The 57,671-nt window shown below is 65.2% G+C and carries 51 protein-coding genes and 2 pseudogenes; 12 read left to right on the top strand and 41 right to left on the bottom strand.

From position 1 onward, the window contains the following. The first annotated feature begins 132 nt into the window (after positions 1–132). Genes QK290_RS10955 through QK290_RS10940 form a run of 4 tightly spaced genes read left to right on the top strand, consistent with a single transcriptional unit; the run spans position 133 to position 4,001 of the window. Positions 133–1,107 carry a sugar-binding domain-containing protein gene (locus QK290_RS10955; RefSeq protein ID WP_282330689.1) on the top strand — a complete coding sequence of 325 codons (975 nt, stop codon included), beginning with the start codon at positions 133–135 and terminating at the stop codon, positions 1,105–1,107. Between the two features lie 10 nt (positions 1,108–1,117). Continuing rightward, positions 1,118–1,987, top strand: coding sequence for an aldo/keto reductase (locus QK290_RS10950; protein ID WP_282330688.1), 870 nt, complete (start codon positions 1,118–1,120; stop codon positions 1,985–1,987). An 11-nt stretch (positions 1,988–1,998) separates the two neighbouring features. Next, positions 1,999–2,928: an alpha/beta hydrolase gene (locus QK290_RS10945; protein WP_282330687.1), complete on the top strand. Its 930-nt coding sequence runs from the start codon at positions 1,999–2,001 to the stop codon at positions 2,926–2,928. After that, the gene (locus QK290_RS10940) at positions 2,925–4,001 is read left to right on the top strand and encodes a glycosyltransferase family 1 protein (RefSeq protein ID WP_282330686.1); all 1,077 of its coding nucleotides are present in this window, start codon (positions 2,925–2,927) and stop codon (positions 3,999–4,001) included. The genes QK290_RS10945 and QK290_RS10940 overlap by 4 nt, the downstream gene beginning before the upstream one ends. 41 nt (positions 4,002–4,042) lie before the next feature. Here the strand turns inward: QK290_RS10940 and QK290_RS10935 are convergent, their stop codons facing one another. The 13 genes from QK290_RS10935 to pyrR form a co-directional block, all read right to left on the bottom strand. Then, positions 4,043–6,193, bottom strand: a complete 2,151-nt coding sequence (locus QK290_RS10935) for a primosomal protein N' (RefSeq protein WP_282330685.1) — start codon at positions 6,191–6,193, stop codon at positions 4,043–4,045. A gap of 11 nt (positions 6,194–6,204) precedes the next feature. Then, positions 6,205–7,440: a methionine adenosyltransferase gene (gene metK / locus QK290_RS10930; RefSeq protein WP_282330684.1), complete on the bottom strand. Its 1,236-nt coding sequence runs from the start codon at positions 7,438–7,440 to the stop codon at positions 6,205–6,207. 78 nt (positions 7,441–7,518) lie between these two features. After that, entirely contained in the window at positions 7,519–8,769 is a 1,251-nt protein-coding gene (gene coaBC / locus QK290_RS10925) for a bifunctional phosphopantothenoylcysteine decarboxylase/phosphopantothenate--cysteine ligase CoaBC (protein ID WP_282330683.1), read from the bottom strand. Between the two features lie 28 nt (positions 8,770–8,797). Next, the gene (gene rpoZ, locus QK290_RS10920) at positions 8,798–9,058 is read right to left on the bottom strand and encodes a DNA-directed RNA polymerase subunit omega (RefSeq protein ID WP_090581074.1); all 261 of its coding nucleotides are present in this window, start codon (positions 9,056–9,058) and stop codon (positions 8,798–8,800) included. A 39-nt stretch (positions 9,059–9,097) separates the two neighbouring features. Further along, entirely contained in the window at positions 9,098–9,670 is a 573-nt protein-coding gene (gene gmk / locus QK290_RS10915) for a guanylate kinase (RefSeq protein WP_282330682.1), read from the bottom strand. Between the two features lie 47 nt (positions 9,671–9,717). Next, a complete protein-coding gene (mihF, locus tag QK290_RS10910) occupies positions 9,718–10,035 on the bottom strand; it encodes an integration host factor, actinobacterial type (protein WP_282330681.1) in 318 nt (105 codons plus the stop codon). A 109-nt stretch (positions 10,036–10,144) separates the two neighbouring features. Continuing rightward, a complete protein-coding gene (pyrF, locus tag QK290_RS10905) occupies positions 10,145–11,017 on the bottom strand; it encodes an orotidine-5'-phosphate decarboxylase (protein WP_282330680.1) in 873 nt (290 codons plus the stop codon). After that, positions 11,010–14,354 (bottom strand): carbamoyl-phosphate synthase large subunit, encoded by a 3,345-nt coding sequence (gene carB, locus QK290_RS10900; RefSeq protein ID WP_282330679.1) that lies wholly within the window; start codon positions 14,352–14,354, stop codon positions 11,010–11,012. The genes pyrF and carB overlap by 8 nt, the downstream gene beginning before the upstream one ends. Beyond that, complete coding sequence (gene carA, locus QK290_RS10895; RefSeq protein WP_282330722.1) at positions 14,354–15,520, bottom strand: glutamine-hydrolyzing carbamoyl-phosphate synthase small subunit; 1,167 nt, start codon at positions 15,518–15,520, stop codon at positions 14,354–14,356. Before carA ends, carB begins: the two co-directional genes overlap by 1 nt. An 88-nt stretch (positions 15,521–15,608) precedes the next feature. Further along, complete coding sequence (locus QK290_RS10890; RefSeq protein WP_282330678.1) at positions 15,609–16,139, bottom strand: hypothetical protein; 531 nt, start codon at positions 16,137–16,139, stop codon at positions 15,609–15,611. Beyond that, on the bottom strand, positions 16,139–17,491 hold the full coding sequence (locus tag QK290_RS10885; protein WP_282330677.1) for a dihydroorotase: 1,353 nt from the start codon (positions 17,489–17,491) through the stop codon (positions 16,139–16,141). Before QK290_RS10885 ends, QK290_RS10890 begins: the two co-directional genes overlap by 1 nt. Continuing rightward, positions 17,491–18,534 carry an aspartate carbamoyltransferase catalytic subunit gene (locus QK290_RS10880; RefSeq protein ID WP_282330676.1) on the bottom strand — a complete coding sequence of 348 codons (1,044 nt, stop codon included), beginning with the start codon at positions 18,532–18,534 and terminating at the stop codon, positions 17,491–17,493. Before QK290_RS10880 ends, QK290_RS10885 begins: the two co-directional genes overlap by 1 nt. Next, the gene (gene pyrR / locus QK290_RS10875) at positions 18,531–19,118 is read right to left on the bottom strand and encodes a bifunctional pyr operon transcriptional regulator/uracil phosphoribosyltransferase PyrR (protein WP_056340241.1); all 588 of its coding nucleotides are present in this window, start codon (positions 19,116–19,118) and stop codon (positions 18,531–18,533) included. Before pyrR ends, QK290_RS10880 begins: the two co-directional genes overlap by 4 nt. A gap of 100 nt (positions 19,119–19,218) precedes the next feature. Here pyrR and QK290_RS10870 point away from each other — a divergent pair, with 100 nt between their 5' ends. Then, positions 19,219–20,493, top strand: a complete 1,275-nt coding sequence (locus QK290_RS10870) for a PrsW family intramembrane metalloprotease (protein WP_282330675.1) — start codon at positions 19,219–19,221, stop codon at positions 20,491–20,493. 76 nt (positions 20,494–20,569) lie between these two features. Here the strand turns inward: QK290_RS10870 and nusB are convergent, their stop codons facing one another. From nusB to QK290_RS10800, 14 genes are all read right to left on the bottom strand, one after another. Next, positions 20,570–20,980 (bottom strand): transcription antitermination factor NusB, encoded by a 411-nt coding sequence (nusB, locus tag QK290_RS10865; protein ID WP_282330674.1) that lies wholly within the window; start codon positions 20,978–20,980, stop codon positions 20,570–20,572. Then, on the bottom strand, positions 20,980–21,543 hold the full coding sequence (gene efp, locus QK290_RS10860; protein WP_056340266.1) for an elongation factor P: 564 nt from the start codon (positions 21,541–21,543) through the stop codon (positions 20,980–20,982). The genes nusB and efp overlap by 1 nt, the downstream gene beginning before the upstream one ends. Before the next feature lie 178 nt (positions 21,544–21,721). Next, positions 21,722–22,240, bottom strand: coding sequence for a tetratricopeptide repeat protein (locus QK290_RS10855; RefSeq protein WP_282330673.1), 519 nt, complete (start codon positions 22,238–22,240; stop codon positions 21,722–21,724). Continuing rightward, the gene (gene aroB, locus QK290_RS10850) at positions 22,240–23,331 is read right to left on the bottom strand and encodes a 3-dehydroquinate synthase (RefSeq protein ID WP_282330672.1); all 1,092 of its coding nucleotides are present in this window, start codon (positions 23,329–23,331) and stop codon (positions 22,240–22,242) included. Before aroB ends, QK290_RS10855 begins: the two co-directional genes overlap by 1 nt. After that, a complete protein-coding gene (locus tag QK290_RS10845; protein WP_282330721.1) occupies positions 23,328–23,837 on the bottom strand; it encodes a shikimate kinase in 510 nt (169 codons plus the stop codon). Before QK290_RS10845 ends, aroB begins: the two co-directional genes overlap by 4 nt. Before the next feature lie 59 nt (positions 23,838–23,896). Continuing rightward, a complete protein-coding gene (gene aroC, locus QK290_RS10840; protein ID WP_282330671.1) occupies positions 23,897–25,096 on the bottom strand; it encodes a chorismate synthase in 1,200 nt (399 codons plus the stop codon). Between the two features lie 26 nt (positions 25,097–25,122). After that, positions 25,123–25,983 (bottom strand): shikimate dehydrogenase, encoded by an 861-nt coding sequence (locus QK290_RS10835; RefSeq protein WP_282330670.1) that lies wholly within the window; start codon positions 25,981–25,983, stop codon positions 25,123–25,125. After that, positions 25,980–27,584 carry an endolytic transglycosylase MltG gene (mltG, locus tag QK290_RS10830; RefSeq protein ID WP_282330669.1) on the bottom strand — a complete coding sequence of 535 codons (1,605 nt, stop codon included), beginning with the start codon at positions 27,582–27,584 and terminating at the stop codon, positions 25,980–25,982. Before mltG ends, QK290_RS10835 begins: the two co-directional genes overlap by 4 nt. After that, positions 27,568–28,179 carry a Holliday junction resolvase RuvX gene (gene ruvX, locus QK290_RS10825; protein ID WP_282330668.1) on the bottom strand — a complete coding sequence of 204 codons (612 nt, stop codon included), beginning with the start codon at positions 28,177–28,179 and terminating at the stop codon, positions 27,568–27,570. The genes mltG and ruvX overlap by 17 nt, the downstream gene beginning before the upstream one ends. A 7-nt stretch (positions 28,180–28,186) precedes the next feature. After that, positions 28,187–30,865, bottom strand: a complete 2,679-nt coding sequence (alaS, locus tag QK290_RS10820) for an alanine--tRNA ligase (RefSeq protein WP_282330667.1) — start codon at positions 30,863–30,865, stop codon at positions 28,187–28,189. A gap of 119 nt (positions 30,866–30,984) precedes the next feature. Beyond that, a complete protein-coding gene (locus QK290_RS10815; RefSeq protein WP_282330666.1) occupies positions 30,985–31,230 on the bottom strand; it encodes a DUF6167 family protein in 246 nt (81 codons plus the stop codon). 17 nt (positions 31,231–31,247) lie between these two features. Next, positions 31,248–31,622, bottom strand: a complete 375-nt coding sequence (locus tag QK290_RS10810) for a DUF948 domain-containing protein (RefSeq protein ID WP_282330665.1) — start codon at positions 31,620–31,622, stop codon at positions 31,248–31,250. Between the two features lie 145 nt (positions 31,623–31,767). Continuing rightward, the gene (gene rpsD / locus QK290_RS10805; protein WP_056340296.1) at positions 31,768–32,394 is read right to left on the bottom strand and encodes a 30S ribosomal protein S4; all 627 of its coding nucleotides are present in this window, start codon (positions 32,392–32,394) and stop codon (positions 31,768–31,770) included. 263 nt (positions 32,395–32,657) lie between these two features. Beyond that, positions 32,658–34,055 carry a replication-associated recombination protein A gene (locus QK290_RS10800; RefSeq protein ID WP_282330664.1) on the bottom strand — a complete coding sequence of 466 codons (1,398 nt, stop codon included), beginning with the start codon at positions 34,053–34,055 and terminating at the stop codon, positions 32,658–32,660. 61 nt (positions 34,056–34,116) lie between these two features. Here QK290_RS10800 and QK290_RS10795 point away from each other — a divergent pair, with 61 nt between their 5' ends. Then, on the top strand, positions 34,117–34,815 hold the full coding sequence (locus QK290_RS10795; RefSeq protein WP_282330663.1) for an acVLRF1 family peptidyl-tRNA hydrolase: 699 nt from the start codon (positions 34,117–34,119) through the stop codon (positions 34,813–34,815). Here QK290_RS10795 and QK290_RS10790 read toward each other — a convergent pair. Beyond that, positions 34,812–35,681: a GNAT family N-acetyltransferase gene (locus tag QK290_RS10790; protein ID WP_282330662.1), complete on the bottom strand. Its 870-nt coding sequence runs from the start codon at positions 35,679–35,681 to the stop codon at positions 34,812–34,814. The genes QK290_RS10795 and QK290_RS10790 overlap by 4 nt on opposite strands. A gap of 70 nt (positions 35,682–35,751) precedes the next feature. Continuing rightward, entirely contained in the window at positions 35,752–37,539 is a 1,788-nt protein-coding gene (gene aspS / locus QK290_RS10785; protein WP_282330661.1) for an aspartate--tRNA ligase, read from the bottom strand. 109 nt (positions 37,540–37,648) lie between these two features. Here aspS and QK290_RS10780 point away from each other — a divergent pair, with 109 nt between their 5' ends. Then, positions 37,649–38,920, top strand: coding sequence for an APC family permease (locus QK290_RS10780; RefSeq protein WP_282330660.1), 1,272 nt, complete (start codon positions 37,649–37,651; stop codon positions 38,918–38,920). 20 nt (positions 38,921–38,940) lie between these two features. Here QK290_RS10780 and hisS read toward each other — a convergent pair whose 3' ends face one another. Then, on the bottom strand, positions 38,941–40,323 hold the full coding sequence (hisS, locus tag QK290_RS10775) for a histidine--tRNA ligase (RefSeq protein ID WP_282330659.1): 1,383 nt from the start codon (positions 40,321–40,323) through the stop codon (positions 38,941–38,943). A gap of 235 nt (positions 40,324–40,558) precedes the next feature. Here hisS and QK290_RS10770 point away from each other — a divergent pair, with 235 nt between their 5' ends. The 3 genes and pseudogenes from QK290_RS10770 to QK290_RS10760 form a co-directional block, all read left to right on the top strand. Continuing rightward, the gene (locus tag QK290_RS10770; protein WP_282330658.1) at positions 40,559–41,359 is read left to right on the top strand and encodes a peptidylprolyl isomerase; all 801 of its coding nucleotides are present in this window, start codon (positions 40,559–40,561) and stop codon (positions 41,357–41,359) included. 66 nt (positions 41,360–41,425) lie between these two features. After that, positions 41,426–43,048, top strand: coding sequence for a DUF349 domain-containing protein (locus QK290_RS10765; RefSeq protein WP_282330657.1), 1,623 nt, complete (start codon positions 41,426–41,428; stop codon positions 43,046–43,048). A 124-nt stretch (positions 43,049–43,172) separates the two neighbouring features. Then, a pseudogene (locus QK290_RS10760) lies at positions 43,173–43,625 on the top strand (type IV toxin-antitoxin system AbiEi family antitoxin); the annotation flags it as partial. A 114-nt stretch (positions 43,626–43,739) separates the two neighbouring features. Here the strand turns inward: QK290_RS10760 and QK290_RS10755 are convergent. The 9 genes from QK290_RS10755 to pdxT all read right to left on the bottom strand — a co-directional run bounded on the left by QK290_RS10755 (position 43,740) and on the right by pdxT (position 53,647). Next, complete coding sequence (locus tag QK290_RS10755; protein ID WP_282330656.1) at positions 43,740–46,133, bottom strand: bifunctional (p)ppGpp synthetase/guanosine-3',5'-bis(diphosphate) 3'-pyrophosphohydrolase; 2,394 nt, start codon at positions 46,131–46,133, stop codon at positions 43,740–43,742. A 138-nt stretch (positions 46,134–46,271) separates the two neighbouring features. Then, the gene (secF, locus tag QK290_RS10750) at positions 46,272–47,294 is read right to left on the bottom strand and encodes a protein translocase subunit SecF (RefSeq protein WP_282330655.1); all 1,023 of its coding nucleotides are present in this window, start codon (positions 47,292–47,294) and stop codon (positions 46,272–46,274) included. Beyond that, complete coding sequence (secD, locus tag QK290_RS10745; protein WP_282330654.1) at positions 47,294–49,051, bottom strand: protein translocase subunit SecD; 1,758 nt, start codon at positions 49,049–49,051, stop codon at positions 47,294–47,296. The genes secF and secD overlap by 1 nt, the downstream gene beginning before the upstream one ends. Before the next feature lie 111 nt (positions 49,052–49,162). Next, complete coding sequence (yajC, locus tag QK290_RS10740; RefSeq protein WP_282330653.1) at positions 49,163–49,567, bottom strand: preprotein translocase subunit YajC; 405 nt, start codon at positions 49,565–49,567, stop codon at positions 49,163–49,165. A gap of 181 nt (positions 49,568–49,748) precedes the next feature. Further along, on the bottom strand, positions 49,749–50,837 hold the full coding sequence (gene ruvB, locus QK290_RS10735; RefSeq protein WP_282330652.1) for a Holliday junction branch migration DNA helicase RuvB: 1,089 nt from the start codon (positions 50,835–50,837) through the stop codon (positions 49,749–49,751). Further along, positions 50,830–51,474 (bottom strand): Holliday junction branch migration protein RuvA, encoded by a 645-nt coding sequence (gene ruvA / locus QK290_RS10730; RefSeq protein ID WP_282330651.1) that lies wholly within the window; start codon positions 51,472–51,474, stop codon positions 50,830–50,832. Before ruvA ends, ruvB begins: the two co-directional genes overlap by 8 nt. Positions 51,475–51,564: 90 nt before the next feature. Then, positions 51,565–52,143: a crossover junction endodeoxyribonuclease RuvC gene (gene ruvC / locus QK290_RS10725; RefSeq protein WP_282330650.1), complete on the bottom strand. Its 579-nt coding sequence runs from the start codon at positions 52,141–52,143 to the stop codon at positions 51,565–51,567. Positions 52,144–52,178: 35 nt separating this feature from the next. After that, positions 52,179–52,934, bottom strand: coding sequence for a YebC/PmpR family DNA-binding transcriptional regulator (locus tag QK290_RS10720; protein WP_282330649.1), 756 nt, complete (start codon positions 52,932–52,934; stop codon positions 52,179–52,181). 2 nt (positions 52,935–52,936) lie between these two features. After that, positions 52,937–53,647 (bottom strand): pyridoxal 5'-phosphate synthase glutaminase subunit PdxT, encoded by a 711-nt coding sequence (gene pdxT, locus QK290_RS10715; RefSeq protein WP_282330648.1) that lies wholly within the window; start codon positions 53,645–53,647, stop codon positions 52,937–52,939. A 91-nt stretch (positions 53,648–53,738) separates the two neighbouring features. On the opposite strand from pdxT, the gene QK290_RS10710 reads away from it, so the two are divergent. Both QK290_RS10710 and QK290_RS10705 read left to right on the top strand, forming a co-directional pair. Next, a complete protein-coding gene (locus tag QK290_RS10710) occupies positions 53,739–55,031 on the top strand; it encodes a Mur ligase family protein (RefSeq protein ID WP_282330647.1) in 1,293 nt (430 codons plus the stop codon). Next, positions 55,028–55,795 carry a glutamine amidotransferase gene (locus tag QK290_RS10705; protein WP_282330646.1) on the top strand — a complete coding sequence of 256 codons (768 nt, stop codon included), beginning with the start codon at positions 55,028–55,030 and terminating at the stop codon, positions 55,793–55,795. The genes QK290_RS10710 and QK290_RS10705 overlap by 4 nt, the downstream gene beginning before the upstream one ends. Positions 55,796–55,834: 39 nt before the next feature. Here the strand turns inward: QK290_RS10705 and QK290_RS10700 are convergent, their stop codons facing one another. Continuing rightward, positions 55,835–57,202, bottom strand: coding sequence for a hypothetical protein (locus tag QK290_RS10700; protein ID WP_282330645.1), 1,368 nt, complete (start codon positions 57,200–57,202; stop codon positions 55,835–55,837). Between the two features lie 215 nt (positions 57,203–57,417). Continuing rightward, positions 57,418–57,671 (bottom strand): annotated as a pseudogene (locus QK290_RS10695) (pyridoxal 5'-phosphate synthase lyase subunit PdxS); the annotation flags it as partial.

Here is a 57,671-nt window from a genome sequence, read left to right as displayed (position 1 = left end):
ATTCCCAAAACTGCTCCCTGGGTTTATTGGCCTGCGGGCATCCGCCGGACGAACCGTCGTTCTTCAACTATTGTTTGGAGTATTGGAAAATGGAGTCAAGCACTATGCACAAACGTGCAGATTGGAGTCCGAATGACGCCTTCACGGCACTCAGATGCGCTCAGAGCTGCACAGATGTATTACCTCCAGGACCTGACCATGGACGCGATCGCGAGGGAACTGCGGACGTCCCGGTCCACTGTTTCCAGGCTCCTCTCAGCCGCCAGGGACACGGGTTTGGTCCAGATCCAGATCCGCAATCCAATGGATACCGGCCCCGAACTCGAAAGCATGATCCGGCGCGAGTACAGCGTTGACGTGCACGTGGTTCCGGTGGTGGAGTCCCTGAACGAGGCGGAAACCCTGGACCGGGTGGCCATCCAGGCAGCACGAACCATCGGTCCCCTGGTGGATTCCAATGCGATCATCGGCGTCGCGTGGGGATCAACGCTAAGCGCCGTCAGCAGACACCTCACCCGCAAGATCACGCACGATACCGTGGTGGTCCAGCTGAACGGCGCCGGCAACATGCACACCACCGGCATCACGTACGCGAGTGACATCATGCGCCGCTTCGGAAGTGCTTACGGCGCCCGTGTGGAGCAGTTCCCTGTTCCCGCATTCTTTGACCATGCAGCCACCAAAACCGCCATGTGGAATGAGCGCAGCGTGCAGCGCATCCTGGACCTGCAGGCCCGGATGAGCATCGCCATCTTCGGCGTTGGATCCGTGCACGCAGACTACCCAAGCCACGTTTACGCGGGTGGCTACCTGGACGAAAGCGATCTCAAGGTACTTGCCCATTCTGACGTTGTGGGTGACGTCGCCACGGTGTTTTTCCGGCGTGACGGATCCTCCCACGGGATCGTCCTCAATGAACGCTCCACGGGTCCGGCCCTCTCCCAGCTGCGCCAGGTCCGGCGTCGGATCTGCGTGGTCTCCGGGGCATCGAAGATCAATGGCCTGCGGGGCGCCCTGTCCGCCGGCCTCGCCACCGACCTGATCGTGGATGAAGCCACCGCGCGCCGCCTGGTGGGCTTTGGCGGTGTCGCCTGGCCCAATGGGTAGAGTCAATGCTATGAAAACCTCACCCCGGCTCAGCCTTAACAACGGTGTGCTGATCGACCAGTTGGGCTTCGGGCTGTACAAAGTTCCGGCAACCGAAGCCGCCGGCCTGGTGGCCACGGCCCTGGGCACCGGATACCGCCACTTTGACACGGCAGCCATGTACGGCAACGAAACAGGAGTGGCGCGCGGAGTGGGCCCCGCCATGGATTCCGACGGCAGAAGCGGCGGCTCCGGGGAGTCCTCACCTGGCCTGCGGCGCGAGGACGTATTTGTCACCACGAAGGTGTGGAACGATGACCAGGGGTATGACGCAGCCCTCCGTGCCTTCGATACGTCCATGGTTAACCTTGGACTGGACTACGTGGACATGTACTTGATCCACTGGCCCTGCGCCAAGCGGGACCTGTTCAGCGACACGTACCGCGCCCTCGAAACGCTGTACCGCGAAGGAAAGGTCCGGGCCATCGGTGTCTGCAACTTCCAGCCGGCGCACCTGGACCGCCTGCTCGAGAGTGCCGAAGTGGTGCCGGCTGTGAACCAGATTGAACTGCACCCGTGGCTTCAGCAGGCGGAGCTCACGGAGAAGCACCTCACCCTCGGCATCCGGACTGAAGCCTGGAGCCCCCTGGGGCGCGGACACGTACTGTCGGATTCCGTGGTCCTGGCCCTGGCGGCCGAGCACGGCCGGACAGCAGCCCAGATTATTCTTCGGTGGCATATCCAGCTGGGGAACATCGCCATCCCGAAGGCAAGCTCGGAGGCACGGATCCGGGAAAACCTGGACGTCTTCGGCTTTGAACTTTCAGACCGCGACATGGCAGCCTTGGCTGAGCTTGACCGCGGGCAGCGCACCGGGTCCCACCCCGACAACGTCAACTAGGACCGAGGGTCATGAAAACCGCCGATCAACAACCATCCCCCGCGCCGTCGTTCTTCAGCGCGGGGCTGGCGGCCCGCACCTGTGCCGCAAACATCGTGATCGATGGCACCGCCGTGGCGTATTGGACCTACGAACCCATCCAGGCCACGCCCGACACCCGCACCATCCTGGTGATCCACGGCTTCCGCGGCGATCACCATGGCCTCCTCCGGGTGGCAGACCAATTGCCGGAGATGCGCATCATTATGCCGGACCTGCCAGGTTTCGGCAGCTCCGCCGCATTCGCCTCCGGTGAACACTCGGTGGAACAGTACGGCACTTTTGTCACCGACTTTATGGCGGCGCTCGGCCTTGGTCCGGACACGGTGTTGCTGGGGCACTCCTTCGGCTCGATCGTCGCCGCCCATTTTGTGGCGACCCATCCGGGCACCGTCGCTCCGCTGATCCTGATCAATCCCATCGCCGCGCCTGCCCAGGAAGGTCCCAAGGGGATCATGACCAGACTGGCCGTTCTCTACTACCGGCTGGCGGCCAGGCTCCCCCGCCCGCTGGGTCTGGCGCTGCTGCGCAGTCCGCTGATTGTCAGAGTCATGAGCGAGGCCATGGCCAAGACGGCCGACAAAGACCTGCGCGGCTTCATCCACGGCCAGCACCATGCCTACTTCAGTGCGTTCGCGAACCGGGAGAGTCTCCTCGAATCGTTCACAGCGTCGGTCAGCGGCCATGTGGCAGAGGTTGCCGGGAAGCTGGACCTGCCGGTGCTCCTGGTCGCCGGCGAAAAGGACGAGATTGCCACCCTGCCCGACCAGCACCGCCTCGCCGGGCTTCTCCCCGACGGGGTCCTCAAAGTCATTCCCGGCGTCGGCCACCTGATCCACTATGAAACGCCCGGCCCCGCCGCCGGCTTCATCCGCAGCTTCCTTAAGGACCACCCCGCGTGAAGATTGTCATCGATGCACGATTCACCCGGACCGACCACCACGACGGCATCAGCCGCTACGGGGCCAGCCTCATCGCCGCCACCGCGAAGGTTGCAGACGTTTCCATGCTCATCAGCGACCCCCGTCAGCTGGCGCTGCTTCCGGATGTTCCGTACACGCTGATCAACAGTCCGCTGTCCCCGCTGGAGCTGTTCGTGGCCCGCAGGGTCAACCCGCTGGGGGCCGACGTTGTGGTGTGCCCCATGCAGACCATGGGCAGCTGGGGGCGCAAGTACGGCCTGGTCCTGACCCTGCACGACCTCATCTACTACGAGCACCCTGCTCCCCCGGGGTTCCTGCCGGCACCCGTCCGCGTGCTGTGGCGCCTATACCACAAGGCGTTCTGGCCCCAGCGCGTCCTCCTCAACCGGGCGGACACCGTGGCCACGATCAGCCGGACCACTGAAGCCCTGATGGCCAAGTACCGGCTCACCCAGAGGCCGGTGCGGATCATCAGCAACGCCCCGCAGCCCGCGCAGGACCCGCGCGATCCCGCCGCCGGTGCAGAACATTCGCTCGTGTACATGGGATCGTTTATGCCCTACAAAAACGTTGAAACGATGGTGGCCGGAATGTCCGGGCTGCCCGATTTCACCTTGCACCTGCTGAGCAGGATCACCGCGGATCGCCGGGCCGAGCTGGAGATCATGGTTCCGCCTGGCGCCAAGGTGGTCTTCCACAACGGGGTCACCGACGACGAATACACCGTCCTGCTCAAACGTGCCACGGCACTGGTGAGCCTCTCCCACGCCGAAGGTTACGGTCTCCCGCTGGTGGAGGCCATGGCTCTCGGCACGCCGGTCATCGCCAGCGACATCCCGATTTTCCGGGAAGTGGGCGGCGACGCGGTAGCCTACGTTGATCCCGCGTCCCCGGCAGAGTTTGCCGCGGCCGTGCAGAGACTGCGCGACGCCGCCCACTGGCAGCAGGTGTCCCGTCGTTCGGTGGCGCGTGCCCGGGAATTCAGCTGGGACGAATCCGCCCAGCAACTGGTGGATGTGGCCCACGACATCATGGCGCGCCGCGGACGCTGACGCCGCGAGTCCTCTAAGGGACGCATGCTAACGGACGTTTACTAAAGGACGTCCACGCCGTCAAGCCTGATCTGGACCGGTTCCGTGCTCCTCTTGGCGGCGGCCGCAGCCTTTGTTGCACGCAGCACCCGGGTGACGGTGGCTGCCTGCCCGTACGCAAAGAACAGCAGGGTCCGGGCGTCCTGCCCAGCCGCCGCGGCGCTCCAGGCTCCGCCGGTTGCGGGACCGGTGAGCACCAGCGGGGCCGGACCTGCGGTCCGCAGCGCCACGCCGGCGCTGGCCAGCTCCTTCTCAACGGTCCCGGAAAAATGTACGACGGCGGCCCGGGGGCCGGTGATCGAGGCAATCCTGACTGCCGGCGGTAGCTGGAGTTCCATCCGGAGTTCGAGCTCGCGCCGGGCGTACCCGGCCGGGTCCCACCGCAGCAACGCGCCAACAGCCACGCTTTCCGTCGCGGTGATAACCACCAGTCCGCCATCGGACGCCGGACGCACCAAAGCTGCGGCGTTGAACCAGCGGCGCACGGTGTCTTCGCCGGCGCGGAGATTCTCCCGGCGCAGCAGGGAGTCGCCGTCGAGCAGCAGGGCCGCAGCGTAACCGCCCTCCGCAACGGGCTCCGCCCCGACGGTGGCCACCACCAGCGCCTTGGCGCCGCCAACTCCGGCTTTGATGTTGCCGCCCGAGGACGTAATAACGGGTTTTCCGGGAAATGCACGGCCCAGCTCTTCAGCAGTCCGCAGGACTCCGGTGGCGCCCTTACGAAGCTTGTGCCCTGCGCAGTGGGCACACTGCCACTCCGGCGCCGGCATGGAACACCAGCGGCACTGCGGGATCGCAGAGCTGCCGCTGGCTCCGGCCAAGGCCAGAGGGCCCTGGCAGGCCTGGCACCGGGCAGGTTCACGGCAGGTCTCACAGACGAGCGACGGGGCGTAGCCGGCGCGGGCCACCTGCACCAGGACAGGCCCACGTTCCAGCCCGTCCTTGGCGGCGCGCCAGGCCGCACCGGGAAGCCGCGCAACCAGGGCGAGGGGGTCGCGCTCCTGTTCGAAGCTGTCCGCCGTGTTCAACACCCGGGGCACAGTCCGTCGTGCGAACGCCCGATCGGCCTCGACTGGCATGGCCCAGCCGGCCTCCACCAGCCGCTGGAGTTCCGTACTCCTGGAATGACCCGCCATCAAGCAGGCGGCGCCTTCCTGGTCCGCTCGCAGCAGGAGGACATCGCGGCTATGGGCGTACGGGGCGCGCTGTTCGATGTGAAGGTCATCGCCGTCATCCCAGCAGGCAATAAGACCCAGATCCAGGACGGGGGCAAATGCTGCAGAACGCGTGCCGATGGCAACGCGTGCAGACCCGGCCAGGAGGCGCAGGAAACTCCTGTAGCGGGGCGTTGGCCCGTCATCGGCCGTCAGCCGCGCAATATCATCGGCGGGCAGCACGGCCAGGAGCGCCTTTTCCAGCTGGTCCAGGTCCCTGTAGTCCGGAACCACCACCACGGCGCCGCGGCCGGAGGCACGGACTGCTGCCACGGCCGTTGCCAGCAGGTGCGGCCATGCGGCCGGGCCGAATCCCTGGAGTGGGTTGAAGACCGCCCGCGGAGATCCGCCGTCCCGCAGGTGGCGGACAAATGCCGGGCCGTTACGGTACCCGGCCCAGTCGGAATCCGTCCCGGAAGTGACGTCAGGACCAGTAGCGGCCGCGACGTCGGCACGCGGATCCGGTGCCGCGGGCTCTGCCGCAGGGGCGGTGAGGAACTCCTTCTCGAGCCTGGCCATGCGCGGAGGCACCGCAACGCGCAGGACGTCGCTGACCGTGCCCGCGTACCTGGCCGCGACGGCGGCCACCAGATCCCGGACGGGCGGCGTCAGGACAACCACCGGGGAGACGACCTTCTGGAGGGGCACCAGGGTGTGGCCGGCGTCGGATTCTGCCGTCCGCTCAATGATGAAACCGGACAGGTCCTGGCCGTTGAAACTGACTTTGACCCTGACGCCGGCCTGCGCGGCCTCATTCAGTTCAGCCGGCACGCTGTAGTCGAAGGGCCGGTCCAGGTGCGGCAGCGGTGTCTCGACGAATACCCTGGCCACCGGAAGGTGCGCGGCCAGCGGAGGTCCGGACGGCCTGGCCTTCGCCGGGAAGCCCTGCAGCAGCGACAACTGGACTGCGCCGGGAGGGACAGACTCGTCAGAGGCCATGGCAGGCTGGCCTACGCGTTGAAGAAGGCCTTCAGGTCCTCCACCCGGTCCAGGCGCTCCCAGGTAAAGTCGGGATCGTCACGGCCGAAGTGTCCGTGCGCGGCAGTCTTGGCGTAGATGGGACGCTTGAGGTCCAAGGCATCGATGATTGCACGCGGGCGGAGGTCGAAGATCTCCGCGATGGCGGCGCTGATCCGGGCCGGATCCACTGTTTCCGTGCCGAAGGTTTCCACGTAGGTGCCCACTGGGCGGGCTTGTCCGATGGCGTAGGCAATCTGGATCTCGGCACGCTTTGCCAGTCCGGCCGCCACAACGTTCTTGGCAACCCAACGCATCGCGTAGGCAGCGGAACGGTCCACCTTGGACGGGTCCTTGCCCGAGAAGGCGCCGCCGCCGTGGCGCGCCATGCCGCCGTAGGTGTCCACAATGATCTTGCGTCCGGTCAGGCCGGCGTCACCGACCGGCCCGCCGATAACAAACTCGCCAGCCGGGTTCAGGATGTTGACGGCCCCGGAAATGTCCAGATTGGCGGCTGCCAACACCGGCTCAATCACAAAGGAGGCGAGGTCCGCGCGCAGGCGGTCCAGGCTGGTTCCGTCGGCGTGCTGGCTGGAGATGACGACGGTTTCCACGGAAACCGGCACGTCCTTGTCGTAACCGATGGTGACCTGGGTCTTGCCGTCGGGCCGGAGGTAGGAGAGCTCGCCGGACTTGCGCACCTCGGTGAGGCGTTCGGACAGGCGGTGCGCAATCCAGATCGGGACCGGCATGTAGGACGGGGTTTCGTCGCTCGCGTACCCGAACATCAGGCCCTGGTCGCCGGCGCCCTGAAGGTCGTAGTCGTCCTCCTGGCGCCCTTCGCGGGCTTCGAGGGAGTTGAAGACACCGCCGGCGATGTCGTTCGACTGCTGGCCAATGGAGACAGAGACACCGCAGCGGGCGCCGTCAAAGCCGTTGGCCGAGGAGTCGTAGCCGATGCCCAGGATGGTCTCCCGGACGATCTGCGGGATTTCAACGTAGGCGTCGGTGGTGACCTCACCGGCAACATGGACCAGGCCGGTGGTGGCCATGGTCTCCACCGCGACGCGGGACTCGGGATCCGCGGCGAGCAGTGCATCGAGGATGGCGTCACTGATCTGGTCGCAGATCTTGTCCGGGTGGCCTTCAGTGACCGACTCGGACGTGAAGAGCCGGAGGGCGGTGGGCGTAGCCCCGTGCGTATTGGGAATGTGCAGCGGTAAAGTCACTCAACTACCTTACTGGTTTGGAATCGGACCTCCGGCGGCATGTGTCCCCGTGCTAAGGAGACGGTGCGTGGCTTTCGGTCAGGCGCGTGGCGAAACGTGGTTCAGCTCATAGCCGACCCGCGTGATGACGGCCACCGAAACCTCTGTTTTGGATCCGGCGGCCAGTTGTGGTTCGGCGCCGGAGCGGGCAAGGATGACTACCGAGTTGCTGTCCTGGCCAAAAACCTTGTCCGCTCCCACATGGTTGACCACCAGGAGATCGCAGCCCTTGCGCCTGAGCTTTGCTTCCGCGTAGGAGAGGACGTCGCTCTGGCCGTCACCGGTCTCGGCCGCGAAGCCGACAATCAGCTGGCTGCGGCGAATGGCCTGGCGTTCGGGAGCATGATCACGGAGTTCGACCAGTTCCTGGAGGATGTCCGGATTCCGGACCAGGGAAATGACGGGGTCAGCGGTGTCATCACGTTTTTTGATTTTGGTGCCGGAGATCTCCGCGGGACGGAAGTCCGCAACGGCCGCCGCCATAATCACGACGTCGGAATCCGCCGCGGCTGCCAGCATCGCCTCCCGCAATTCCAGCGCAGTCTCAACCGTGAGGACGTCGACTCCGGCCGGCGCCGGCACGTCCATGTGGGCGGCGACCAGCCGCACCGTGGCTCCGGCATTGCGGGCAGCGACAGCCAGCGCTACGCCCTGCTTGCCGGAGGATCTGTTGCCCAGGAAACGGACAGGGTCCAGCGGTTCCCGGGTTCCGCCTGCGCTTACGGTGACGGTCCGGCCGGCCAGCGGAAGCTGGTAATCGGACTGACCCTGGGCAAGCGCCATGGCGGCGTCGAAGATGGCTTCGGGCTCAGGCAGGCGGCCGGGACCGGAGTCCGTGCCGGTGAGCCGGCCGCTGGCCGGTTCCAGGACGGCCACTCCCCTGCTTCGCAGCGTTTCAACGTTGGCGCGGGTGGCGGCGTGCTGCCACATTTCTGTGTGCATGGCCGGGGCGAAAAGCACCGGGCCGCTGGCCATCAGCAACGTGTTGGTGAGGAGGTCGTTGGCCTGGCCGGTGGCCGCGCGCGCCAGCAGGTCCGCTGTCGCGGGTGCCACCACAATGAGGTCGGCCTCATGGCCAAGCCTGACGTGGTTGACCTGGTGCACGTCGTCGAAGACGCTGTTGCTGACCGGATTCCCGGACAGGGCCTCCCATGTGGCGACACCCACGAAGCGGGTGGCCGCCTCGGTGGGAATCACAGTGACATTGTGTCCGGCTTCAGTAAAAAGCCGGAGGAGCGATGCGACCTTGTAGGCCGCAATCCCTCCCCCGACTCCGAGGACTATGCGCACGTGACCTCCGTCAACAGGCAGTCTGAACTTACTCTGCGGCTTCGATCGGCGTAGAAACGAGCTTGCCTTCGTTGATTTCGCGCAGGGCGATCGACAGCGACTTCTCGTTCAGCTTGGTGTCGACCAGGGGGCCGACGTACTCGAACAGGCCCTCGTGCAGCTGGGCGTAGTAAGCGTTGATCTGACGTGCACGCTTGGCACCGAAGATCACCAGGCCGTACTTGGAATCAGCTGCCTTCAGCAGCTCGTCGATCGGAGGGTTGATGATGCCTTCAAGGTTCGTGGACACGAATTCTCCAAATTCTAACGGGCCGATCCGACCCTGCGTCTAGTGCGGGTGCGGGGTCAGCCCCATGAGTGAAACAAGCTCGTCCGCTGCGCGTCGAACGTCATCATTGATGACGGTGTGGTCGAACTCCGGCTCAGCGGCAAGTTCCAGTTTAGCGGTTTCCAGACGGCGCTGCTGTTCCTGCGCTGTTTCCGTGCCGCGACCCACCAGCCGGCGGACCATTTCTTCCCAGGTGGGCGGTGCCAGGAATACAAACTGGGCGTCCGGAACGGCCTCTTTGACCTGTCGCGCACCCTGGAGATCGATCTCCAGGAGGACGGACCGGCCGGCGGCGATGGCATGGTCCACGGAACTCCGCAGCGTGCCGTAGGTGTTTTGGCCGTGGACTACTGCCCACTCCAGGAACTCGCCGGCCGCAATGAGCGACTCAAACTCTTCCCTGGACTTGAAGAAGTAGTGGACGCCATCGTGCTCACCGGGCCGCGGAGCGCGGGTGGTGGCCGATACGGAAAGCCAGACTTCGGGGTAGTTATCCCGGATGTAGGTGGACACGGTGCCTTTGCCAACAGCCGTCGGACCGGCGAGGACTGTCAGTCCCGGTTTCTTGCTCACGTATTCCTTTGCGGCGGAGTTTGGGTTCGGGCGCCTCTAGGAACGCCCTATTTCTCGTCTATAAAATCTACCAGCGCCTGGCGCTGGTGAATGCCCAGGCCGCGGAGCCGGCGGGACGCCGCGATGCCCAGCTGCTCCATAATGGCCGCAGCCCTGACTTTCCCAATGCCCGGCAGGGCCTCCAGCAGCTCCACCACCCGCATCCGGGCCAAGGCGTCATCCGCTGCGGAGGCGTCCAGGAGCGCGGCGGCCGACGTCTTGCCGTTCTTGAGGCGCTCTTTCGCGGCCGCCCGGGCGGCCCGCGCGGCGGCCGCCTTGTGCAGGGCGGCCGCGCGTTCCGAAGCGGATAAGGGTCGCAGGCTCATGGAGGACACCCCCGGATTCATCGGCTGAGTCCAAGGCGACCGCCATTGGACTTGTCCTGAAACCTACCCCTTGGCGGGCGGTGAATCAATGGACGCCGCCTTTGGGCGCCTATTCGCCGATGAGCCCAACAAGCGTGCGCAACGCAGCATTACGGAGACCTTGGGTCCCTGGACCGGCAGCCAGGATATCCCGGCTGGACGTCCCCAGGACCTGCGGGTACGCCGCCCCGAAGGTCCGGCGCAGGTCCGCAGGGGTGGCCCCCTGCGCGCCCAGTCCCGGGGCGAGGATCGGTCCGCGGACCGACGGCAGGTCCAGGTGCAGGTCAGTCAAAGCAGACCCCACGGTGGCGCCGACGACGAGTCCGACGGACCCCAGGCTGCCGGCATAACGGCCGTTCTCTGCCGCTGCCGCCTCGACGATCCGCCGGGCCACGGAGTCGGCTCCGCCCACATGCTGCACGGATGCCCCTTCCGGATTGGAGGTCAGCGCCAGGACAAATACACCGCGGCCGTTGTCCGCTGCCAGGTCAAGCGCCGGGCGGAGCGACTCAAACCCCAGGTAGGGGCTGAGGGTCACGGAGTCGGCTGCCAGGGACGAGCCGTCCCGCAGCCAGGCGTCCGCGTAGGCAGCCATCGTGGAGCCGATATCGCCCCGCTTGGCGTCAGCAATGGTGAGGACCTGTGCCTGCGCCGCCGCTACCAGGACCTCTTCAAGCACTGCCATCCCGGCCGAGCCGTGGCGCTCGTAAAGCGCCACCTGCGGCTTCACCGCGGCAGCGAGGGAACTGACGGCCTCCAGGACAGTCATCGAGAACCGCCTCAGCCCTGCGGCGTCGTCGGCCAGTCCCCACTCCTTCAGGAGTGCCGGGTGCGGGTCAATGCCCACGCACAGCGGCCCGCGGGACGCCATGGCCGCCCCGAGCCGGGAGCCGAAGGACTTCCGGCCGGCGGGGCCTGATGAGGTGGAACCGGCCTCAGGCATGCTGCGATACCGCGGACTCGGCTGCCGCGTTCTCCGCGGCTGCCTTCTGGGACGCCACCAGGGCAGCGGCGTGCTCCTGCAGGCTGGTCACTGACCACTCGTAGGTGCGCATGGCCTCGATGGCCTGCACGGCCGCGTTGAACTCGGCCACCGTGGTGATGCAGGGGATGCCGATGGAGGTCGCGGCGGCGCGCAGGGCGTAGCCGTCGCTGCGGGCTTCGCCGCCGGAGGGCGTGTTGAAGACCATGTCGATCTCGCCGGCGATGACGAGGTCTGCGATGGTGCCCTCACCTTCGGCGCTGCTGCCCTCGGCGACCTTGCGGACGGTGCTGGCCTGGATGCCGTTGCGGCGCAGGACGTCGGCGGTGCCACCGGTGGAGACGATCTCAAAGCCGAGGTCCGAAAGGCGCTTGACGGCCATGATGACCGCACGCTTGTCCCGGTTGGCCACGGAGACGAAGATCTTGCCTTCAGTGGGCAGGGCGTTGTTGGCGGCTGCCTGGCTCTTGGCGAAGGCGGTGTCAAAGTGCTTGTCGATCCCCATGACTTCGCCGGTGGACCGCATCTCCGGGCCGAGCAGCGAGTCCACAACCTTGCCTTCCGGGGTACGGAAGCGGCTGAACGGAAGCACGGCTTCCTTGACCGAGACCGGAGCGTCGAGCGGCAGCGTGGAGCCGTCGCCGGTTTCCGGCAGCATCTTGTAGGCGGTCCGGAGCTGGTGGATGGTCACGCCGGTGCCGATCAGCGCCGCGGCCTTGGCCATCTGGACTCCCGTTGCCTTGGAGACGAACGGCACGGTGCGCGAAGCACGCGGGTTCGCTTCGAGCACGTAGAGAACATCTGAGGCCAGCGCGAACTGGATGTTGATCAAGCCGCGGACGCCCACACCCTCGGCGATGGCGCGGGTTGCTGTGCGGACACGTTCAATCACGTTGTTGCCCAGGGTGATGGGAGGCAGGACACACGCGGAGTCGCCGGAGTGGATTCCGGCCTCCTCGATGTGTTCCATGATGCCGCCCAGGTACATGTCGGTACCGTCGAAGAGCGCGTCAACGTCGATTTCGACGGCGTCCTCCAGGAACCGGTCGATCAGCACCGGGTGGTCCGGGGTGATTTCCGTGGCGTTGGCGATGTACCGGGAAAGGTTCGGCTCGTCGTAGACGATTTCCATGCCACGGCCGCCGAGCACGTAGGAAGGGCGGACCAGGACGGGGTAGCCGATCTCGTCGGCGATCTTCTTGGCGTCGTCGAAGGACACCGCGGTGCCGTTCTTCGGGGCGATCAGCCCGGCGTTGTCGAGCACGCGGGAGAACTCGCCGCGGTGCTCGGCAAGGTCGATCGCTTCCGGGGACGTGCCCAGGATGGGGACGCCGGCGTCGGCCAGCTGCTGTGCCAGCTTCAGAGGGGTCTGGCCGCCGAGCTGCACAAAGACGCCCATTACGCCGCCGGTGCGTTCCTCGGCAGCGATGACCTCGAGGACGTCCTCCAGCGTCAGCGGCTCGAAGTACAGGCGGGTGGAGACGTCGTAGTCGGTGGAGACCGTCTCCGGGTTGCAGTTAACCATCACGGTCTCGTAACCGGCCTTGCGCAGCGCCATGGAGGCATGGACGCACGAGTAATCGAATTCGATGCCCTGCCCGATGCGGTTGGGGCCGGAGCCGAGGATCAGGATGGACGGTTTGGAGTGCAGCGCAATCTCGTCCTCCTCGTCGTATGACGAGTAGTGGTACGGAGTGTAGGCGGCGAACTCGGCGGCGCAGGTATCCACGGTCTTGTAGACCGGACGGATCCCGAGGGCCTGCCGGACACCGCGGACCACGGCTTCGGAGTTGTGCGTGAGGGAACCGATCTGCTCGTCCGAGAAGCCGTGGCGCTTGGCGCGCTTGAGCATCTCCACGGTCAGGGACCCGGCTTTGCGGATCTCGTGCGATATCTCGTTAAGCAACTGGAGCTGGTCCAGGTACCATGGGTCGATCTTGGTGGCTTCGAACAGCTGTTCCACGGTGGCGCCGCCGAGCAGGGCACGCTGGACCTGGTGCAGGCGTTCCGTGGTGGGCCGTTTGGCCTTCTCGATCAGCTCCGGGACTTCCCATTCCGGAACGGAGCTGAAGTCCAGCTGCGAGCCCTTCTGCTCCAGGGAGCGGAGGGCCTTCTGCAGTGCCTCGGTGAAGTTGCGGCCCATGGCCATGGCTTCGCCCACGGACTTCATGGTGGTGGTGAGGGTGTCGTCGGCGGCCGGGAACTTCTCGAAGGCGAAGCGCGGAACCTTGACCACCACGTAGTCCAGGGTGGGTTCGAACGACGCCGGGGTTTTCTGCGTGATGTCGTTCGGGATCTCGTCCAGCGTGTAGCCGAGGGAGAGCTTGGTGGCGATCTTGGCGATGGCGAAGCCCGTGGCCTTGGACGCCAGGGCGGAGGACCGGGACACGCGCGGGTTCATCTCGATGACCACTACCCGGCCGGTGTCCGGCTCGATGGCGAACTGGATGTTGCAGCCGCCGGTGTCCACGCCCACCTCACGGATGACGGCGATCGAGATATCGCGCAGCCGCTGGTATTCGCGGTCCGTCAGGGTCAGTGCCGGTGCCACGGTGATGGAGTCGCCGGTGTGCACGCCCACGGGGTCGAAGTTCTCGATGGAGCAGACCACCACGACGTTGTCGTTTTTGTCGCGCATCATCTCAAGCTCGTATTCCTTCCAGCCGAGGATGCTTTCTTCGAGCAGCACTTCGGTGGTGGGGCTGTACTGCAGGCCCTGGCCGACGATGCGACGCAGGTCATTTTCGTTGTACGCGAGGCCGGAGCCCAGGCCGCCCATGGTGAAAGAGGGCCTGACCACCATCGGGTAGCCAAGGTCCTCGGCGGCTGTGAACGCCTCGTCCAAGGAGTGGATGATGTGGCTGCGGGCCGATTCGGCGCCGCAGCGTTCCACGACGCCCTTGAACTTTTCGCGGTCCTCGCCGAGCTCGATGGCGGCGATGTTCGCGCCGATGAGCTCCACGTTGTACTTTGCCAGCACGCCGTTCTTGTCCAGCGCGATGGCCGTGTTCAGCGCAGTCTGCCCGCCGAGGGTGGGCAGGATGGCGTCCGGGCGTTCCTTGGCGATGATCTTCTCCACCACCTCAGGGGTGATGGGCTCGATGTAGGTGGCATCTGCGAACTCGGGGTCCGTCATGATGGTGGCCGGGTTCGAGTTCACCAGGATGACCCGCAGGCCCTCCTCCTTGAGGACACGCAGTGCCTGGGTGCCGGAGTAATCGAACTCCGCGGCCTGGCCGATGACGATCGGGCCGGAACCGATGACCAGGACGCTCTTAAGGTCAGTTCTCTTGGGCATTACTTCTTGTCCTCAGTCTTGGAATCGGTGGTGTTCTTGGTGCCGGCTGCTTTGGTGACGGCCATCAGATCGATGAAACGGTCAAACAGGTAGGCGGCGTCGTGCGGGCCGGCTGCGGCTTCCGGGTGGTACTGCACTGAGAAGGCGGGGATGTCCAGGCACGCAAGGCCTTCGACGACGTCGTCATTGAGGCTGATGTGGCTGACCTCGACCCGACCGTAGCGCTCCTCGGGAGCCTGGGTGGCGCCGTCGAGCGGTGCGTCCACGGCGAAGCCGTGGTTCTGCGAGGTGATCTCCACCTTGCCGGTGCGGCGGTCCAGGACGGGCTGGTTAATGCCGCGGTGGCCGTAGCGGAGCTTGTAGGTGCCGAAACCCAGGGCACGTCCCAGGATCTGGTTGCCGAAGCAGATGCCGAAGTACGGCAGCTTCTCGTCCAGGACGGAGCGCAGCAGCTTGACCTGGGCGTCTGCCGTGGCGGGATCGCCCGGGCCGTTGGACATAAAGAAGCCGTCAGGGTTGACGGCCTTGACGTCCTCGAGGGTGGAGGTTGCCGGCAGGACATGCACCCGGACGCCGCGCTCGGCGAAGCGGATGGGGGTCATGGCCTTGATACCGAGGTCGATCGCGGCAATGCTGAAGCGCGGCTCGCCGTCCCAGCCATGGTCCTTGGGGTCCACTACGTAGGCTTCGCTGACGCTTACTTCCTCGGCCAGGCGGGCGCCTTCCATCGGGGCGCTGGCCAGGACCGCGTCAACGAGTTCCTTGTCCGCGGCCTTCGCGGCTGCACCCGAGAAGATGCCGGCGCGCATGGTCTTGTGCTCGCGCAGGTGGCGGGTGATGGCGCGGGTGTCGACGCCCTGGATGCCCACGATCCCCTGCTCGATGAGTTCCTCGTCCAGGGAGCGTTCGGAGCGCCAGTTGGAGGGGCGGCGGGCCGCGTCGCGGACGATGTAGCCGGCCACCCAGATGCGCCGGGATTCTGCGTCCTCGTTGTTCACACCGGTGTTGCCGATGTGCGGCGCGGTCTGCACCACCAGCTGGCGGGCGTAGGAGGGGTCGGTGATGGTTTCCTGATAGCCGGTCATGCCGGTGGCAAACACAGCCTCGCCCAGGGCAGTGCCCTGCGCGCCGTAGCTGGTGCCGCGGAACATGCGGCCGTCCTCCAGGACGAATACCGCCGGGGTGGGAACTGCGGTGGAAAGGGCTGCTGGTGCCGCAGTCTTTGCTTGTGCTGTAGCTGTTTCTGTCACTGTCTTACTTTCCACTCTGGGGATCCTGGGAATGTTCCTGGGGGGCTGCGGCGATCAATTGCTGAAGGGAGTCATAGAGGGCGTCTTTGTCGGCGGCCCGGCGGGTACGGAAGCCGGTGTCGAGTTCGTGCGTTCCGAGGTCCCAGGTGAGGACCAGGAGGCCGTCCTTTTCCACGAACTTGCCGGCCATACCGCTTTCCTGCCGGATGGCGGTGAGGCTTCCTGCCGGGATGTAGAGCGCCGGGGCACCGGTTCTGTCGAAGAGGACGCCGTGCGGGTACACGCTGAGCACGGCATTGGTCCGGATGCCAAGCCTGTGCACCGTGATCCGGTCCAGCCAGTCTCCCGCGGTGGTGGACGCAACGTACTGGCCGTCGGCCCCGGCGAGCGGCACGCCGGGCGCCTCTGGCACGTCGGGCAACCGGCCGACGTCGGCCTGCCGCCTGAGTCGGTTACGCCAGCCTACCCAGATCATCAGCAGGACGACGGCGATAAGCACCGTTGTGATGATGCCGGTAAGTAGTTTGGTGTCCATCAGGAGGCGCCTGCCGCGGACGCCGCCGATTCGCGGTACGGCGTGTTGAGCTTGCCGTCCAGGACGGTGGGGTGGCCCTTGTAGAAGGTGGCCACTACCTTGCCCGGCAGCTCCAGGCCGGCGAACGGGGAGTTGCGGCCCATGGTTGCCATCTTGGCAGGGTCAACGGTCCAGCGTGCCGCCGGGTCCACCAGGATGATGTTGGCGGGTTCGCCGGCGTCCAATGGACGGCCCTGGTCAGTCATCCGGCCGATCTGCGCCGCTGCGGTGGAGGTTACGCGGGCGAAATCGGCCCAGGTCATGAGGCCGGTTTCGATCATGGTGTGCTGGACCACGGACAAGGCTGTTTCCAGCCCGGTCATGCCCATCGCGGCCTGCGCCCACTCGCATTCCTTGTGCTCGCTCGGGTGCGGGGCGTGGTCGGTGCCCACCACGTCAATGGTGCCGTCGGCCAGGCCGGCGCGCAGTGCCTGCACATCGGCGTCGGTCCGCAGCGGCGGGTTGACCTTGTACACAGGGTTGTAGCTGCGGACCAGGTCGTCGGTGAGCAGGAGGTGGTGCGGGGTGACTTCGGCGGTGACGTTGATTCCGCGTTCCTTGGCCCAGCGGATGATCTCCACGGAGCCGGCGGTGGAGACGTGGCAGACGTGAAGACGGGAATCCACGTGCTGCGCCAGCAGGACGTCACGGGCGATGATGCTCTCCTCGGCCACCGCCGGCCAGCCGGTGAGTCCCAGGACGGCGGAGACGGCGCCCTCATTCATCTGGGCTCCGGCGGTAAGGCGGGGTTCCTGCGCGTGCTGGGCCACCACGCCGTCGAACGCTTTGACGTACTCCAGGGCGCGGCGCATCAGCACGGGATCGTGGACGCAGATGCCGTCGTCGGAGAACATGCGGACCTGGGCGCGGGAATCTGCCATGGCGCCGAGTTCGGCTAGCTGCTCGCCGGCCAGGCCGACGGTCACGGCGCCGACGGGACGGACGTCCACCCAGCCGGCCGCGCGGCCCAGGCTGTGGACCTGTTCCACCACACCGGCGGTATCCGCCACCGGATTGCTGTTGGCCATGGCATGGACCGCCGTGAAGCCGCCCAGGGCGGCGGCGCGGGTGCCGGTCTCTACGGTTTCGGCATCTTCGCGGCCGGGTTCGCGCAGGTGTGTGTGCACGTCCACCATGCCGGGCAGTGCCACCAGGCCGGCGGCTTCGATGACGGTGGCACCGTCCGCGTCCTTGTGGGTGGCAGCGGCTGCTCCCCGTGCGGCGATGACGCCGTCACTGATGAGCAGGTCCTCGGCCCCGGCGCCCAGGATCGATGCACCGCGGATCAGGTAGGTTCCGTTGTTCTCTGCCATCAGTTGCTCTCCTTGGTGGAATGGGCGGCGTTGGAACGCGCTGCATTAATGTGGGCTGCGCCAGCTGTGACGGCTGGTTCGCGGGTATCCCCGGAGAGCAGCAGATAGAGGGTGGCCATCCGGACCGAGACGCCGTTGCGTACCTGTGCAAGGACGGTGGAACGGGGCGAGTCAGCGGCGGCGGAAGAGATCTCCAGGCCACGGTTCATGGGTCCGGGATGCATGATGATGGTGTCCTTCAGTCCCAGGCTGTCCAGGGCCCGGAGCCGGTTGTCATCAAAGCCCCAGCGGCGCGAGTATTCGCGGGTGGAGGGGAAGAACGAGGCGTTCATCCGCTCGCCCTGCACGCGCAGCATCATCACGGCGTCCACACCCTGCGCCAGGGTGTCGTCCATGTTGTAGCTGACCTTGCACGGCCAGTGTTCGACGCCGATGGGCAGCAGGGTGGGTGGTGCCACGAGGGTGACGTCGGCTCCGAGGGTGCGCAGCAGCCAAACGTTGGAGCGGGCCACGCGGGAGTGCAGGACATCCCCGGCGATGGCTACCCGCATGCCTTTGAGGTCTGCCCCGATGGACGAGGAGCCCGCCAGTTTTGACCAGTGCCGGCGCATGGTGAAGGCGTCCAGGAGTGCCTGCGTGGGGTGTTCGTGGGTGCCGTCGCCGGCATTGATGACGGCGGCGTCGATCCAGTCGGTCGCGGCGAGCCGGTGCGGCGCGCCCGAGGCCCAGTGCCGGATCACGACGGCGTCCGCGCCCATGGCTGCCAGCGTCTGGGCTGTGTCCTTGAGGGACTCGCCCTTGGAGACGGAGGAGCCTTTCGCGGCGAAGTTGATGACGTCGGCGGACAGCCTCTTGGCGGCCGCTTCGAAGGAGATCCGCGTGCGCGTTGAGTCTTCGAAGAAGAGGTTCACCACGGTGCGGCCGCGCAGGGCCGGGAGCTTCTTGACTTCGCGGTCCCCGACGGCAGCCATTTCTTCTGCAGTGTCGAGGATGCGGATGGCGTTGGCCACGCTGAGGTCTTCAGTGGAGAGGAGGTGTTTCACGCGCCGCCCTCGATAACTACTTCGTTGACTACGGAACCGTCGGCGGCAGTGTCGGTTTCCTCAAGGCGGACCCGGACCTTCTCGGCGGACGAGGTAGGCAGGTTTTTTCCCACGTGGTCGGCCCTGATGGGCAGCTCACGGTGGCCGCGGTCGATCAGCACAGCGAGCCGGACGATCCGCGGACGGCCGAGGTCGATGATGGCGTCAAGGGCGGCACGGATGGTGCGGCCGGAATACAGGACATCATCGATGAGCACCACAACCTTGTTATCGATTCCCGTGCGCGGGAGCTGTGTGGGGTACGGCGGTCTGGTGGGCTGGTGGGAAAGGTCATCGCGGAACATGGTGACGTCCAGCTGCCCGACAATGGCGGTGGCGTCCACGGTGGGATCGGCGGCGGCAATCTTGTGTGCGAGGCGGACGGCCAGCGGGTAACCACGGCGCGGGATGCCCAGCAGGACCAGGTCCTTGGACCCTTTGTTAGCCTCAAGGATCTCATGGGCGATTCGAGTGAGTGCACGGTCAATGTCCGCCTGGTTGAGGACAACCCTGGCTGGAACCGGTGCGTTTGTGACAGAAGTCAAACTCTCGTCTCCCCTTTCCCCGCCTCACGGGACGGAATTAAAAAAGGATCATTTGCGTTTCAAAATTACCACATCGGCAGGGGCATCATAGGCTTCGAGTATGTCCAAGCACCCCCATCAGCCGGGTTCCGGCCACGCAGGCGGGCGGGCCGGTCCACGGGATCCCTTCCCCAGGCAGGCCAACCCCAGTTGGATGGGCCGGGTGGAACCGGAATACTACCGCCCGGCGCCCGGAACCAACGCAGCTGCCCTGCCGCCCCTGGGGCCTCTGCCAGCAAGTCTGGCGGGCAGGATGGCGGTCCGGCGATCCACCGGCCTCCTGGCATTGACCGTGGGGGGCGCCGCCCTCGTCTTTCTCAGCCTGTTCCTGGTGGTGCCGTTTCTGCTCGCCAACACCGGCGTGGGCGGATTCATGGTGGGGTTTGTCCTGTCACTGATTCCGCTGTCCGCAGTGCTCCTGGCTGTTTACCTGATCGACCGGTGGGAACCTGAACCCAAGCGGCTCCTGCTCTTCGCGTTTACGTGGGGCGCGGCCGTGTCCATCGCCGTCACACTGCTGATCCAGCCGTTCTTTGCCCTGACCTTCCAGTTCAGCGACGTGGCGGACTTCCGGACGTTTATGGCCACCGTCCAGGCGCCCGTGGTGGAGGAGTTCGCCAAGTCACTGGGCCTGCTCCTGATCCTGCTGCTGGCACGCAAACACTTCGACGGCCCGGTGGACGGTGTGGTGTTCGCCTTCACCATCGCCGGCGGCTTCGCCTTCACCGAAAACATCCTCTACTTTGGCCGGGCCATCGCAGAATCCGCCAACCCCGGAACGGACCTGGCCCAGGTCTTCCTGCTCCGTGGGGTGATGTCCCCGTTCGCGCATGCCATCTTCACCGGAACCACCGGGCTCATCATGGGTTTCGCCTCCCGCCGCTGGCACTCCGGAGCCTCCGTGCTGGCCTTTGTGATCGGACTGATCCCGGCCATGCTGCTGCACAACCGGTGGAACAGCATGGCCGCCGAATTCCTGGCGGAGTACATCCTGATCCAGGTGCCCATCTTTGTGCTGGCCGTTGTGGGGATCATCCTGCTCCGTGTGGCAGAGAACCGGCTGACCCGCCAACGCTTGATGGAATATTCCGCGGCCGGATGGTTCAGCCCAGCCGAGGTGGAACTGTTGGCCACACCACGAGGCAGACGTACCGCGCTGCAGTGGGCCGCCGGCTACAACCGCCGTCCGGAGATGAAGGCCTTCCTGCACTCCGCCACCCGGCTCGCCTTCACCAGGCAGCGCATCCTCAGTGGTCGCGATGTCCGGCTTCACCAGTTGGAGGAACAGCAGCAGCTGCAAAGGATTCTGGCCCTGCGCGGCGCCGTCGCCGGCTGACGCAGAAGGGACCGGCACCACCGTTTGGGTGGTGCCGGTCCCTTCCGTCACAACGTGCTCTTCAGGCGGGTCCTGCTCAGGCGAGCAGCGAGGGCTTCAGCTGCTGCAGCCGGCCGAGGAGGCCGTTAATGAACGACGGCGATTCATCCGTTGAGAGCGTCTTGGACAGCGCCACTGCCTCACTGACCGCGACGCCGTCGGGAACGTCATCGTTGTACAGCAGTTCCCAGGTGCCGATCCGCAGGATAATAAGGTCCACCGAAGGCATACGTTCCAAAGTCCAACCCTGCGAGTAGGTCTCCAGGAATTCGTCAATGGCGGTCTGCTGAGAGACGACGCCCTCCACGATTTCGAGGGTGTACGGGTTCACGATCTGGTCAGTCAGTTCGCGCCGGGACCTGAGTACATCAAAAGCGGAAACCGAGCGCTGCTCAGCTTCGAAAAGAACGTCCAGTGCCCTGTTACGGGCCTTACCGCGTGCGCTCACTACTCGCTGACCCGGCCAAGGTAGCTGCCGTCGCGAGTATCGACCTTGACCTTGGTGTTGTTTTCGACGAACAGCGGAACCTGGATCTCGTAGCCCGTTTCCAGTGTTGCGGGCTTGGTGCCGGCGGACGAGCGGTCGCCTTGCAGGCCAGGCTCGGTGTACGTGATTTCCAGGACAACACTGGGCGGGAGCTCAATGTACAGCGGGTTGCCTTCGTGGATGGCGATGTTCACCATCTGGTTCTCCAGCATGAAGTTGGTGGCGTCGCCAACAGTGGCGCCGGAGACCGTGAGCTGGTCGAAGTCCGAGGTGTCCATAAACACGAAGTCGGCGCCGTCCTGGTACAGGTACTGGTAGTCGCGGCGGTCAACCGTGGCGGTCTCGATCTTAAGGCCGGCGTTGAACGTCTTGTCTACAACTTTGCCGGACATCACGTTCCGCATCTTGGTCCGCACAAACGCGCCACCTTTGCCGGGCTTGACGTGCTGGAATTCGATAATGTTCCAGAGCTGGCCCTCGAGCTTAAGGACCGTTCCGTTCTTGATGTCGTTAGTGGTTGCCACTGGTATCCTCTGGTTTCTATCTGTCTGGTCAGTTGTCAGACGTTCTATGCCGGCCAGGCTTGCCGAACGGCCCGCCAGCGCGTGTTTATCAAAAATCCAAGAACCATTCTACCGGTAAAACCAGGGCGGCTCGCGTCAGGTCTTTCCCGGCCACCCGCCCCGGAACGTGACAGGTCTGTCAGCAGGCAAGATCCAGTACATCGCGCGCCCGCTGAAGCGCCACGGCGGACGAGTAAATCTGTGCGGCATCAGCCGATTGCGCAACCCGCAGATCCAGTGCGCGGGAAAAGGCCTCCACCGCGGCGGACGTGTGTCCGGCGGCGTACTGGGTCTTGCCCAGGTGTTGCAGGACCACGGCTTCACGGTCTGTTCCGTGGAACTCCGCGAGCAGCTGGCGGAACAAGTCAAGGGCGCGGTCCGTGCGGTGCGTGACGCGCAGCACCTCAGCTTCGAACGTGCGAAGACGAAAGGACTCGGGGTCTTTAAAGCGGGCCTCAGCGAGCAGCTCGGCCGCCTCCGCAGCATGTCCCTCCACGATCAGGACGAAGATGTGATCCGACGGGTCCGTGGACGCCGCCAGGGCCTCGCGGCAGGCATCCTCGTTGACGATCTCCGGCAGCAGTGACTCCGGACTGATCCTGACTCCGGGGAAGCCAGCCTCGGGCCAGTCGCTGGTGCCCGCCACATCGCCCTGCATCAGGACGCGATTTCCTGGTAGGCCGCGAAGAGCAGGGATGTGTCCGGGACATCCAGAATGCCCGGCTTGGCGATCCCGTCCAGAACCACAAAGCGCAGGAGGTCCCCGCGTGATTTCTTGTCCCGCCGCATGCCGTCCAGCAGTCCCTGCCAGCGGTCGCGCCGGTACGTCACGGGGAGGCCCAGGGTTTCCAGGATGCTGCGGTGGCGGTCGGCGTCGGCGTCGCTGAGCCGGCCGACGCTGCGGGCAAGTTCAGCGGCGAACATCATGCCCACCGATACAGCCGCGCCGTGGCGCCAGGAGTACCGCTCCACGAGTTCAATGGCATGGGCCAGGGTGTGGCCGTAGTTCAGGATTTCGCGCAGCCCCGATTCCTTGAGATCTTCCGAGACGACGTCGGCCTTGACCGCGATGGCGCGTTCAATGAGCTCCCGCAGGGTGTGCGAGCCGGGATCGGTGGCCGCCGCAGGGTCCTTTTCGATCAGGTCAAGGATGGCCGGATCTGCGATGAAGCCGCATTTAATGACTTCAGCCATGCCCGAAATGATTTCGTTCCTGGGCAACGTGTTCAGCGTGTCCAGGTCCACCAGCACGCCGGCCGGCGGGTGGAAGGAGCCCACGAGGTTCTTGCCCTCTGCGGTGTTGATGCCGGTCTTGCCGCCCACGGAGGCATCCACCATGCCCAACAGGCTGGTGGGCATGTGGATGACCTTGACGCCGCGGAGCCAGGTAGCCGCCACAAAACCGGCCAGGTCTGTAACGGCCCCGCCGCCCACTGCCACGATGGCGTCGGAACGCGTGAAGTCGTTTTGGCCCAGGACCTGCCAACAGAAAGCAGCAACCTGGATGTGCTTGCCCTCCTCGGCGTCCGGGATTTCCGCCGTCAGCGAGGTGAAACCAGCTGCAGCGAGTTCGTCGCGGACAGTGTCGCCCGTGAGCCGCAGCGCACGGGGATGGATAACCAGCACACGCCGGACCCGCTCCCCCAGCAACGCCGGAAGGTTCCCCAGCAGACCGCGGCCAACTACGACGTCGTAATTCTGCCCGGCGGATTCGCCGGTAACCTTGATGACTGTTGAATCAACGCTCAATTTTCAACTTTCTGTTTGGCGGCCGCGTGGTCACGCAGTGCAACTTCGAGCCGGTGTCCCAGCTCGCTGACCGAGCCATGGCGGACATCCACCACGAGATCGGCCAGCCGTTCGTAAACGGGTTTCCTGGCAAGAAAGAGTGCGGACCATCGGGCCATGGCATCGCCGGCGAGCAGCGGCCGGCCCGAGTTCCGGGCAACGCGGACGGCCACGGTTTCCTCATCGCATTCGAGGTACACCACAGTGCAGCGGCCCAGAAGCTGCTGCGTGCCGGAATCCAGCACTGCACCGCCACCCAGGGAAATCACGCTGGCTGAGCCTTCTGCATGTTCCACCGCGCTGGCCACGGTCCGGGCCTCAATCTCCCGGAATGCGTGCTCGCCGCGGCCGGCAAAGATGGAGGCGATACTGCCTTGGGCGTCCACGATCAGATTGTCCGTATCGACAAACGGAACGTCCAGCAGCCTGGCCAGCTCGTGGCCGATCGCGGACTTTCCCACCGCCATGGGTCCGATGAGGATAATCGGCTGGTTGCCAGGCACCCCGGCCTTACGGCTCCCGGGCACTAGTGGCCGATCGAGTCCAGGGATGCCGGAATATTGTCCAGGTAACCCTTGATATTGCGGGCGGTCTCCGCCACGGAGTCACCGCCAAACTTTTCGGTGACGGCCTCGGCCAGGACCAGCGCCACCATCGCCTCAGCTACAACACCTGCGGCTGGCACGGCACAGACGTCCGAGCGCTGGTGGTGCGCCTTTGCAGGCTCGCCCGTGCTGACGTCGACCGTGCGCAGGGCGCGGGGCACCGTGGCGATGGGCTTCATTGCTGCACGTACGCGCAGGACGTCGCCGATGCTCATGCCGCCTTCAATGCCACCTGCCCGGTTGCTGGTACGGATAATCTTGCCGTCCGCGTCCTTGACGATTTCGTCGTGGGCTGCGGAGCCGCGGCGCGCAGCTGTCAGAAACCCGTCGCCGACTTCCACGCCTTTGATGGCCTGGATGCCCATCAGGGCGGCGGCGAGCCGGGAGTCCAGCCTGCGGTCCCAGTGGACGTAGCTGCCCAGCCCCGGCGGGAGCCCATAAGCGAGGACTTCCACCACACCGCCCAGGGTTTCGCCTTCTTTGTGGGCGGCGTCAACCTCGGCAACCATGGCGTCAGAGGTCTCGCGGTCAAAGCAGCGCAAAGGATCCGCGTCGAGCGCAATCACGTTGGCCGGAACGGGCAGCGGGCGGCCCTCGGGCACGGTCACGCTGGCAATGGAGACTGTGTGGCTGACCAGTTCAATGCCGAGCGCTTTGAGGAACTGGGACGCCACGGTGCCCATGGCGACCCGCGTGGCGGTCTCCCGGGCGCTGGCGCGTTCCAGGACGGGCCTGGCCTCGGTGAACCCGTACTTCTGCATCCCGGTGAAGTCTGCGTGGCCCGGCCTGGGCCGGGTCAGCGGTGCGTTGCGGGCCTGGTCCGCCAGGACTTCCGGATCCACCGGATCGGCAGCCATGATCTGCTCCCACTTAGGCCATTCGGTGTTGGCGACCTGGACGGCCACCGGACCGCCCTGGGTCAGGCCGTGGCGGACGCCGCCGAGAATGGTCACGACGTCCTGCTCGAACTTCATCCGTGCGCCCCGGCCGTAACCAAGGCGGCGGCGTGCCAACGAATCGGCGATCTGCCCGCTGGTGAGTTCAACACCGGCGGGGACGCCTTCAATAATTCCCATCAGGGCCGGACCATGGGATTCACCGGCAGTCAACCAACGCAACATAATTTCCATCCTGCCACGTATGGCGGTCAGAACGCCCGTCGGGGAAGGCCGACTGCGTCACACATCACATCTATGACAGCTGCATTCACGTCATCACCGCGGCCGCTGAACAGGCGAACCTGTTCCACCGCCTGGTACATCAACATCTCGAGTCCGGGCACCACCGCACCCCCGCCGGACTGCCACGCCGACGCAATCCCGCTGGGCCACGGATCATAGGCCACGTCCAGGAGAACCCCGGGTGTTCCGGTTCCCAAGGCGGCGATTTCCGCCGCCAGCCCGTCCGCTGCGCGCGGCGGGAGAGTGGAAATTACGACGTCGGCACTTGCGGTCGGAACGGCGGCTTCGGTCAGCGGCCGGACGACGATGGAAAGGCCTACTCCGGCCGCGGCGGCGCGTGCTTCCCCTGCCCGGGCGGTATCCCGGACGAACACCTGGGCGTGCTGCGTGCCCAGATCCTTCAGCGCGGCCACTGCGGCTGCGGCCGTTCCCCCTCCGCCCAGGACCACGGCGGCGGGGCTGGCCGCCACTCCGGCGTTCAGGACAGCGTTGACGATACCGGCGACGTCGGTGTTGTAACCGATACGCCTGACGGAGCCGAGGTCGTCCTCGAAGGCGACAGTGTTGACCACGCCCAGGGTCCGTGCCACGCCGCGGACTTCGTCCACTTCGGCAACCATGCTCGATTTAAGGGGCATGGTGACTGAGAGCCCCCGCCAGCCCCGCTGCGTCCTGACCTGTTCCATAAAGGCGGGCAGCGCCTGCTCGGTCAGGTCCAGGGCCGTGTAGTCGATGTCTATCCCGAGTTTGCCGTACGCCGCAAGATGCAGGGCTGGGGACTTGGAGTGGCCGATCGGATGGCCCAGGACGGCGGCCCGGAGACTCATGCGCAGCGGCCCACGTTGGCCTGGCACCAGGCGTTGTACTGGCTTACGTAGCGGTTGTGTTCGTCGAGCGTCTTGGAGAACTTTGTCTCCTTCGTGTCCAGGTTGATGGTTACCCAGTACAGGTAGTCGTTGGCTTTGGGCCTTGCCGCTGCATCGATGGCGGTTTTGCCCGGGGAGCCGATGGGGCCCGGCGGCAGGCCCGGGTTGGCGTATGTGTTGTAGAGGTTGGATTTGTCCTTGCGCTCTGCATCGGTGAAATTGAAGCTCTTGGTGCCCAGCCCGTACGTCACAGCTGAATCCACCTGCAGAAATCCGGAGGTCTGGTCATTCGGCTTGAGGCGGTTGTAGATGGCCCCGGCAACGTCGCCGTACTCAGCCTGTCCGCCTTCGGCCTGGACAATGCTCGCCACGATCACGGCTTCATACTGCTTCGCCGGATCGGTGATGCCCTGTGCCACAAGTTCGTCCGTGGTTACTTTCACCAGCGACTGGAGGATGTCCTTGGCCGGAGTGCCAAGCGGGAAGCGGTGCTCCCCCGGTGCGAGGTAACCCTCAAGGTTTTTGGCGTTGGCCGGGAGCCCAAACTGCTGCGGGGAGTCGCTGAGCTGCTTAAGCTGCAGCACTGACACCCCTGACCCCTCGGAGATGGCCTGAAGCGATTCGCCGACCCTGAGACCGGCACTCAAGGCGAAGTAGATGACCTTGCTCTTGTCGGTGCCGAGAAGGACGCTGACGGCGTCGGAGTTCTTCATTTCCATCTTGAATTTGTAGTCCCCAGGCGACAGCGTTCCGCCGGAAGAAGCAAATGCCTGCAGGAAAGTGTCAGCGTTGGCTACGACTTTCCCGCTTTCCAGTTTGGTGGCCACGGAGCGCGTACCTTCACCCGGCTGGACCGAAACCATGACTTCGCCCGTGCCTGGCCCGGGGTAACCTGCCGCTTTGTCGTTTCCCAGCAGGGGTTTCAGGAACTGCGCGCCCACGGCGATCGCTGCCACGAACACCACAAGAGTCAGGAACAGTGCCAGGAGGCGGCGGCGGCGCCGCACCTTCTTGGAGGGCTTCGCCACTACGGAACCCGCGGCTGCGCCGGCGAACAGGCCGGAGCCGGCGGAGTGATCATCTGGATGGTGGTCATCGACATGGTGATCATCAAAGTGGCCTGCATAGTGGTGTTCTTCGTCCGGATAGTGGTGCCCGGCGTCGTGCGCTTCGTAATGGTGTTGGTCTTCGGGGTGGTACTCCTGGACCTGGGCGTCATCCGGATGGTGGTCTGCGATCGGCACGGCGTTCTGGATGGACGGCGGCTCATCAGGAGCTGTGGGAATAATCGGCTGCAGCTCAGTCTCGGGTGCGTGGACCGGTTCCGGCTGGGGCTCGGGGGCTGGCTCGCGTAGGGGGGCAGGCTCAGGAGCGGGTGCAGCTTCCGGGCTGGAAGCCGTGGCAGGTGCCGGCGCATCCTGCCCCGTTTCGTAGGCCTGCTCGGGAACTACATCGTTGCCTCCCGTGTGCTTCTCCAGGGCGCGGAGCTCTTTTCGGGTCAGCGGCCTGGCGCCATGGTTGCTCGTGGCGCCTGAGGGGTCGTCATTATTGGACGGGCTCACTGTAGCCTTCCGTGTTCTGGGATCGGGTCGTGCCTTCAGGGGCCGCATGGTCGGGCTGAACCGCCGAACCTGCTCCGGATGGCCGAGTACGGGGCGGCTCAGTCACGCGCCTGCCAACGTCCGTTCCCCTGGCTTTTTGCATGTCGATGGCGTGCTGGAGGATGCCTGCCGCCGCCACCTGATCCACCACTTTACGGTGGCTCCGGCTGCTCATGCCAGCTTCGTGCAGGTTACGGTGCGCCGTAACACTGCTCAGGCGCTCGTCCACCAGGTTGACGGAAACATCCATTTCGCGGGCAACGAACTCCGCAACCAGCAGTTCGGCGTAGATGGTGGCCATCCTGGCAGAGGCGTGTTCCTCGCCCTTCATGGTGCGTGGCAGCCCCACGAAGACCTGGACGGCGCCCAGCTCGACAGCCAGCGACACGATGACACGCACGTCTGAATTCTTCTTGACGTTGCGGTCCAAGGTCTTGTGGGGAGTGGCGAGGATTTCGTCCCGGTCGCAGATGGCGACACCCACGCGCACGGTGCCGACGTCTACCCCCAGTTTGATGCCCTGGGGATAGACGGCGGCGCCAACGGATTCTGTCACAGGTTCGCTAGCGCCGGGAGATGGCGTCCACAACGGCGGCCAGCGCCGGTGCGATCTTGGCGGCGTCCGTGCCGCCACCCTGGGCAACGTCGTCCTTGCCGCCGCCGCCGCCGCCGAGGATTCCGGCCGCGATCCGGACCAGGGCACCGGCCTTCACGCCGGCTTCCCGGGCTGCCTCGTTGGTGGCCACAAGAATCATGGGCCGGTCATTGCTGACGCCGGCCACTGCCACTGTGGATGCTCCCGAACCGAGGCGGTTGCGCAGGTCGAGGGCGAGGTTGCGGATGTCATCTGCGCCGCCGATCTGGCCGGCGTCGTGTGCGATGACCTGGACGCCTGCTGCTTCCCGGGCTGTACCCACAAGGTCTCCGGCCGCCGCGGCGATCTGTTCCTTGCGCACCCGGTCGAGTTCCTTCTCCGTGGCCTTGAGCTTGTTCAGCGTGCTGGCGATCCTGTCGGCGAGCTGGCCGGACGGCACTTTGAGCATCTCGGTCAGTTCAGTCACCAGGGCGCGCTCGGCGGCCAGATGGCGGAAGGCATCCATGCCCACGAAGGCCTCAACACGGCGGTTGCCTGATCCGACTGACTGCTCGCCGAGCAGCGACAGGCTGCCGATCAGGGACGTGTTTGCCACGTGCGTGCCGCCGCAGAGCTCCCGGGACCACGCGCCGTCGATCTCCACAACACGGACTTCGCTGCCGTAGTTTTCGCCGAAGAGCGCCATGGCGCCCAACGCCTTGGCCTCTGCCAGGCCCATGACCTTGGTCTCCACGCGGAAGTTATTGCGGATGGCGAGGTTGGAGACTTCCTCTAGTTCCGAACGCGCGGCGGTGCTGAGGCCTTCGCCCCAGGCGAAGTCGAAGCGCAGGTAGCCGGCCTTGTTGTAGGAACCGCGCTGGGTTGCTTCGGGGCCGAGGATCTGGTGCAGGGCGGCGTGCACAATGTGCGTGCCGGTGTGGGCCTGCTCGGCCGCGTGGCGCCGCTCGCGGTCCACGGCTGCGCGGACCAGGGAGTCGGAGCCGATCTCGCCTTCGCGGACGATTGCCTTGTGGACGCTCAGGCCTTTGACGGGCCGTTGGACGTCCAGGACTTCGACGACGAATCCGTCACCGGTGATGAGGCCGGTGTCAGCCGACTGGCCGCCTGCCTCAGCGTAGAACGGGGTCTCCGCCAGGACGAGTTCAATTTCGTCGCCGGTGGCGGCGTGCCCCACGTTCTGTCCGCGGCTCAGGATGCCCCGGACCCGGGACTCGCCATCGAGCTCGGTGTACCCGGTGAAGACAGTCTCGCCCTGCGCCAGCAGCTCCTGGAAGGCGCTGAGATCGGCGTGGCCGCCCTTTTTGCCCTTCGCGTCGGCCTGGGCACGGTGGCGCTGTTCGAGCATCAGTCGGCGGAATTCCGGCTCATCGACCTTGAGGCCGGCTTCCTCAGCCATCTCCAGGGTGAGGTCGATCGGGAATCCGTAGGTGTCGTGCAGGGCGAAGGCATCGGCGCCGGACAGCGCCGTGCCGGCGGCCTTGGACTCCGTCACGGCGTCTTCGAGGCGGGCGGTACCTGAAGCGATGGTGCGAAGAAAGGCCCGCTCTTCGGCATAGGCGATACGGCTGATGCGGTCAAAGTCGGTTGCCACGATGGGGTAGACGCCCTTCATGGCATCTCGTGAGGCGGGGAGCAGGTCCGGCAGGCAGGCCTTTTCGATGCCGAGCAGGCGCATGGAACGCACGGCGCGGCGGATCAGGCGGCGCAGGACGTAGCCGCGGCCCTCGTTGGACGGGGTCACGCCGTCGGCGATCAGCATAAGGGCCGAGCGGATGTGGTCGCCGACCACCCGCATGCGGACGTCGTCCGTGTGGTGCGGATCCTCGGGTGTTTCGGCCGACGTATACTCCCGGCCCGACAGTTCGGCTGCCTTGTCGATCACAGGCCGGACCTGGTCGGTCTCGTACATGTTCTCGACGCCCTGCAGGATCATCGCGAGGCGCTCCATCCCGAGGCCGGTGTCGATGTTCTTTTTGGGCAGCTCCCCGACGACGTCGAAATCGTCCTTGGAGCGGACGTTGTCGATCTGGTACTGCATGAACACCAGGTTCCAGATTTCAACGTAGCGGTTTTCGTCGGCGATGGGACCGCCCTCGACGCCGTAGGCAGGTCCCCGGTCGTAGTAGATCTCCGAGCACGGGCCTGCGGGGCCCGGCTGACCGGTGTGCCAGTAGTTGTCGGCCTTGCCCATGCGCTGGATGCGCTCGGACGGGACGCCGGTGTTCTTGAGCCACAGCTCCTTGGCTTCGTCGTCCTCTTCGTAAACAGTCACCCACAGCAGTTCCGGCGGTAGGCCGTAGCCGCCGTCGTCCACGCTCTTGGTGAGCAGCTCCCAGGCGTACTTGATGGCGTCTTCCTTGAAGTAATCACCGAAGGAGAAGTTTCCGCACATCTGGAAGAAAGTGCCGTGGCGGGCGGTCTTGCCGACCTCTTCGATGTCACCGGTGCGGATGCACTTCTGGACGCTGGTGGCCCGGGCGAAAGGGGCCTCTTCGCGGGCAGTCAGGTAAGGGATGAACGGGACCATGCCGGCCACGGTGAACAGGAGGGAGGGGTCGCTGGAGACCAGCGAGGCGGAGGGAACCGCGGTGTGTCCTTTGCTGACAAAAAAATCCACCCAGCGCTTTGTGATCTCCTGCGACTTCATGAGCTGATTACATACCCTTCTTGGTTCACGCGTTGTGCCACGCATGACGTATTGATTCAGACGGCAGTGCCGGCAAGCGGCGGCTGCTGGATTAATTCTCGCGCTATTTTCCCGCGCGTTCAGCGGCGGGCTGCATCCTGGGATGCGACGGGCGGGGAGTCGATCCCGAGAGCGGCCCGAAGGTCCGTCTCGCGCTCACTCATTCCGGCACGCACGGCGTCGGCGAAGTCGTACACGCCGTCAGCCAGCCGGCCCACCGCGCGGTTCAGGCCCTCGGGCCCCAGGGTGGACTGGGCTTCGCTGATCTTGCGGAAAGCAATGACACCGATGGCCACGCCGATTCCCATCCAGACAAATCGTTTCATTTCAGTTCTCCGGTGGCTTAGCGGCTGCGGCGGCCGGGTGCGGGCTTCTTGCGGTTGGCGAGTGCTGAACGCACGCCGTAGCTGAAGGCTGCCACCTTGATCAGCGGTGAACCGACTGTCGCGGCAACGAGTGATGACAATGCGGAAAGGTTTGCCGACGCATCTGAAACGTTGGAGGCGATGCCATCCACTTTCTTCAACTGCTCGTTGGTGCTGGACACGGTCGCGGTGACTTCGTCCATCAGGGGCGTGGCGCCGTCGCTGAGGGAGCGGATCGAGGTCCGGATTTCTTCCAGCACACTGCCGAGCTTCAGGATGGGCACGGCGAGCAGCAGCACCAGGAGCGCGAACACCCCGGCTGCGATCAGGCCGGCAATATCGCCACCAGACATAGACGTTCATCTCCTTGAAACTGACGTGGATCTTTTACCTCCGCGCACGCTGCCTTGATGCGTTCCGCAGATGTCCCCCAAGTACCTTACATACAAAGAAGCCCGTGGCGCTTGCCACGGGCTTCTCTGGATACGCTGCTGGGATTTAGCGTGCGTAGAATTCGACGACGAGCTGCTCTTCGCAGGTTACGGGAACCTCGGAGCGCTTCGGGCGACGAACCAGGCGGGCCTGCAGGGCGTCAAGCTTGACGTCCAGGTAGGCCGGAACCTGGGGCAGGACGTCGCGGTGTGCGCCGGCTGCTGCAACCTGGAGCGGAACCATGGTTTCGCTGCGGGTGTGGACGTGAACCAGCTGGCCCTCGCCGACGCGGAACGACGGGCGGTCAACGCGGATGCCGTCAACCATGATGTGGCGGTGCACAACCAGCTGGCGGGCCTGGGCGATGGTGCGGGCGAAGCCTGCACGCAGCACGAGGGCGTCGAGGCGCATCTCGAGCAGCTCGATCAGGTTTTCACCGGTCAGGCCCTTGGTGCGGCGTGCTTCTTCGAAGGCACGGGTCATCTGGGCTTCGCGGATGCCGTACTGGGCTCGCAGACGCTGCTTTTCGCGCAGACGTACGGCGTAGTCGGAGTCCTGCTTCTTGCGGGCACGGCCATGCTCACCGGGGCCGTACGGACGGCGCTCCATGTATTTGGCGGCCTTGGGGGTCAGAGCGATGCCGAGTGCACGCGAGAGGCGTGCTGTACGGCGAGCACGAGTGTTGTTAGCCACTTGTGTCCTTCCAATATCTGCGGTGTGTCAGTGTTACTGGCCTCCATAATGGAGAGCATCGGCCAACCGCTGCCTTTTGCTACTGGGCACAGGGCTACCCCAACAAAACAGCAGAAAATACTGAAGGATGGGGAGATTGCGTCCGCGCCTTGCCAGACAACGAACAATCTTAGCAGGATTCGGCAGCATCCCACACTCCGGCCGCCGCTCCCCCGCGTCACTCCGGTGGCATGACCGCGGGGTCACTCCATAGCGCACGCCGGTCAGGTACTGCGGATGATCTTCCGCAGCCTTTCGAGGCGCACGGCAATGTCCCGTTCCGCACCGTTGCCGGTGGGCTCGTAGTAGTCGCGGCCTACCAAGTCATCCGGCGGGTACTGCTGGCTGGCCACGGAATGGGGGGCATCATGGGCGTACTTGTAGCCGAGCCCGTGGCCCAGCTGCTTGGAGCCCGGGTAGTGCGCATCACGCAGGTGCGCCGGGATCCCGTTGCCCAGCCCGGCACGGACATCCGCGACCGCCTTGTTGATTCCCATGTATGCGGCATTGGATTTCGGCGCGGTGGCCAGGTGCACCACGGCCTCGGCCAGGACGATCCGCCCTTCGGGCATGCCGATCAGCTGCACCGCCTGGGCGGCGGCAACGGCCGTTTGCAGCGCCGTGGGGTCCGCCATTCCCACGTCCTCCGCCGCCGAAATCACGATGCGCCGGGCGATGAACCTCGGATCCTCCCCAGCCTCCAGCATCCTGGCGAGGTAGTGCAGTGCGGCGTCCACGTCGGACCCGCGGACGGACTTGATGAAGGCGCTGGCGACGTCGTAGTGCTGGTCCCCGGCGCGGTCGTACCGCACGGCGGCCACATCCAGGGCACGTTCGGTGTGCTTGAGCTCGACGATAACCCGCGAGTCGGCATCTGCGTCGTCCGCATCCCCGAATGCCACGCCCGCCGCGGCTTCAAGGGCCGTCAGGGCACGGCGCGCGTCGCCGCCGGCGAGACGAACGAGGTGGGCCAGGGCCTCGGAGCTGAGCTCCACTTTCCCGTTCAGGCCGCGATCGTCCGATACGGCGCGCTGCAGGAGCCCTTCGATGTCCGCCTCCGTCAGCGGTTTCAGGGTGAGCAGGAGGGAACGGGACAGCAGTGGCGAGACCACCGAAAAGGACGGGTTTTCGGTGGTTGCCGCCACGAGCACCACCCAGCGGTTCTCCACGCCGGGCAGCAGGGCATCCTGCTGTGCCTTGTTGAAGCGGTGGATCTCGTCAAGGAAAAGCACGGTGGTGGTCTTGTACAGATCCCGTGCCGTCAGGGCTTCGTCCATGACCCGCCGAACGTCCTTGACGCCTGCGGTAATGGCGGACAGTTCCACGAACTTCCGCCCCTTGCCCTTGGCGATCACATGGGCAAGGGTGGTTTTCCCGGTCCCGGGAGGTCCCCAGAGGATCAGGGAGCTGGGGCCTGCTGGGCCCAGGGCGTCGGTGCCGGCCGCCAGCTGCCGCAACGGCGATCCCTGCCCCAGCAGGTGCTGCTGGCCCACCACGTCATCGAGCGTGCGTGGCCGCATCCGTACGGCCAAAGGACTGCGCGGCGCGGCGGTACGGCCGGACGACGGTTCGTCACCGTCGTCGTCATCATTGCCATGCCCTTGGGCGAAGAGATCATCCACATAGATAGGCTACTCACTAGTTCGCCGCCCCACTTCCGCCCGCCACCTAAGGGATCCCGCCATGAGCGCACGCAGCACCCCCGGCGCCGGCCGTCCGGGGTCCGTCAGGACCGCGTTTGTGTCCGGCGAACGCCTGGCTGGCTGGGCTGAGCGCTTCGGTGCCTCCCACGGCGGCTTCCGGATCAGCGATGACGACGACGGCGTGCGGCTGCTGGCGGACGACGGCACCACCGCGTTACTCCAGGCGCCCTGGCCACCGGACGGACGGCCTGGACGGGGCGCCGATCCGCTGGAGCGCCTGGCCTCCGTCGCCGCCCAGCCCCGGACGGCCGGACTGGTCCTGGTGCGGCGCGGCGGCTACGCGGCGGCCGTGGCAAGGGAAGGCATCCTGCTCGCGTCCAAGACGGGCACCCGCTACGTGCAGTCCCGGACTGCGGCCGGTGGCCAGTCCCAGCAGCGGTTCGCACGCCGCCGGGCCAACCAGGCGGATGAGCTGGTGGAGAAAGTGGCGGCGCACGCAGCAGCGGTCTTCGGCGGCCAACCACTCGAATATGTTGCTCCCGGCGGAGACCGGACCCTTGCGGGGCTGGTCCTGGACCACTCGGCCATGAGGCTCTATGCCGCAGTCCCCCGGCTGGACTTCCTGGATGTGCCCGATCCCAACGCCACGGTGCTGAGTAAGGCCGCCGCGGATGTCTGCGCCGTCAGGATCCAGGTCGCCGACGCGCCGGCGACCAACCCGAATTTTCGGGCCACTTAACAGCCGGTCAGATGCCGCGTGGGCCGTTCCTGCCGGTACAGGTAGCGGCCGGTTTCCCTGAATCCCGCCTTGGCGTAGAGCTGCTGGGCGCCGGAATTCGCCACAGTGACCAGCAGCCAGTAACCGGCTACGTTCCGGGCGGCGCCTTCGTGCAGGAGTGCCCGCATAATCCGCAGGGCATGGCCCCGCCGCCGGGCGTCCGGGCGCGTGGCCATGCAGTAGAGCCCGCCCCATCCCCCTGTTGCCTCCGCGTCAGGAACAGCCAGCCGTCCGACGGCGGCGGGGACGCCGTCGTCGGACCTCACCAGGGCATACACCGACGGGCAGCCTGCCAGGATGCTGTGTGCCGTCTCCCGCTCGGCCGGGCCGCCGCGGCCATCGACGCTCCACCACAGCTCAAGCCACTCCTCGCTGGCGTCCGTGGAGATCTCGACGCCGGGATCGGCCACCGCGGGGTGGCTCCCAGCAGAGTGGGTGCCCCCTGGTCGAGCCGCAGGTTGGTCCGCTCCGTTCGCGCCGTTGCGCCGGCACATCACCAGTGTTTCGGACTGCCGGGTGAAGCCTTCCCTGTCAAGGACGGTATTCAGTCCGGCGGAGCGGGGATCATCGAAGACCTGGAATATCAACGGCAGGCGCCTGCGGCGGTACCAGAGCCGCGCCGCACGCAGAGCCTCGTGCTGCCGGCCGGTGTCGCGATCCGGCTCGCGAAGCCAGACCGAGTTGGCCCGCTGGGTCACGCCGGAGGCCGCGCGAAGCACCCAACCGTCGGACTCCTCGCGCTCCGGGGCCAGCCAGGCGGCGTCCATCATCGTCTCAAGCCCGGGCATGGCCGGTGCTGGGACTGAAGCAAAATCTGAAATTGTCATGGCATACCACTCTTCAAAATGCGAAAGACCCCCCGGTTTCCCGGGGAGCCTCTCGACTGCGGTGTTCAGATTACTCGGCCTTTTTGGGCTCTTCCGGTTTCGTTTGGGGCTTAAAGTCCACGCCGGCTTCCTTGCGCTGCTGCGCCGTGATCGGTGCGGGTGCCTGCGTCAGGGGGTCGTACCCGTTGCCCGTCTTCGGGAACGCAATGACGTCGCGGATGGACTCAACGCCCGCCAGCAATGCCACCACACGGTCCCAGCCGAACGCGATGCCACCGTGCGGTGGAGCGCCGAACTTGAAGCCTTCGAGCAGGAAGCCGAACTTAGTCTGGGCATCTGCCTTGTCCAGCCCCATCAGTTCGAAGACCCGCTCCTGGACATCACGCTCGTGGATACGGATGGAGCCGCCACCGATTTCGTTGCCGTTGCAGACAATGTCGTACGCGTAGGACAGGGCCGATTCCGGATCCTTGTCGAACGTGTCCATGAACTCGGGCCTGGGCGAAGTGAAGGCGTGATGGACGGCCGTCCACTTTCCGGCGCCAACTGCCACATCGCCGGACGCCACCGCTGCGGCGGCCGGTTCGAACATGGGGGCGTCAACAACCCAGCAGAAGGCCCAGGCGCTGGGATCGATCAGGCCGGTGCGGTGGCCGATTTCCACGCGGGCAGCACCCAGGAGGGCGCGGGCCGCCGACTTCTCACCGGCGGCGAAGAAGATGCAGTCGCCGGGCTTGGCGCCCACGGCGTCGGCGAGGCCTGCACGCTCGGTTTCGTTCAGGTTCTTGGCAACCGGGCCAGCCAGTTCGCCGTCCTCCTTGAAGAGTACGTATGCCAGGCCCTTGTGGCCGCGCTGCTTGGCGAATTCCTGCCAGCCGTCCAGGGTGCGTCGCGGCTGGGAAGCGCCGCCGGGCATCACCACTGCCCCGACATACGGGGCCTTGAAGACGCCGAAGCCGGTGTCCTTGAAGAATTCAGTGAGCTCAGCCAGTTCCACGCCGAAACGGAGATCCGGCTTGTCCGAGCCATAGCGCGCCATCGCATCTGCGTAGGTGATGCGCTGGATGGGCGTGGGGATCTCGACGTCGATCAGCTTCCACAGCGCCTTGACGATGTTTTCGCCCAGGGCAATGATGTCGTCCTGGTCCACGAAGCTTGCTTCGATGTCCAGCTGGGTGAATTCGGGCTGGCGGTCGGCGCGGAAGTCCTCGTCGCGGTAGCAGCGCGCGATCTGGTAATACTTCTCGAAGCCACCCACCTGCAGGAGTTGCTTGAAAAGCTGTGGGGACTGCGGGAGGGCGTACCAGGAACCCGGCGCCAGGCGGGCGGGCACCACGAAGTCGCGGGCGCCTTCCGGCGTCGATCGCGTCAATGTGGGGGTTTCGATCTCGACAAAACCGTCCTGGTGGAGCAGTTCGCGCGCAATCCGGTTGGCTTCGGAGCGCAGCCGGAGGTTCCTGGCGGGGCCGGGGCGGCGCAGGTCGAGGTAGCGGTGCTTCAGGCGTGCTTCCTCACCGACTTCCACGTGCTCATCGATCTGGAACGGAAGCGGATCGGAGGTGTTGAGGATAACCACCTTGTCCGCCATGACCTCGATGGCGCCGCTGGCGAGGTTGGGGTTTTCGTTGCCCTCAGGGCGCTTGGAGACCGTTCCGGTGATCTGCAGGACGTACTCGTTGCGCAGGCCGTGGAAGACCTCTTCCTCACGGACCACAACCTGGGCCACGCCGGATGCATCGCGCAGATCCACGAACGCAACACCACCGTGATCACGACGGCGGCCCACCCAGCCGGCCAGGGTTACGGTTTGTCCAATGTGCTCGGAGCGAAGGGATCCGAGGTCATGTGTGCGCAGCACAGCACGCCTTTCTGAAGACGACAGCAGGAAAACAAAAGAAAAAACTGCATAGGATCGTTCCGGGAACAATCCCGTCTGAGTTTACCCGCTGGAAGGGCCCGCCTACCCCATGTCCGAACACCAGCAGCTGCAACGGAGGCTTGGCGTGTTTGACGCCACGTCCATCGGCCTCGGCTCCATGCTCGGGGCCGGCGTTTTTGTGGTCTTCGCCCCGGCCGCGGGACTGGCCGGACAATTCCTGGTCCTCTCCGTACTGATCGCGGGTGCCGTTGCCTACTGCAACGCGGTGGCTTCCGCGGAGTTGGCCGCCCGGTATCCGGCGAGCGGCGGAACGTACGTATACGGACGCAGACGTTTGGGGGAATGGCCTGGTTTCCTGGCCGGCTGGGGATTTGTCAGCGGCAAAACGGCCTCCTGCGCCGCCATGGCCCTCACCTTCGGCCACTATGTCTCACCGGGCTATGCAGTGCCGGTTGCCATCGCTGCGGTCGTGGCGCTGACCGCTGTGAACCTGTTTGGGATTACCCGCACAGCGCTGCTGACCAGGATCCTGTTGTGCGTTGTTCTGGCCACGCTGGTGTTCGTTGCCGTTGCCGCGATCGTCGGGCCGCATCCGTCAGGCTTTTCAACAGGCGGGACGGCCGACGGCGGAGCTGCCGCTGGCAGTGTTCGCGCCGACCTGGGCGGGGTGCTGCCGGCCGCCGGCCTGATGTTCTTCGCCTTCGCCGGCTATGCGCGCATCGCCACCCTGGGCGAGGAAGTCAAGAACCCGGCCAGGACCATTCCGCGCGCGATCCTGGCGGCCCTCGCCGGCGCCTTCGTTATCTACCTGGCGTTGGCGCTGCTGCTCCAAAACCACTTGACCGAAGGCCGGCTGGCCGCCACTTCGGCCCCGCTGCTGGACGCTGTAGTGAATTCGCAGTTCGCCGCCGGTGCACCGCTCGTCCAGGCCGGCGCGGCAGCGGCGTGCCTGGGTGCGCTGCTTGCGCTCATCACCGGCGTGGGGCGCACAACTTTGGCTATGGCGCGCGAACGCGATGTGCCGGCTCAATTGGCCCGGGTGGGCGGCCGGCACGCGGTGCCGTTCGTGGCAGAACTCGCGGTGGCCGCCGTCGTGATTCTCCTGATCCTGACCACTGACGTAATGACGGTGGTGGGGTTCTCCAGCTTCGGCGTGCTCATCTACTACGCGGTGACCAACGCCGCGGCGTACACCCTGGTGGAGCATCCGGCCCACGGCCCACGGTGGCTCAATGTGGCCGGCTTCATCAGCTGCCTGCTGCTGGCCTTCACGTTGCCGCCCGCCTCAGTGCTGGGGATGGCCGCTGTCCTGGCCGCAGGAGCGGCCGGCCGGTTCGTGGTGCTTCGGCTGCGCCGCTAGCTGGCGCCAAACTGCGCCGGTCAGGCCGGCTGGCCGGCTGCTGCTTCGATTGCTGTCCTGACCTGGACCTTGAGGTCTTCCGACGGCGGCGCCCAGGTTGCGGGATCGGCGTCGGCCTGCTGGCCGGATCGGATGTCCTTGACCTGGTGCGTACCGTCGTCGTCGGTGAACCAGACGAACGGGATGCCGCGGCGGTCCGCGAATTTGATCTGCTTGCCGAATTTCTCCGCCTTGGCAGCCACTTCCGTGGCAATGCCCCGGCTGCGGAGCTGGGCGGCGACATCCTGCGCGGCACCCCAGCCATCGTCAGTGGTGAGCGCCACCAGTACGGCGGTGGGGACCGACCGTGAGGCCTTGGCCAGGTCCTGGCTCAGGATGCGCGACACCAGCCGGGTCACACCGATGGAGAGGCCGACGCCTGGGAACTTGCGGTTGCCCTTGCTCGCCAACGCGTCGTAGCGGCCACCGGAGCAGATGGAACCGAGCTGTTCGTGGCCCACCAGGACCGTCTCCACCACCGTACCGGTGTAGTAGTCCAGGCCGCGGGCGATGCTGAGATCGGCAATGACCTTGCCCGGCGCGCGCTGCACGGCGGCTGCGATCACCTGTTCCAGTTCATTCAGGCCCTCCTCGAGGAGGTCATTCGACACGCCGAGTGCCCGGACCTGAGCCACAAACGAGGTGTCCTCGGTGCGGATTCCTGCCAGCTTCAGCGCTGCCTGCGCCTGCTCATCGGAGGCGCCCAGTTCGGTCTTGAGCAGCTCTGCGACCTTGGTTGCGCCAATCTTTTCCAGCTTGTCGATACTGCGGAGCACGCCGGCGGTGTCATCAAGGCCAATGCCGCGGTAGAAGCCCTCGGCAAGCTTGCGGTTGTTGATCCGCAGGCGGAAGTCCGGAATCGGCAGGGCGCTTAAGGCTTCCGCGATGACCAGGGCAATCTCCACGTCATAGCGAAACGGCAGCTCCCCGTCGCCCACAACATCGATGTCTGCCTGGGTGAATTCGCGGGCCCGGCCTTCCTGTGGGCGTTCACCGCGCCAGACTTTCTGGATCTGGTAGCGCCGGAACGGGAACGCGAGGTATCCCGCGTTCTCGACGACGTACCGCGCAAAAGGCACCGTGAGGTCGAAGTGGAGCGCGAGGGCGTTGGGGTCCGATTTGCCGGCCTTCCCCGCGTCGGAGCTAACGGCGTCGTCGTCCTGAAGGCGGCTGAGACCGTAAACCTCTTTATCAATCTCACCCTTTCGCAGGAGCTGGCCGACGGTCTCCACGGCACGCGTCTCGATGGACGCGAAGCCGTGCAGCTCAAAGACCTTGCGAAGGGTGTCCAACACGTGCAGCTCCACCAGCCGCTCCTCGGGAAGCCACTCGGGGAATCCGGACAGGGAGGCGGTGCGTGCCATGGTGGATGTTCTCCTCTTGATGAAGGGTGCCTGGGACTTTGCCCGGCATTCCACCCGAAACGGGCAGGGAACGGCGGCAGTCCGGCAACTCATGCATAAACTATGTGCGGCAGTCAGTTTATGCGTCATCCGCCGGCATCTCTAATACAGTGGCCGGCAGCGCAGAGGGCGGCCGGCAGACACCCGCGTTCGGATTCAATATTGTCCGGACGCGGCCCGACATACAGGAGGACCAGTGGCGGCCAGTTCACGCAGCGCCCGCGAAGCCAAACGGCGCATCCAGCAGATGGAGGCAAAGCGGGAGCTGCGGCGGGACCAGGAAAAACGGCGCAGACGTGACAACATCATCGCCGCCGGCGCCGGCACCGCCGCCGTCCTGCTCGCCGTCGTGCTCCAGCTGACTGCCTTTGCCGGCAACCCAACGGAGGACGAATACGCGGCCCTTGTGGCCGGCCTGACCAGCCCCACGGACTCCCCCGAGCCTTCCGCGCCCGCCACGAACGGCGCCAACATCCCGGCCGCGGACACCGCCGCGGGCAAGGTGTTCACTGGTGAAATGGCACTGAACGGAAACGTGCTCGGCGTCGAAATCGACGGCACCAAGGCACCCCAGGCTGCCGCGGTCTTCAAAGCACTGACGGACGAGGGCTTCTACAACGGCAGCGCGTGCCACCGGCTGACCACGGGTGAAACCTTCGGACTCCTGCAGTGCGGTGGAGCCACCGCTGCCGCCGACCCCGGGTACACCTGGGGACCCCTCGAAAACACTCCGGCAGACAACACCTACCCTGCCGGCACGATTGCCATAGCCCGGTCCGGCGACAACGCCTACGGCAACGGCAAACAGTTCTTTGTGGTCTACAAAGACACAGTGATTCCCGCCGACTCGGCCGGGGGCTATACGGTGGTGGGCAAGGTGACCTCCGGAATGGAAGCAGTGAACGCCATTGCCGCCGCTGGAATCATCCCTGGCTCCAGCGCGTCAGACGGAGCACCTGTGCAACCAGTCACGGTAGACTCGGTTTCTCTGAAGTAGGAAGCCAGGCCTTATGGCCGCGGTGCAGTACGTGAGTATTTCCCTCCAAGCGAAAGACTTTTAGCGGTGACAGACAGTCAGAAATCCGACGAAACAACAGCAGACCTGACCGAGGTAGCGGCCCCCGTGGCTGACCAGGCAGACGCTGTCCAGGCAACCGCCGAGCAGGCCACGGTTGAAACCGAGGCTCCAGCGGACGTGGAGCAATTCGGCGTGGCCGCCCCGTTTGAAAGTGACGCGGCCGGTACGGCCCCCGCTGAAGAGCCTGCCGCCGTTGACGACAGCGCGGCTGTTCAGGCTCCCGCTGAGGAAGCCCCGGCCCCGGCGCCTGCTACGGCGACTCGACCCGCTCCATCACCGGCAGCCTTCGCCGCCCGGCCCAAGCCGGCAGCAGCCGCACCTGTGGCAGCACCGGCACCCGTCGCCTCCGCGACCTCCCTGGCAGAAGCCGCAAAGTGGGGCCGTGTCGAGGGTGACGGTCACGTATTCCTGACGATCGACGGCGATGAGCACCCGGTGGGCCAGTACCCCGGCGTCAGCAATGACGAAGCCCTTGCCTACTTCGCGCGGAAGCATGACGACATCGTTGCCCAGGTCCTGCTCCTGGAGCAGCGCATCAGCTCCAAAGCGCCCAGCACCGATATGCAGAAGACCGTCACGCACCTGCGTGAGCAGCTGGCGGAGCGGAACATGGTGGGAGACCTCCGATCCACCGAAGCACGGCTCGACGCTGTTTCCGTGCAGATCGCAGACCTCGAAAAGGTGGAGAAGGCAGAACATGACGCCGTTCGCTCCGCCGAGCTCGCGGCCCGCGAGGCCATAGTGGCCGAAGCCGAAGAGATCTCGGGGCAGGATCCCGCACAGATCCAATGGAAGACCTCCAGCGCCCGGATGAACGATCTTTTTGAAAGCTGGAAAACGGCCCAGAAGGGCGGCATCCGGCTTGGCCGCAGCAACGAGGACGCCTTGTGGAAGCGGTTCCGTGCCGCCCGGACCGTCTTCGACCGTCACCGCCGCGCCTACTTCTCCCAGCTGGACAGCACCAATTCGGCCGCAAAATCGGCCAAGGAAAAGCTCATCACCGAAGCCGAGGCCCTGTCCTCATCCACCGACTGGGGCTTCGCCGCGGGCGAATACCGCCGGCTCATGGATGAATGGAAAGCCTCACCGCGCGCCAGCCGCAAGGACGACGACGCCCTCTGGGCCCGTTTCCGTGCCGCCCAGGACGTGTTCTTCACACACAGGCAGGCAGCCAACGAGGAGATCGACCAGGAATACGCCGCCAACCTTACGGTGAAAGAAACGCTCCTCATCGAAGCGAACAGCATCCTGCCGGTCAAGGACCTGGCCGCTGCCAAAAAGGCGCTTCAGTCTGTCCGGGACCGCTGGGAGGAAGCCGGCAAGGTGCCCCGCGCCGACATGGGCCGCATCGAAGCAAGCCTCCGCAAAGTGGAGGACGCTGTCCGCAACGCCGAAGAGGAAAACTGGCAGCGTTCCAACCCCGAGACGAAGGCCCGCACCAACAGCGCCCTGTCGCAGCTGGAAGCAGCCATTTCCGGCCTGCAGGACGACCTCGCCAAGGCCGAGAAAGCCGGCGACCAGCGCAAGATCAAGGGGGCCCGCGAAGCCCTCGAGGCGAGGCAGGCCTGGTTGGACCAGATCCAGCGCTCGGCCAGCGAGCTTTCCTAGTCAATAATTTGTAGGACGCCTTTCGTCAGGCGCCTGTCGCAGGACCCACAGGCCCGGTCCCGGTTATCCACATAACCGGGACCGGGCCTGTGCTGGTTAAGGTTCGACGCGGCAAAATGGAGGGATGGCCACTTCCTCACCGTCCCAATACCCGGACCTGTATTCGCCGGGGAAGCCTTTCGCGTGGCCCGAACTCCAGTCGCTGGCGGCGGATGGCATCCTGGCGCAGTTCCACCAGCACGGATTCACGTTGCCGGACGCTGCAGCGTCCCCCCAGATTCGCGCCAGAACGGTGGCCAGCGCGGTGCCGGCGGCGGTCAGGCAACGCGTGGTAGCCGGGCGGATGACGGCGGCGTGGATCTACGGCTGTGCTGCTGAACCGGACCGCCTCGCGTTGCTTGTGGATGCTAAGCGGCGGATTTCGAGCCTCCGCAATACACGGGGGTGCACGCTCCATGAAGTCCGGCTGGGGCCGTTCGACGTTGTAAGTATGGGCGGGCTGATGGTCTCCAGTCCGCTGCGTACCGCCGTGGATATTGCGCTGCACGTCGACGCCCACCGGGCCCTGCCCGCGCTGGCGGGGTTGCTGGCCCGGCCGGAGCGGGACGTGCGGCTGCGCTTGCTGATCCTGGCCATCGAAGCCAGCCCCCGGGTCCCGCACAAACGGGCTGGATTGGAAAAGCTGGCCCTGCTAGCTCCGGCGCTTGTTGCCGGTGGTCCGGTAGACGTCGAACACACCATCGATGCGCCGCACGGCGCTGAGGACGTGGCTGAGGTACTTGGGGTCCCCCATCTCGAAGGCGAACCTGGAGATAGCCACCCTGTCGGTGGAGGTGTTAACGCTGGCCGCCAGAATGTTGACGTGGTTCTCGGACAGGACGCGGGTGACATCCGAGAGCAGGGACTTCCGGTCCAGCGCCTCAACCTGGATCTCCACCAGGAAAACACTTGACTGCGTGGGTGCCCAGTCCACCTCAACGATCCTGTCGGGCTGGTCCCGGAGATCGGAAATGTTGGTGCAGTCCGTACGGTGCACCGAAACACCGGAACCGCGGGTGACAAAGCCGAGAATCGGGTCCGGCGGAACAGGCGTGCAACAGCGCGCGAGCTTCACCCAGACATCGCCAACGCCGCGCACCACCACTCCGGAATCGGAGAACTTGGTCTTGGCCACCTGCGTAGGGATGCTGACTTCAGTGATGTCGTCGTCGGTGCTCTCGTTGCCGCCCAGGCTTTCAACGAGTTTCTCCATGACCGACTGCGCTGACGTATGGCCGTCCCCTACGCCGGCGTAGAGGCCGGAGATGTCAACGTACTTGAACTCTGCGGCCACCGCTGCCAAGGCCTCGTGCGTCATGAGTCGCTGCAGGGGCAGGTTCTGCTTCCGCATGGCCCGTGTCAGCAGTTCTTTTCCGCGGTCGATTGCCTCTTCGCGCCGTTCCTTGCTGAACCACTGACGGATCTTGTTCCGGGCGCGGGCACTTTTGACGAAGTGCTGCCAGTCCTGGCTCGGTCCGGCGCCTTCAGCCTTCGAGGTGAAGATCTCAACCCAGTCTCCGTGGTTCAGCTCGCTGTTCAAGGGAACGAGCTTGCCGTTGACCCGCGCGCCGATGGTGCGGTGACCGACTTCGGTGTGGACCGCGTAGGCAAAATCCACCGGCGTCGAACCGGCAGGCAGGGCCATGACCTCGCCCTTGGGGGTAAAGACAAAGACTTCCCTGGCGTTGATCTCAAACCGCAGAGAGTCCAGGAACTCCCCCGGATCGGAGGTCTCCTGCTGCCAGTCAACCAGGGATCTCAGCCAGCCCATGTCGCCGTCGCGGGGGCTGCCCGGCCCCACTGCGGTACGGTTGGGCTGATCCTTGTACTTCCAATGCGCTGCCACACCGTACTCAGCCCGGCGGTGCATTTCGTGGGTCCTGATTTGGATCTCCACGGGCTTGCCGCCGGGGCCGATCACCGTGGTGTGCAGTGACTGGTACATGTTGAACTTGGGCATGGCGATATAGTCTTTGAAACGCCCCGGCAACGGGTTCCAGCGCGAATGCATGGTGCCCAGGGCTGCGTAGCAGTCCCGGACCGAATCGACGAGCACCCGGACGCCCATGAGGTCGTTGATGTCGTCGAAATCCTTGTCCCGAACGATCATCTTCTGGTAAATCGAGTAATAGTGTTTCGGCCTGCCCGTAATGGTGGCCTTGATCCGGGCGGTACGGAGGTCGTCGGTGATCTGATCCCGGATGACGCCCAGGCTCTTCTCCCGTTCCGGGGTGCGGTCGCCCACCATCCGGACGATTTCTTCATAGACCTTGGGGTAGAGGGCAGCGAAGGACAGATCCTCCAATTCCCACTTGATGGTGTTCATGCCCAGCCGGTGGGCCAGGGGCGCGAATATTTCCAGGGTTTCGCGGGCTTTTCGTGCCGATGACTCCGCGGAAACAAACCGCCAGGTCCGGGCGTTGTGGAGCCTGTCCGCGAGCTTGATCATAAGGACCCGGATGTCCTTGGCCATGGCCACAACCATCTTGCGGACGGTCTCGGACTGCGCGGCCTCACCAAAGCTGACTTTGTCCAGCTTGGTGACGCCGTCCACCAGCATGGCAACCTCAGGACCGAAGTCCTTCTTGAGGTCAGCCAGTGTGTAAGGAGTGTCCTCCACCGTGTCGTGCAGCAGGGCCGCGGCCAACGTGGTTCCGCTAAGGCCGAGCTCAGCGAGGATGGTGGCTACGGCGACGGGGTGGGTGATGTACGGGTCGCCGCTTTTGCGCTTCTGCCCGCGGTGGCTCTGCTCGGCCACCTCAAAAGCGCGCTGGATGAGGTCAAAGTCTTCTTTGGGGTTGTTCGCGCGTACGGTACGCAGCAGAGGCTCAAGAATGGGCGAATACGGTACCGCGCCGCGCCCGGTCAGCCGGGCCAGCCGGGAGCGCGTCCGCTCGCGTCGGCCGGGAAAAGTAGGGCGTGCGCCCGAATTGTCTACAGGAACTGCCGGCGCCGGGCGTGCGGAAGCGGTCAGCCCGGTCTGAATTCCGTGGCCCGGGCTGTTATCCCCGTCTGCCGTTGGCACCGACGCCGAACGTTCTTCCAATGAAGCACCCCTCACGACTGTTTAATTACCTCAGTCTATTCCCCCGCCAGTTCACATATGTAACCGGGCGCTGAAATGCGAAACGGGCCGGGCGCCGTCGGTTTTCCGACGCCGCCCGGCTCGTTGCGGTGCGATGGGTCAGGCCCCTGCGGGCGCAGCTGATCCTTCGGTCTTGGCGTTGTTCGCGGACCTGCGTTGTTCCACGCGTTTGGCCTGCTTCACCAGGTCAGGTTCATTCTGGCGCAGCCAGGCATACATCGGGGCAGCGATAAATATGGTCGCGGCCGTCCCGATCAGGATTCCGACGAACAGTGCCAGCGACAGGTCCCGCAAAGTGCCCGCCCCCAAAAGGCCGGCACCGATGAACAGGATGGCTCCGACCGGCAGGATGGCCACCATCATGGTGTTGATGGAACGCACCAGGGTCTGGTTGACGGCGAGGTTGACTTCCTCACCAAAAGTGCGGCGGGTGGACGCATCAACATCGGCGGTGTTTTCACGGATCTTGTCGAAGACCACCACCGTGTCATACAGCGAGTAGCTGAGCACCGTCAGGAACCCGATGATGGCAGACGGCGTTACCTCGAAGTCGCTGAGAGCATACACCCCTGCGGTCACGAACATCGTCACCAGCATTCCGGCCATCGCGGACAGCGACATCTTCCAGGTCCGGAAGTAGAGCGCCATCAGCACCGCGGCCAGCGCCACAAAGACGATCAGGCCGATCAGCGCCTGCTTGGTGACATCCGCACCCCAGGTGGGTCCGATAAAAGTTGAGGTCACCTCGTTGTCAGTGACGCCGTAGGCCGAAGTCAGGCCTTCCTTGATCCTGAGCGTCTCGTCGTCCGTGAGCTTGTCCGTCTGGATCCGCATGGTGGTACCGGCGACGTTGGCCACCCGCGGAACGCTACCGGCCACGACGTCTTCCACAACCTGTTGGCCAAGGGCCGAGTCGGTGTTCTGCACGTTGGAGACAGTAAACTCCGATCCGCCGCGGAATTCGATGCCAAGGTTAAACCCGCCCTTGGCAACTGGAATGAGGATTGACAGTGCGACCGCCACCGCCGCGATGATAAACCACAGTTTCTTGGCACTGACGAAGTTGTAGGAGCGCTTCCCGCTGTAGAGCTCGTTTCCGAAATTGGCGAAGCTGCTGGACATTACTTGTTCTCCTTGGCTGCGCTCTTGGAGGAGCTGGTGAGCTGCTCCTGCTTTTCCGCAAGGCGGCGTTCTGCGATGGTCATGCGTCGTTCAGCCTCGGCGACCGCTCCGGTGTTCTTGGCCCGGACTACAGAAGGCTTGGCCTCTGGTGTGCGCAGGCGTCCGGCGCCACGGTAGAGCGGCAAGACGCCGAGTCGTTTGGGGTCAAGGCCCGAGAGCCGGTGGCCCTCCCCGAAGAACTTGGTGCGCGCCAGGACCTGCAGGGTGGGGTGCGTGAACATAAAGACCACGACGAGGTCGGCAATGGCCGTCAGGCCCAGCGTGAATGCGAACCCGCGGACGTTGCCGACAGCCACAAAGTAGAGCACCAGCGCGGCCAGCAGGTTCACGGCCTTGGATGCCAGGACAGTGCGCTTGGCCCGCTTCCATCCGTTTTCCACCGCGGAGACAAGTCCGCGGCCTTCGCGGAGTTCGTCGCGGATACGTTCAAAGTAAACGATGAAGGAGTCTGCGGTCTGGCCGATGGCGACGATGAGGCCGGCCACGCCGGCGAGGGAAAGCCGGTAGTTTTCAGTCCATCCCAAGATGGCTATGGCCAGATAGGTGAGGGCGCCGGCCACCACCAGCGATGCAATGGTCACCAGGCCCAGGGCCCGGTACTGGAAGAGTGAGTAGACCACCACGAGGAGCAACCCGAGGATGCCCGCAAGGAGGCCCATGCGTAGCTGTTCGCCACCCAGAGTTGCGGAGATCTGCTGGTCGCTCTGGATTTCGAAGCTGATCGGAAGCGCGCCGAAGCGGAGCTGGTCAGAGAGTGCCTTGGCTGACTTTTCAGTGAACCCGCCGGTGATCTGCGGACGTCCGTCGGTGATGACCGCTTGCGAACGGGGCGCGGAAATGACCTGGTCGTCAAGGACGATGGCGAATTGCGACTTGGGGTCGGTGCCGGTCTCGCCGCCTGCTGCCACGTAGAACTGGTTCAGCCGTTCGGTGACGGTCTTGAACTTGGCGGTGCCTTCGTTGTCGAACTGGATGTTGACGGCCCAGTCGTTTGTCACAGCGCCCTGGGCACCCTGCTGCAGCTGGAAGGAGGACGTAACGATGTTGCCGCCCTTGACCTCTACCGGTCCCAGGATGTATTTGATGGCGGGTGTGGTCTCTGTTGCCGGTTCACAGGTGACGAGGGGCTTGGTGGGATCGGAGGCTTCGGGGCTCTCCGGCGCAGGATTGTTGCAGTCCGTGGTTTCGAACTGGCGGTAGATGTCCGCGGTGATCCAGTTGATGTCGCTGCCGTTGGCCGGGTCTGCCGTGGGCTTCGGAAGCTGGTCTTCGGGGGTGAGGGATTCCGTGGGGACGGGCGCGCCGTCTCCGTTGAGCAGCACCGGGCGGAAGTTCATGTCCGCGGAGGCCTGGATCAGGTCGCGGGTTTCCTTCGTCGGCGTGCCCGGAAGGCTCACCACGACGTTGCGGCCGGACTGGGTGCTGATTTCCGCTTCGGCAACACCTGAACCATCCACACGCTGGCGGATGATGGCTACAGCCTGGTTGAGCTGTTCTTCATTGATGTCCGAACCGCCCTCAACCTTGGGTGCCAGGATCATCTGGGTGCCACCCTCGAGGTCCAATGCCAGCTTGGGTGCCCAGCTTGCCTGTCCGGCAAGGGTGCCGCCGGCCAGGACGGCGGTCAGCACGGCAAGGACTACACCGAGCCACACCAGTACCCTCAGGCCTGAGTTGTTGGGGCCAGTTCGTGCCATTGTGAATCTTTCTCTTATTTACGGAGGAACCACCGGCGGGAGCTATCAGTCCCACCGGCGGTTGTCCCCAGCCGTAGAGGTGTTATAACGCGGGCTGCCGTGCGGCGAGGACTAGATGTCCTTCTTGCCCTCGTCACTGAGGCGCTTCAGAGTCTCATCCGGGGTTTCGGCGGACACTGCCGGGGTACCGGCTTCATCGCTGGTCAAAGATGATTCGCTGGTCAGCGACGAAGCGTCATCCGGGACGGCCGGAGCCTCGGCTTCGACAGGCTCCACGATCTTGGTCACTGACTGGCGGTGGACTGTCGCCAGGTTCCCGGGCGAGAGTTCCAGGACAACCTTGTTCTCGGCGTCGTCCATGGAGACAATCCGGCCAAAGAGTCCGAAGCTCGTCATGACCTCAACACCAGGCTCGAACCGGGACTGCAGCGTTGCCTGCTGCTCCTTGGTCTTCTTGTTGCGGCGGAACATCATGAAGATAAAGATTCCGAGCATTGCGAACAAGACGATGTTCATTGGATCCACAGGGAAGATTCCGTTCTGTACTGGCGTATCGGGTGTTTGGCAGCGTCCGCATCGTTCCCCGTTGCAGAGAATGTGACGGGCAGGCAACGGCTCCTCGGAGCCGTCGCGGGAACACAGACCCGAACGTGCCGGGTGTCATACCAGTCTAAAGGGAAAAGCTGGGAGGACAGTGCTATTGACCGTTCGGCGCCCATTCGGCCGCGGATCCGGCACTGTCCGGGTCCGGTTCGAACAGATCCAGCGGCTCCTGCCCGAAAACCCCGGCCGGTATGGCAAAGCCCAAGTGGGTCCAGGCCGGAGCCATGGCGATGCGCCCCCGGGGCGTCCGGCCCAGCAGGCCTTCGCGCACAAGGAACGGTTCCGCCACCGTTTCAACGGTCTCGGTCTCCTCCCCCACCGCAATGGCCAGGGTTGAAAGTCCCACGGGTCCCCCGCCGAACTTCGTAATGAGTGCTTCCAGGACTGCCCGGTCCAGCCGGTCCAGGCCCCGCTTGTCCACTTCGTACATGTCCAGGGCCGCGGAAGCAGCGCGGGCGTCAATCTGCTCAATCCCATGCACGAGAGCCCAATCCCGGACGCGGCGGAGCAGGCGGTTGGCAATACGCGGGGTACCGCGGGACCGGCCGGCAATCTCGCTGAACCCCGCGGAGTTGACCTTGAGGTCCAGCAGGCCGGCGGAGCGCCTGAGCACCAGTTCCAGCTCGGCCACGCTGTAAAACTCCAGGTGCCCGGTGAACCCGAACCTGTCCCTGAGCGGGCCGGGCAGCAGGCCGGCGCGTGTGGTGGCACCTACCAGAGTGAAAGGCGGAAGCTCCAACGGGATAGCGGTGGCCCCGGCGCCCTTGCCTACCACAATGTCCACACGGAAATCCTCCATGGCCATGTAAAGCATTTCCTCTGCCGGCCGTGACATCCGGTGGATCTCGTCCAGGAACAGGACCTCCCCTTCGGAAAGCGAGGAAAGGATGGCGGCGAGGTCCCCGGCGTGCTGGATGGCCGGACCACTGCTGATCCGCAGAGGCGCGTTCATTTCAGCAGCCACGATCATGGCCAGGGTGGTTTTGCCCAGGCCGGGAGGGCCGGAAAACAGTACGTGGTCCGCGCTGCGTCCCCGCATCCGGGAGGCCTGCAGGACCAGGGAGAGTTGCCTGCGGACCCGGTGCTGGCCCACGAAGTCATCCAGGTTCTTCGGCCGGAGGGCGGCTTCGATCACCCGTTCCTCGGGTTCCTCCCCGGCCGCCACCACCGAAGGCTCAGCCACGGCTGCCTACGCGGTTGCCGGCCCGCGCGCCGTCCTGGCCCAGCCAGCGCAGCGTGGTCCGAAGGATCTCGGCCACATTGCCACGGAATTCAACCTCGGGATCGTCCGCAAGGGCCTTCTCGATGCTGGCCGCGGCATCCTTTTCCGACCAGCCGAGGCTGGTCATGGCCGCCACCACCTGGGGCTTCCACGCCGCTTCGGCCGGAGTGGACGCCCCGGCGACACCTGCCGTACCGTGCGGCACCAGCTTGCCGGCCAGTTCCAGCACGATCCGCCCCGCCACCTTGGGGCCGATGCCTGGCACCTTCGTGAAGGTTTTACTGTCACCCGTGTGGGCAGCAACCCGGATCGCTTCAGGCTCGTGCACGGCGAGCACCGCCAGTGCGAGCCGCGGGCCCACGCCGCTCACACTCAGCAGGACGTCAAAAACTTCACGTTCGTCGTCAGAGGCAAAACCGAACAGGGTCAGCGAATCCTCGCGCACTATCAGCGAGGTGAAGAGCTTGCCTTCCTCGCCGGTGCGGAGGCGGCTGAGCGTCTGGGGTGTGGCGTTGACACTCATACCGGCACCGTTGAGGTCGATGACGGCAGAGGAAAGGCCAACGTGCGCTACTGTCCCGCGAAGGAAACTGATCAAAGCCGGGCTCCTGGTGTACTGCCGGAATCCTGGGAGCAGGACCGGCTATCCGAACATATCTACGAATACCCTAGCAAGCACGGTGGACATTCAGCGCCCGCGGCGCGCTTTCGCTTCGGCGTCGGCCCAGGCTCGCTGGGCCGCCGTCAGCGACAGGCTGCCGGGGCCGGTGGTGGCAACGGCCGCTCCGCTGCCGGCCCGCCAGGCGTGGGTGATGGCAAGTGCCAGGGCATCTGCAGCGTCCGCCGGCCGCGGCGGCGCGTCCAGCCGAAGGATTTTCGTGACAAGTTTGGTTACGGCTTCCTTGTTGGAGGTGCCGCTGCCGGTCACGGCTGCTTTAACTTCCGACGGCGTATGCAGGGCCACCGGGATCCCGCGCCGGGCCGCGGCGGCAATCACCACACCGGAGGCCTGCGCCACCCCCATTACCGTGCTGACGTTGAGCTGGGAAAAAACGCGTTCGACGGCGAGCACATGGGGTTCATAGCGGTCCAGCCACTCGTCGATGGCCAGGGCAATCACCAGCAGGCGCTGGTCCAGAGTCTCCTTGGGAGACGTACCCACCACCCCGACTGCCACCATCGTGGCCCGCCGGTTCCGTTCGACGTCGACAACACCGATACCGCAGCGGGTGAGGCCCGGGTCAACGCCCAATACGCGCAGGGTCACCCTGGGACATCCGCCCTAGGCCACAAAGCGGACGCTCACTCAACTTCCAGGGCGGCCTGGACTTCGTCGCTGAGGTCGGCGTTGCTGTAGACGTTCTGGACGTCGTCGAGCTCTTCCAGGGCGTCCACGAGCTTCATGAACTTCTTGGCGGCGTCGAGGTCCAGCGGCACCTGCATGGACGGCACAAACTCGGCTTCGTCGGTCTCGTACTCCATTCCGGCTTCCTTAAGGGCATCGCGGATGGCCTGGAGGTCGGTCGGTTCGGAGTGGATCTCGAAGCTGTCGCCGTTGTCCTTGACTTCCTCGGCTCCGGCGTCGAGGACAGCCATCAGGACGTCGTCCTCGCTGAGGCCGTTCTTCAGCATCGAGACGACGCCCTTGCGGCTGAAGAGGTAGCTCACCGAACCCGGGTCGGCGATGGTGCCGCCGTTGCGGGAAATGGCCAGGCGGACCTCGGAGGCTGCACGGTTTTTATTGTCCGTCAGGCACTCGATCAGCAGCGCAGAACCCTGCGGGCCGCGGCATTCGTACATGATCTCGGTGTAGTCAACCACTTCACCGGTGAGGCCGGCGCCACGCTTGATGGCACGGTCGATGTTGTCGGCGGGCACCGACGTCTTCTTGGCCTTGGTGACGGCGAGTTCCAGGCCCGGGTTGCCGGCGAGGTCGGGTCCGCCCATGCGTGCAGCGACTTCGATGTTCTTGATCAGCTTGGCGAACGACTTTGCGCGGCGGCTATCGAGGATGGCCTTCTTGTGCTTGGTCGTTGCCCATTTGGAGTGTCCTGACATGCTTACGCGTCTCCTCTGATCATGCGGATAAAAAGTTCATGTACGCGTTTCTCCCCAGTCACTTCCGGGTGGAAGGAGGTGGCCAACAGGTGGCCGGAACGCACTGCGACAATTCTAGCTGTCCCCGGCAGGCTGGCCGCATGGGAGGCATGCTCCGGGTCCGCAGGCTCAACCTGCGCCAGGATCTGCACGCCGGCGCCGACGCGTTCCACCCAGGGGCCGCGGATGAACACAGCATGCACCGGGGCCACACCGGATTCCGTGGCGCTGAAGTCCAGGCCCTTGAAGTCCAGGTCCGCTTCAAAGGACTCGCGCTGGCGGCCGAAGGCGTTGCGCCGCACCGTGATGTCCAGGCCGCCGAAAGTCTGCTGCGGGTTGCCGGCCAGGTCCGTGGCCGGATCGGCGATCGCGTCTGCGAGAAGGATCATGCCGGCGCAGGAACCGTAGACCGGCAGTCCGTCGCGGATCCGGTCCTTCAACGGTCCGGCCAGCTCAAAGGCGCGGGCCAGCTTGTCGATGGCTGTTGATTCTCCGCCGGGAATGATGAGGCCGTCCAGGCCGTCCAGTTCGGAGGGGCGGCGGATTCCGACGCCGGCGGCACCCGCGGCTTCCACGGCCCGGAGGTGTTCGCGGAAGTCGCCCTGAAGTGCCAGGACGCCGATCCGCAGACCGGAGCCCACGCGTGCAGAAGCAGCCGAAAGGGGGTTTGTCATCCACTCAGCATAATGTGCGCGGGTCCCGAGGCGGCGCCGGAAGCGCTTCCGGGGAGAGGTTCTATGCCGTTGCTGGGATATATTACAGAGCATGCTTTACATCAGTGTTCCGCTCGGCAAGCTGGTCCGCCGGGTCTCCCGGCTCAGGGGCGGGGGGTCCGCCCTGCCCGGGTTGGTGGTCGAGAAAATCGATCCCGGCTTTATGCAGCGGACGCTCGCCACGCTCCCCCACGGCGTTGCAGTTGTGAGCGGGACCAACGGCAAAACCACCACCACAAAAATGGTGGTGGAACTGCTGGAGAGCCAGGGTCTGAAGGTCTTCACCAACCGCACCGGCAGCAATTTCACCCGTGGTGTGGCGGCTGCCCTGCTGGGCGAAGTGGACTGGCGCGGCAGGCTCACGGCCGACGTCGCCGTCCTGGAACTCGACGAAGCCCACGCCGTGCATTTTGTGAACCGTGTTCCGCCCCGGTACAGCCTCCTGCTCAACGTCCTGCGCGATCAGCTGGACCGGTTCGGCGAGATCGACAAGACGGCCCAGCTGCTGCAGCACATCGCCGACAAGACCTCCGGAACTGTGGTCCTCAACAGGGAAGATCCCCGGGTGGCCCGCATCGCGGACACCCTCACGGGCCAGGACGTCCAGTACTTCGGACTGGACGATTCCCTCCTCAGCACCTTCCCCAACGACGACGACATGCGGGCAGCGCCCGGCAGCCCGACCCCCGCGGTGCTCCCCCGCAAGCCGCACGCCGACGTCGTACTCCGCAAAGTGGGGCCGGACACCGCCGATTTTGAGTACGACGGCGTCACTGTCACCACCGCGATGAAGCTCCGCGGCGTCTACAACATCTTTAATGCGGCCGCGGCGCTGACCCTGGCCCGCAGTATCTGTGGCGGCGGTGCCGTCACCGCCGACCACGCCACCCTGCTCACGGCGCTATCCCGGGTGGAGCCCGCGTTCGGCCGCGGCGAAAGCCTCACCGTGGACGGCCAGCCACTGGACCTCGTGCTGGTCAAGAACCCCAGCGGTTTCCGGCTGGGGCTGAAGTCCTTCCCCGCGGACGGCTATGCCACCATGATCGCCATCAATGACAACTACGCCGACGGCCGGGACATGTCCTGGCTGTGGGACGTGGAATTCGATTCGCTCCGCGACGGCGGCGTGGACCAGCTCACCGGGTCCCGGGCCTACGATATGGCACTGCGGCTGCAGTATGACGACGTCCGGATCGGCGCGGTCCAGCCGGAGATCGCGCCCGCACTGACCGAATTCATCCGTGCGGCCAAGGGCAAACCGAAGCGGATCTTCTGCACCTACACAGCCATGCTGGCCATCCGCCGCGAGCTGTCCAAAATCACCACAGTGGAGGTGGTCTCATGACCGCTGAATCAACCGGCATCGGGCCGGACGGCGTCGAACAGAATTCCAAGGGCACCATCCGCGTCCTGCAGCTCTACCCGCGGGACATGAACATCTACGGCGACTGGGGCAACGCCCTGGTGATCAAGCAGCGGATCGGCTGGCACGGTTACACCCCGGAGCTGCTGGAGTACAACGTCGGCGACGAATTTCCGGCCGATGTGGACCTCATCGTGGGCGGCGGCGGGCAGGACAGCGGTCAACTGGTCATCCAGGATGACCTGCACTCACGCGCCGGTGTCCTGACCGGGCTGGCGGAAGACGGCGCCCCCATGCTGGTGATCTGCGGGCTGTATCAGCTGTTCGGACGCTTCTTCAAGACCCGCTTGGGTACGGTCATCCCGGGGATCGGCATCCTGGACGTGGAAACACACGGCACCGACGAACGCCTGATCGGCAACGTCAAGGTGGCCACACTGGAGTTCGGCGAGGTTCTGGGCTACGAGAACCACAGCGGGCAGACCACCCTGGGTGCCGGCGTCCGGCCGCTCGGCACCGTGGCCAAGGGCACCGGCAACAACAGCAGCGACGGCCACGAAGGCGCCCGGTACCGGAACGTCGTGGCCAGCTACCTGCACGGCTCCCTGCTGCCGAAGAACCCGGCGATTGCCGATTTCCTCATCAGGACCGCCGCAGAGCGTAAGTACGGGACGTTTGTCCCGGGTGCCCCCGATGACCGCTACGCAGTACTGGCCCGGGAGCACGCTGCGCGCCGTCCGCGCTGATGGACTTTCGGCAGGGCCATGGCCACCCTGCCGTCAGCGTCACCGCCAGTGGAAGTACTCACGGTGGATGTTCGCCGCACGCACCCCGGAGCCGCGGAATTCTTTGCGGAACTGACGGAGCATTCCGTCGGGACCGCCCATAAAGACTGAGAGCTCACGCGGATCGGCTTTGACCGTTTCCAGCACCCGTTGCGGAGTCAGGCGTCCCTCGGAAGTGGTGTCAACCAGGTGGACCGTCAGGCGGGGATGCCTTCCTGCGACAGTTTCGATCTCGTCGGCAAACGGCGACCGGCCAGCAGACGTGACAAAAAAGTCGACCGATTCCTTGAGCTCACCGTCGAGGGACCGAAGCCAGCTCAAAAAGGGTGTGATGCCGACGCCTCCGGCGATCCAGACCTGGTGTGGGGTTCCGGCAAGGCGGTCAAAATTGCCGTAGGGCCCGCTGACCACCGCCGGCATGCCGGGCTGTACCACCTCGGGAAGCCGGGTTGTGTGGTCCCCGAGTGCCTTCACCGTGATGCGGATACTCTTCTCTCCCCGGGATCCCGAGATCGAGAACGGATGCCGTTGCCAGCCGTCCTTCGTTTCCAGGTAGATCATGGCGAACTGGCCCGGCCTGAAATCCAGGGGTTTGCCCAGCGGCCGGAGATGCACGTCGACGAGATCGGGCGCCACTGTCCGGACTTCGTCCACCTGGTAGTCGTGATGCGGCAGGAAGTGCCGGGACAGCAGTTCACGGTAAGCGTAGAATCCCAGCCCCACGCCGCCGATCACCAGGTAGCTCCAACGGAGCACCGGTGTGGATTCGAAGGCGGTTGCATCCAGAAGCCCGTGGAAGAAACCGGCAGCCACGAACAGGCCTGTCAGGCGGTGGAAGCCACGCCACCGTTCATAACCGCCCAGGACACGCGTCAACAGCTTGACCGGCCACGAGTCGCGCGTATTGGTCACTAGTCCGTGGACGGCCGCCGGAAGCATGGTGCGCCATCGCGGCAGGATGGCCCAAACGATCAAAGCCGCGATCCCTACGGCCCCCGGCACCGCAAGTGTCTTACCCAGGCTCGTGGCTTCCGGGTTGGAAGCGAGTTCCAGGTGGGGCAGCAGGAGCAGCGCCCCGGCGATCGCGAGGCGACGGTGCCAGATGGCGGCGTAATCAATACCGCCGAACACCTGCTCGACATGCGCGAGGGTGCTGATCAGTACCAGCGCGACGGAAAAGAGCAGGACTGATTCCCCGCCGAACAGCTGACCGAGGTGGCGCGCCAGGGGTTCGCCCGCGGGCCGTGCCACAAGCCACAATGCCGAATACGCCACAGCGAGGACCCCGATGGTCAGGGGTCCGATGTAGCGGACAGGCAGGCCGAGTATCGCCGCCCGTGGCCTGGGTACCGATTCCGTGCCGGACACGTGGCATGGCTCCTTAGTGGACGTTCCTGGCATCCGCGACGCAGAACCATAGACTCGACGATAGCCTAGGACCGCCGGGTTTTTGTCCACTGATCGAGACTTCGGCGCTGTTAGTCCCCCTTTATCTGGAAGGACTCAGGGAAGGGGCAGTACGACGCCGGCCGGTCACCTCAGGAGGTGACCGGCCGGCGTCGTTTGTTACGGCTGTGGAGCTGTTACCAGCCGCGCTCGGCGAGGCGGTGCGGCTGCGGGATGTCAGCGACGTTGATGCCCACCATGGCCTCGCCGAGGCCGCGGGAGGCCTTGGCGATGACGTCCGGGTCATCGAAGAACGTGGTGGCCTTGACCACGGCAGCGGCACGCTGGGCCGGGTTGCCGGACTTGAAGATACCGGAACCGACGAACACACCGTCAGCGCCGAGCTGCATCATCATCGCGGCGTCGGCCGGGGTGGCGATGCCGCCGGCGG

The organism is Pseudarthrobacter sp. AL07 (assembly GCF_029960665.1).
Lineage (GTDB): Bacteria > Actinomycetota > Actinomycetes > Actinomycetales > Micrococcaceae > Arthrobacter.
The sequence above is the reverse complement of the archived record's forward strand: the minus strand, read 5'-3'. Positions and strand labels throughout refer to the sequence as shown.

Bases quoted from the DNA above. Each gene is read 5' to 3' on its own strand.
- QK290_RS10955 (WP_282330689.1), top strand. From the start codon at position 133: ATGACGCCTTCACGGCACTCAGATGCGCTCAGAGCTGCACAGATGTAT.
- QK290_RS10950 (WP_282330688.1), top strand. From the start codon at position 1,118: ATGAAAACCTCACCCCGGCTCAGCCTTAACAACGGTGTGCTGATCGAC.
- QK290_RS10945 (WP_282330687.1), top strand. From the start codon at position 1,999: ATGAAAACCGCCGATCAACAACCATCCCCCGCGCCGTCGTTCTTCAGC.
- QK290_RS10935 (WP_282330685.1), bottom strand. From the start codon at position 6,193: ATGGCCTCTGACGAGTCTGTCCCTCCCGGCGCAGTCCAGTTGTCGCTG.
- mihF (WP_282330681.1), bottom strand. From the start codon at position 10,035: ATGAGCCTGCGACCCTTATCCGCTTCGGAACGCGCGGCCGCCCTGCAC.
- pyrF (WP_282330680.1), bottom strand. From the start codon at position 11,017: ATGCCTGAGGCCGGTTCCACCTCATCAGGCCCCGCCGGCCGGAAGTCC.
- carB (WP_282330679.1), bottom strand. From the start codon at position 14,354: ATGCCCAAGAGAACTGACCTTAAGAGCGTCCTGGTCATCGGTTCCGGC.
- QK290_RS10890 (WP_282330678.1), bottom strand. From the start codon at position 16,139: ATGGACACCAAACTACTTACCGGCATCATCACAACGGTGCTTATCGCC.
- QK290_RS10885 (WP_282330677.1), bottom strand. From the start codon at position 17,491: ATGGCAGAGAACAACGGAACCTACCTGATCCGCGGTGCATCGATCCTG.
- QK290_RS10870 (WP_282330675.1), top strand. From the start codon at position 19,219: ATGTCCAAGCACCCCCATCAGCCGGGTTCCGGCCACGCAGGCGGGCGG.
- QK290_RS10855 (WP_282330673.1), bottom strand. From the start codon at position 22,240: ATGCAGGGCGATGTGGCGGGCACCAGCGACTGGCCCGAGGCTGGCTTC.
- QK290_RS10845 (WP_282330721.1), bottom strand. From the start codon at position 23,837: ATGGCGGTGGGAAAGTCCGCGATCGGCCACGAGCTGGCCAGGCTGCTG.
- aroC (WP_282330671.1), bottom strand. From the start codon at position 25,096: ATGTTGCGTTGGTTGACTGCCGGTGAATCCCATGGTCCGGCCCTGATG.
- QK290_RS10835 (WP_282330670.1), bottom strand. From the start codon at position 25,983: ATGAGTCTCCGGGCCGCCGTCCTGGGCCATCCGATCGGCCACTCCAAG.
- alaS (WP_282330667.1), bottom strand. From the start codon at position 30,865: ATGAAGTCGCAGGAGATCACAAAGCGCTGGGTGGATTTTTTTGTCAGC.
- QK290_RS10815 (WP_282330666.1), bottom strand. From the start codon at position 31,230: ATGAAACGATTTGTCTGGATGGGAATCGGCGTGGCCATCGGTGTCATT.
- QK290_RS10810 (WP_282330665.1), bottom strand. From the start codon at position 31,622: ATGTCTGGTGGCGATATTGCCGGCCTGATCGCAGCCGGGGTGTTCGCG.
- QK290_RS10795 (WP_282330663.1), top strand. From the start codon at position 34,117: ATGAGCGCACGCAGCACCCCCGGCGCCGGCCGTCCGGGGTCCGTCAGG.
- QK290_RS10790 (WP_282330662.1), bottom strand. From the start codon at position 35,681: ATGACAATTTCAGATTTTGCTTCAGTCCCAGCACCGGCCATGCCCGGG.
- QK290_RS10780 (WP_282330660.1), top strand. From the start codon at position 37,649: ATGTCCGAACACCAGCAGCTGCAACGGAGGCTTGGCGTGTTTGACGCC.
- hisS (WP_282330659.1), bottom strand. From the start codon at position 40,323: ATGGCACGCACCGCCTCCCTGTCCGGATTCCCCGAGTGGCTTCCCGAG.
- secF (WP_282330655.1), bottom strand. From the start codon at position 47,294: ATGTCCAGCAGCTTCGCCAATTTCGGAAACGAGCTCTACAGCGGGAAG.
- secD (WP_282330654.1), bottom strand. From the start codon at position 49,051: ATGGCACGAACTGGCCCCAACAACTCAGGCCTGAGGGTACTGGTGTGG.
- yajC (WP_282330653.1), bottom strand. From the start codon at position 49,567: ATGAACATCGTCTTGTTCGCAATGCTCGGAATCTTTATCTTCATGATG.
- QK290_RS10720 (WP_282330649.1), bottom strand. From the start codon at position 52,934: ATGTCAGGACACTCCAAATGGGCAACGACCAAGCACAAGAAGGCCATC.
- pdxT (WP_282330648.1), bottom strand. From the start codon at position 53,647: ATGACAAACCCCCTTTCGGCTGCTTCTGCACGCGTGGGCTCCGGTCTG.
- QK290_RS10710 (WP_282330647.1), top strand. From the start codon at position 53,739: ATGCTTTACATCAGTGTTCCGCTCGGCAAGCTGGTCCGCCGGGTCTCC.
- QK290_RS10705 (WP_282330646.1), top strand. From the start codon at position 55,028: ATGACCGCTGAATCAACCGGCATCGGGCCGGACGGCGTCGAACAGAAT.